The sequence below is a fragment of the Haloarcula sp. H-hyl2 genome, from assembly GCF_056934385.1.
On the sequence record NZ_JBRIIJ010000003.1, the window covers coordinates 283,274 to 339,682 of the forward strand.

At 62.8% G+C, this 56,409-nt stretch carries 51 protein-coding genes (2 of these 51 only partly in view); 22 read left to right on the forward strand and 29 right to left on the reverse strand.

What is annotated here, in order from left to right:
- Positions 1–971, reverse strand: partial view of an anion permease gene (locus Hhyl2_RS18640; protein ID WP_483552301.1) — the 5' portion only. It extends 199 nt beyond the left edge of the window; the window shows 971 of its 1,170 coding nt (coding positions 1–971); its start codon is at positions 969–971; the stop codon falls past the left edge of the window.
- A gap of 207 nt (positions 972–1,178) precedes the next feature.
- On the opposite strand from Hhyl2_RS18640, the gene Hhyl2_RS18645 reads away from it, so the two are divergent.
- Positions 1,179–1,499 (forward strand): DUF7471 family protein, encoded by a 321-nt coding sequence (locus Hhyl2_RS18645; RefSeq protein ID WP_483552302.1) that lies wholly within the window; start codon positions 1,179–1,181, stop codon positions 1,497–1,499.
- Between the two features lie 112 nt (positions 1,500–1,611).
- Entirely contained in the window at positions 1,612–2,139 is a 528-nt protein-coding gene (locus Hhyl2_RS18650) for a winged helix-turn-helix transcriptional regulator (RefSeq protein WP_483552303.1), read from the forward strand.
- 463 nt (positions 2,140–2,602) lie between these two features.
- Here Hhyl2_RS18650 and Hhyl2_RS18655 read toward each other — a convergent pair whose 3' ends face one another.
- Positions 2,603–3,364, reverse strand: coding sequence for a proteasome assembly chaperone family protein (locus Hhyl2_RS18655; RefSeq protein ID WP_483552304.1), 762 nt, complete (start codon positions 3,362–3,364; stop codon positions 2,603–2,605).
- A 578-nt stretch (positions 3,365–3,942) separates the two neighbouring features.
- Here Hhyl2_RS18655 and Hhyl2_RS18660 point away from each other — a divergent pair.
- Positions 3,943–5,157 carry a CBS domain-containing protein gene (locus Hhyl2_RS18660; RefSeq protein ID WP_483552305.1) on the forward strand — a complete coding sequence of 405 codons (1,215 nt, stop codon included), beginning with the start codon at positions 3,943–3,945 and terminating at the stop codon, positions 5,155–5,157.
- Positions 5,158–5,756: 599 nt separating this feature from the next.
- On the opposite strand, the gene Hhyl2_RS18665 is transcribed toward Hhyl2_RS18660, so the two are convergent.
- Positions 5,757–6,983, reverse strand: a complete 1,227-nt coding sequence (locus Hhyl2_RS18665) for an APC family permease (RefSeq protein WP_483552306.1) — start codon at positions 6,981–6,983, stop codon at positions 5,757–5,759.
- Positions 6,984–7,113: 130 nt separating this feature from the next.
- On the reverse strand, positions 7,114–7,596 hold the full coding sequence (locus tag Hhyl2_RS18670; RefSeq protein ID WP_483552307.1) for a DUF2267 domain-containing protein: 483 nt from the start codon (positions 7,594–7,596) through the stop codon (positions 7,114–7,116).
- A gap of 530 nt (positions 7,597–8,126) precedes the next feature.
- On the opposite strand from Hhyl2_RS18670, the gene Hhyl2_RS18675 reads away from it, so the two are divergent.
- Complete coding sequence (locus Hhyl2_RS18675; protein ID WP_483552308.1) at positions 8,127–8,582, forward strand: ferritin-like domain-containing protein; 456 nt, start codon at positions 8,127–8,129, stop codon at positions 8,580–8,582.
- Between the two features lies 1 nt (position 8,583).
- Here the strand turns inward: Hhyl2_RS18675 and Hhyl2_RS18680 are convergent, their stop codons facing one another.
- The 4 genes from Hhyl2_RS18680 to Hhyl2_RS18695 all read right to left on the reverse strand — a co-directional run bounded on the left by Hhyl2_RS18680 (position 8,584) and on the right by Hhyl2_RS18695 (position 11,620).
- Positions 8,584–9,138 (reverse strand): class I SAM-dependent methyltransferase, encoded by a 555-nt coding sequence (locus tag Hhyl2_RS18680; protein WP_483552309.1) that lies wholly within the window; start codon positions 9,136–9,138, stop codon positions 8,584–8,586.
- A 164-nt stretch (positions 9,139–9,302) separates the two neighbouring features.
- Complete coding sequence (locus Hhyl2_RS18685; protein WP_483552310.1) at positions 9,303–10,493, reverse strand: MBL fold metallo-hydrolase; 1,191 nt, start codon at positions 10,491–10,493, stop codon at positions 9,303–9,305.
- A gap of 165 nt (positions 10,494–10,658) precedes the next feature.
- Positions 10,659–11,123: a DUF6691 family protein gene (locus tag Hhyl2_RS18690; protein ID WP_483552311.1), complete on the reverse strand. Its 465-nt coding sequence runs from the start codon at positions 11,121–11,123 to the stop codon at positions 10,659–10,661.
- Positions 11,123–11,620: a YeeE/YedE family protein gene (locus Hhyl2_RS18695; RefSeq protein WP_483552429.1), complete on the reverse strand. Its 498-nt coding sequence runs from the start codon at positions 11,618–11,620 to the stop codon at positions 11,123–11,125. Before Hhyl2_RS18695 ends, Hhyl2_RS18690 begins: the two co-directional genes overlap by 1 nt.
- Positions 11,621–11,856: 236 nt before the next feature.
- Here Hhyl2_RS18695 and Hhyl2_RS18700 point away from each other — a divergent pair, with 236 nt between their 5' ends.
- From Hhyl2_RS18700 to Hhyl2_RS18715, 4 genes are all read left to right on the forward strand, one after another.
- Positions 11,857–12,114, forward strand: a complete 258-nt coding sequence (locus Hhyl2_RS18700) for a sulfurtransferase TusA family protein (protein ID WP_483552312.1) — start codon at positions 11,857–11,859, stop codon at positions 12,112–12,114.
- Positions 12,115–12,119: 5 nt separating this feature from the next.
- On the forward strand, positions 12,120–12,698 hold the full coding sequence (locus tag Hhyl2_RS18705) for a DsrE/DsrF/DrsH-like family protein (RefSeq protein WP_483552313.1): 579 nt from the start codon (positions 12,120–12,122) through the stop codon (positions 12,696–12,698).
- Between the two features lie 62 nt (positions 12,699–12,760).
- Positions 12,761–13,636, forward strand: a complete 876-nt coding sequence (locus tag Hhyl2_RS18710; protein ID WP_483552314.1) for a glycerophosphodiester phosphodiesterase — start codon at positions 12,761–12,763, stop codon at positions 13,634–13,636.
- A gap of 121 nt (positions 13,637–13,757) precedes the next feature.
- Entirely contained in the window at positions 13,758–14,198 is a 441-nt protein-coding gene (locus tag Hhyl2_RS18715; protein WP_483552315.1) for an archease, read from the forward strand.
- A gap of 722 nt (positions 14,199–14,920) precedes the next feature.
- On the opposite strand, the gene Hhyl2_RS18720 is transcribed toward Hhyl2_RS18715, so the two are convergent.
- The 3 genes from Hhyl2_RS18720 to Hhyl2_RS18730 form a co-directional block, all read right to left on the reverse strand.
- A complete protein-coding gene (locus Hhyl2_RS18720) occupies positions 14,921–15,688 on the reverse strand; it encodes an IclR family transcriptional regulator (protein WP_483552316.1) in 768 nt (255 codons plus the stop codon).
- 418 nt (positions 15,689–16,106) lie between these two features.
- Positions 16,107–16,961, reverse strand: coding sequence for a beta-keto acid cleavage family enzyme (locus Hhyl2_RS18725; protein ID WP_483552317.1), 855 nt, complete (start codon positions 16,959–16,961; stop codon positions 16,107–16,109).
- Between the two features lie 108 nt (positions 16,962–17,069).
- Positions 17,070–17,468 carry a universal stress protein gene (locus tag Hhyl2_RS18730; RefSeq protein ID WP_483552318.1) on the reverse strand — a complete coding sequence of 133 codons (399 nt, stop codon included), beginning with the start codon at positions 17,466–17,468 and terminating at the stop codon, positions 17,070–17,072.
- 119 nt (positions 17,469–17,587) lie between these two features.
- On the opposite strand from Hhyl2_RS18730, the gene Hhyl2_RS18735 reads away from it, so the two are divergent.
- The 5 genes from Hhyl2_RS18735 to Hhyl2_RS18755 all read left to right on the forward strand — a co-directional run bounded on the left by Hhyl2_RS18735 (position 17,588) and on the right by Hhyl2_RS18755 (position 25,107).
- Complete coding sequence (locus Hhyl2_RS18735) at positions 17,588–18,364, forward strand: SDR family NAD(P)-dependent oxidoreductase (protein ID WP_483552319.1); 777 nt, start codon at positions 17,588–17,590, stop codon at positions 18,362–18,364.
- Positions 18,365–18,653: 289 nt separating this feature from the next.
- On the forward strand, positions 18,654–19,991 hold the full coding sequence (locus Hhyl2_RS18740; protein WP_483552320.1) for a sugar ABC transporter substrate-binding protein: 1,338 nt from the start codon (positions 18,654–18,656) through the stop codon (positions 19,989–19,991).
- Positions 19,992–20,009: 18 nt separating this feature from the next.
- On the forward strand, positions 20,010–21,584 hold the full coding sequence (locus Hhyl2_RS18745; protein ID WP_483552321.1) for a sugar ABC transporter ATP-binding protein: 1,575 nt from the start codon (positions 20,010–20,012) through the stop codon (positions 21,582–21,584).
- Between the two features lie 92 nt (positions 21,585–21,676).
- Positions 21,677–22,579: an ABC transporter permease gene (locus tag Hhyl2_RS18750; protein WP_483552430.1), complete on the forward strand. Its 903-nt coding sequence runs from the start codon at positions 21,677–21,679 to the stop codon at positions 22,577–22,579.
- Between the two features lie 131 nt (positions 22,580–22,710).
- On the forward strand, positions 22,711–25,107 hold the full coding sequence (locus Hhyl2_RS18755) for a methyl-accepting chemotaxis protein (RefSeq protein WP_483552322.1): 2,397 nt from the start codon (positions 22,711–22,713) through the stop codon (positions 25,105–25,107).
- A 46-nt stretch (positions 25,108–25,153) separates the two neighbouring features.
- On the opposite strand, the gene Hhyl2_RS18760 is transcribed toward Hhyl2_RS18755, so the two are convergent.
- The gene (locus Hhyl2_RS18760; protein ID WP_483552323.1) at positions 25,154–25,909 is read right to left on the reverse strand and encodes an SDR family NAD(P)-dependent oxidoreductase; all 756 of its coding nucleotides are present in this window, start codon (positions 25,907–25,909) and stop codon (positions 25,154–25,156) included.
- Between the two features lie 165 nt (positions 25,910–26,074).
- Here Hhyl2_RS18760 and Hhyl2_RS18765 point away from each other — a divergent pair, with 165 nt between their 5' ends.
- The 4 genes from Hhyl2_RS18765 (at position 26,075) to Hhyl2_RS18780 (ending at position 29,667) form a co-directional block, all read left to right on the forward strand.
- Positions 26,075–27,529 carry an aldehyde dehydrogenase family protein gene (locus Hhyl2_RS18765; protein ID WP_483552324.1) on the forward strand — a complete coding sequence of 485 codons (1,455 nt, stop codon included), beginning with the start codon at positions 26,075–26,077 and terminating at the stop codon, positions 27,527–27,529.
- 160 nt (positions 27,530–27,689) lie between these two features.
- Positions 27,690–28,799 carry an amidohydrolase family protein gene (locus tag Hhyl2_RS18770; RefSeq protein ID WP_483552325.1) on the forward strand — a complete coding sequence of 370 codons (1,110 nt, stop codon included), beginning with the start codon at positions 27,690–27,692 and terminating at the stop codon, positions 28,797–28,799.
- Entirely contained in the window at positions 28,796–29,221 is a 426-nt protein-coding gene (locus Hhyl2_RS18775; protein WP_483552326.1) for a metal-sulfur cluster assembly factor, read from the forward strand. Before Hhyl2_RS18770 ends, Hhyl2_RS18775 begins: the two co-directional genes overlap by 4 nt.
- A gap of 5 nt (positions 29,222–29,226) precedes the next feature.
- Entirely contained in the window at positions 29,227–29,667 is a 441-nt protein-coding gene (locus Hhyl2_RS18780) for a universal stress protein (protein WP_483552327.1), read from the forward strand.
- Between the two features lie 61 nt (positions 29,668–29,728).
- On the opposite strand, the gene Hhyl2_RS18785 is transcribed toward Hhyl2_RS18780, so the two are convergent.
- Together Hhyl2_RS18785 and Hhyl2_RS18790 are read right to left on the reverse strand one after the other, a co-directional pair.
- Entirely contained in the window at positions 29,729–31,750 is a 2,022-nt protein-coding gene (locus Hhyl2_RS18785) for an AMP-binding protein (RefSeq protein ID WP_483552328.1), read from the reverse strand.
- Positions 31,751–31,811: 61 nt separating this feature from the next.
- Positions 31,812–32,309 carry a gamma carbonic anhydrase family protein gene (locus Hhyl2_RS18790; RefSeq protein WP_483552329.1) on the reverse strand — a complete coding sequence of 166 codons (498 nt, stop codon included), beginning with the start codon at positions 32,307–32,309 and terminating at the stop codon, positions 31,812–31,814.
- 90 nt (positions 32,310–32,399) lie between these two features.
- On the opposite strand from Hhyl2_RS18790, the gene Hhyl2_RS18795 reads away from it, so the two are divergent.
- Positions 32,400–33,563 (forward strand): NAD(P)/FAD-dependent oxidoreductase, encoded by a 1,164-nt coding sequence (locus Hhyl2_RS18795; protein WP_483552330.1) that lies wholly within the window; start codon positions 32,400–32,402, stop codon positions 33,561–33,563.
- Between the two features lie 60 nt (positions 33,564–33,623).
- Here the strand turns inward: Hhyl2_RS18795 and Hhyl2_RS18800 are convergent, their stop codons facing one another.
- The 3 genes from Hhyl2_RS18800 to Hhyl2_RS18810 are packed head-to-tail and all read right to left on the reverse strand — an operon-like array spanning position 33,624 to position 37,488.
- Positions 33,624–34,013 carry a Zn-ribbon domain-containing OB-fold protein gene (locus tag Hhyl2_RS18800; RefSeq protein ID WP_483552331.1) on the reverse strand — a complete coding sequence of 130 codons (390 nt, stop codon included), beginning with the start codon at positions 34,011–34,013 and terminating at the stop codon, positions 33,624–33,626.
- Positions 34,010–35,176, reverse strand: a complete 1,167-nt coding sequence (locus Hhyl2_RS18805; RefSeq protein ID WP_483552332.1) for a thiolase C-terminal domain-containing protein — start codon at positions 35,174–35,176, stop codon at positions 34,010–34,012. The genes Hhyl2_RS18800 and Hhyl2_RS18805 overlap by 4 nt, the downstream gene beginning before the upstream one ends.
- 53 nt (positions 35,177–35,229) lie before the next feature.
- Positions 35,230–37,488 carry an NADP-dependent malic enzyme gene (locus Hhyl2_RS18810; RefSeq protein ID WP_483552333.1) on the reverse strand — a complete coding sequence of 753 codons (2,259 nt, stop codon included), beginning with the start codon at positions 37,486–37,488 and terminating at the stop codon, positions 35,230–35,232.
- 665 nt (positions 37,489–38,153) lie between these two features.
- Between Hhyl2_RS18810 and Hhyl2_RS18815 the strand changes: the two genes are divergently transcribed.
- Complete coding sequence (locus tag Hhyl2_RS18815; RefSeq protein WP_483552334.1) at positions 38,154–39,590, forward strand: RtcB family protein; 1,437 nt, start codon at positions 38,154–38,156, stop codon at positions 39,588–39,590.
- A gap of 22 nt (positions 39,591–39,612) precedes the next feature.
- Here Hhyl2_RS18815 and Hhyl2_RS18820 read toward each other — a convergent pair whose 3' ends face one another.
- The 6 genes from Hhyl2_RS18820 to glpK all read right to left on the reverse strand — a co-directional run bounded on the left by Hhyl2_RS18820 (position 39,613) and on the right by glpK (position 45,031).
- Positions 39,613–40,032 carry an Hsp20/alpha crystallin family protein gene (locus Hhyl2_RS18820; RefSeq protein WP_483552335.1) on the reverse strand — a complete coding sequence of 140 codons (420 nt, stop codon included), beginning with the start codon at positions 40,030–40,032 and terminating at the stop codon, positions 39,613–39,615.
- A gap of 194 nt (positions 40,033–40,226) precedes the next feature.
- Positions 40,227–40,649, reverse strand: a complete 423-nt coding sequence (locus Hhyl2_RS18825; RefSeq protein ID WP_483552336.1) for a CBS domain-containing protein — start codon at positions 40,647–40,649, stop codon at positions 40,227–40,229.
- 313 nt (positions 40,650–40,962) lie between these two features.
- Positions 40,963–41,262, reverse strand: a complete 300-nt coding sequence (locus tag Hhyl2_RS18830) for a hypothetical protein (RefSeq protein WP_483552337.1) — start codon at positions 41,260–41,262, stop codon at positions 40,963–40,965.
- A 166-nt stretch (positions 41,263–41,428) separates the two neighbouring features.
- Positions 41,429–42,052 carry a plastocyanin/azurin family copper-binding protein gene (locus Hhyl2_RS18835; protein WP_483552338.1) on the reverse strand — a complete coding sequence of 208 codons (624 nt, stop codon included), beginning with the start codon at positions 42,050–42,052 and terminating at the stop codon, positions 41,429–41,431.
- A gap of 269 nt (positions 42,053–42,321) precedes the next feature.
- Complete coding sequence (locus tag Hhyl2_RS18840; protein WP_483552339.1) at positions 42,322–43,488, reverse strand: Cdc6/Cdc18 family protein; 1,167 nt, start codon at positions 43,486–43,488, stop codon at positions 42,322–42,324.
- A 4-nt stretch (positions 43,489–43,492) separates the two neighbouring features.
- Positions 43,493–45,031 carry a glycerol kinase GlpK gene (gene glpK, locus Hhyl2_RS18845; protein ID WP_483552340.1) on the reverse strand — a complete coding sequence of 513 codons (1,539 nt, stop codon included), beginning with the start codon at positions 45,029–45,031 and terminating at the stop codon, positions 43,493–43,495.
- A 444-nt stretch (positions 45,032–45,475) separates the two neighbouring features.
- Between glpK and gfo6 the strand changes: the two genes are divergently transcribed.
- Positions 45,476–46,561: a D-xylose 1-dehydrogenase Gfo6 gene (gene gfo6, locus Hhyl2_RS18850; protein WP_483552341.1), complete on the forward strand. Its 1,086-nt coding sequence runs from the start codon at positions 45,476–45,478 to the stop codon at positions 46,559–46,561.
- A gap of 30 nt (positions 46,562–46,591) precedes the next feature.
- On the opposite strand, the gene Hhyl2_RS18855 is transcribed toward gfo6, so the two are convergent.
- Positions 46,592–48,073 carry an aldehyde dehydrogenase family protein gene (locus Hhyl2_RS18855; protein WP_483552342.1) on the reverse strand — a complete coding sequence of 494 codons (1,482 nt, stop codon included), beginning with the start codon at positions 48,071–48,073 and terminating at the stop codon, positions 46,592–46,594.
- 161 nt (positions 48,074–48,234) lie between these two features.
- Here Hhyl2_RS18855 and Hhyl2_RS18860 point away from each other — a divergent pair, with 161 nt between their 5' ends.
- Positions 48,235–50,601 carry a methyl-accepting chemotaxis protein gene (locus tag Hhyl2_RS18860; RefSeq protein WP_483552343.1) on the forward strand — a complete coding sequence of 789 codons (2,367 nt, stop codon included), beginning with the start codon at positions 48,235–48,237 and terminating at the stop codon, positions 50,599–50,601.
- A 74-nt stretch (positions 50,602–50,675) separates the two neighbouring features.
- The gene (locus tag Hhyl2_RS18865) at positions 50,676–51,578 is read left to right on the forward strand and encodes a dihydrodipicolinate synthase family protein (protein WP_483552344.1); all 903 of its coding nucleotides are present in this window, start codon (positions 50,676–50,678) and stop codon (positions 51,576–51,578) included.
- A 155-nt stretch (positions 51,579–51,733) separates the two neighbouring features.
- On the opposite strand, the gene Hhyl2_RS18870 is transcribed toward Hhyl2_RS18865, so the two are convergent.
- The 5 genes from Hhyl2_RS18870 to Hhyl2_RS18890 form a co-directional block, all read right to left on the reverse strand.
- A complete protein-coding gene (locus Hhyl2_RS18870; RefSeq protein WP_483552345.1) occupies positions 51,734–53,143 on the reverse strand; it encodes an ABC transporter substrate-binding protein in 1,410 nt (469 codons plus the stop codon).
- A 76-nt stretch (positions 53,144–53,219) separates the two neighbouring features.
- Positions 53,220–54,224, reverse strand: a complete 1,005-nt coding sequence (locus Hhyl2_RS18875; protein WP_483552346.1) for an Ldh family oxidoreductase — start codon at positions 54,222–54,224, stop codon at positions 53,220–53,222.
- On the reverse strand, positions 54,224–55,390 hold the full coding sequence (locus tag Hhyl2_RS18880) for a UxaA family hydrolase (protein ID WP_483552347.1): 1,167 nt from the start codon (positions 55,388–55,390) through the stop codon (positions 54,224–54,226). The genes Hhyl2_RS18875 and Hhyl2_RS18880 overlap by 1 nt, the downstream gene beginning before the upstream one ends.
- 2 nt (positions 55,391–55,392) lie before the next feature.
- The gene (locus tag Hhyl2_RS18885; RefSeq protein WP_483552348.1) at positions 55,393–55,716 is read right to left on the reverse strand and encodes a UxaA family hydrolase; all 324 of its coding nucleotides are present in this window, start codon (positions 55,714–55,716) and stop codon (positions 55,393–55,395) included.
- Between the two features lie 73 nt (positions 55,717–55,789).
- Positions 55,790–56,409: the 3' portion of a YeiH family protein gene (locus Hhyl2_RS18890; RefSeq protein WP_483552349.1), read on the reverse strand. The gene runs 358 nt beyond the window's last position; only the last 620 of its 978 coding nucleotides appear in the window; the start codon falls outside the window, past its right edge; the stop codon is at positions 55,790–55,792.

Below are 56,409 nucleotides of genomic sequence, written 5' to 3' on the forward strand. Positions count from 1 at the left end.
AGGAAGGTCGGGAGCAGCGCGGAGATCGACCGTCGCGGTCCGAGCGAGGCGTAGTCCTGTGAGAGGGACTTGATCATCCGCGGCGCACCGGTCCAGGAGCCGATCAGGATGCCGAGGCCACCGCCGGTCAGGACGACCAGCAGCGGGACGTCGACGGTGTCCAGCAACGGGACCAGCGGGCCCACGGCGAGCCCGACCTGACTGCCCCCCGCAGAGAACGCCACCAGCGACCCGAGCGCGAGGAGGAACCGCCGTAAGCCCCGCTCCTCGTCGCGGACGAGCCAGACCCAGACGACTGCGGCTGCCAGGAGACCGCCCCCGAAGACGACGAGCCCAGCCGAGACGAGGTCCGGAAGATTGGCAGTCGCGGCGACCGCTCCCGCTATAGACTGGCTCACGCCGGCAGGCCCGAGGAACGAGAACTCGATAAGTGTGACGACGGCCCCAGTGAAGGCAGCGAGTACTGGAACCGCACGCTGCTCTGGGACGTCCGCTCTGGGGAGGAGGCTCGCCAGGCCGTACGCCAGCCCGGCGTTGACGGCCGGTGCGATGGTCCACATCGCTGCAATCTCGACGTACTTCTCCCAGGCCGGGAGACCGCCCAGCGAGAGACCGGCACCGATGATCGCCCCAGTGACGGTGAACGCCGTCGCGATCGGATACCCGGTGGCGACACCGATGGCCATCAGACCCGCAGCCGTAATCAGCGCCAGAATCACTGCCACCGGTGTCAGCGCGACGCCGGCCACCAGTTCGGAGCCGACCGCTTCGGTCACATTCCCGCCCTGGACGACCGCACCGAGGAATCCAAGGAGCCCGACGACGAACGCGGCACGGAGCGTCGAGACGGCGTTGGCACCGACGGCCGGAGCGAAGGGGGTGGCCCCACTCGAACCGGCGCCGATGACCCACGCCATGAACAGACTCGCGAGCCCTGCTGTCACGAAGACGGCGGCTGTCGCGGGGTCCACGATCAGCACCCCACTGGAGTACTGGACCCGTCCGACCACCGATGGTGGAGGATAGAGTGCGATAGTATTTTGGAACCGTGCATTTACTGTACAATACTGTTGACGACAGGGCCTACAAAACGGTTGTGGATGGCGGACACAATTCTAGTGTGATAACACACCTGTCGAAATTGATTCTACCCTGGGTGACGAAACGCCCTTCAGTCGATGTTCCAGTTTGCCGGCGAGTGGCTCGGGCAGGGTGAAGCAGCGCTATTGCTGTTCGTCATCTCGCTGGCGACGGTCGGCACGGGACTCCTCTTTGTGCTCTCCCTGACCGCGACACGACGGCGGCGGACGGTTCCGTACGGCCTGCTGACAGTCGCAATCGGACTGCTGGTCGTTCGTTCGTTGGTCGGTGTCGGGACGGTGCTCGGGCGGGTTCCGATGACCGTCCATCATCTCACCGGTCACACCGTCGACTTCCTCATCGCGGTCCTGGTACTGGGTGCGGTGTACGCTGTCGGCAATAGCTTCGGGAGCGACTGAATCCGCTTCGACGGCCGCACCAGACTGCCAATTGCCGTATTGCATAGTTCTCACGACGCGGGAATTTTCGAAACGCGAATAACCGGTCGTCCGTAGAATCCGACTACGGAGCATGGCAACTGTCAGAGAACAGGTCCGTGATCACGTCCACGCCAATCCTGGTGTCCACTTCAATCAGTTGGCGCGGGATCTGGACATCGCGACGGGGCAGGCCCAGTATCACCTGCGGAAACTGCGACGGTCCGGGGACGTGGTCGTGGAAGACGTCCGGGGTCGGTCACACTACTACGAGGATGAATTCGACCCATGGGAACGGCGAGTGCTCGCCCTGTACCGGCGCGAGACCGCCCGTGAGATGATCGTCATCCTTCTGGACGACGGACCGCTCTCTGCGGGCGCACTCACCGAGCGACTGGGTATCGCCAGGAGCACCGTCTCCTGGCAGGTTTCGTCGCTCTGTGAGGCCGGCATCGTCGAACAGCAGTACGGCGACGACGGACAGGCGATGGTCTCGCTGACACGGCCCGAGGAAACGTGCCGGGTGCTCGACGTCGTCTCGCCGTCGCTATCGGATCGGCTGGTCGATCGGTTCACGCGGCTGGTCGATGCTGGTCTCGCCGGGAGCGACGAGCAGCGGTAGGGCACTGCCGCGACAGCGGTCGAGACCGCGCCGATTCCCCACACCAGCAGACTACCGGTCGCGGAATGTCTGATATCGTCCCGATGATGGCGTTCTCACGAGACTACGCCGGTGGCCGCACAGCGATGACCGTCTACCTTTCTGAATCTCAGTGCGGAAAGCGGTCGTTTCCAGTCTGCGGTGTCCAGTCGCTCGCTCTCCGGGCCGAGTGAGATTCTGGATCCGAATACGACATTATGGCTTTGATATTGGTAGAGTGAGTATAATCTTGGCACAAAATAGAAACAAGCTGGAGATAATAGGGTCAAAAATCATTTATCACATCTTATATAGAATAGGAAGGGATTGAATTGGGTATAGATAGAGCTATCAAAACAATATATGGGGATTTCTGATAATATGGGCAGTACAGATATCACCAACGGATCTCGGCCTCCAATTCACGAAGGCAGTCGATGGACGGTCACATGTACATCCTGTCTTCGGGGTAATCGTGGCTCCGTATCCCCTCCTCCTCGTTGGCCAGGGCGGCCATCCGGTCTGCTAACTGCTGATAGTGTTGTTTGAACTGTTCACCCAGCGCTCGCAGTTCGGTCTCGTCCACGTCGAGTCCACAGATGGTCTCGATAGCGTCGAGGAGTTTGAGGCTGGCATCGATGTCGGGGCCAGGTGGGTGGGTCGGTGTGACGAAGATACCGGTCTCGGGTGCTTCGTCGTCGAGGCTCCGGGTGACGAGTTCCCCGACGACACCGTCGAGATAGCCGCCCTTGAGTGGCTGGACCGATCTATCGTCGAGATACTGGTCCCGATAGGCTGGTGTCGCCACGTAGAACACGTCGTGTTCGTCGGGGCCGTGCGGGAACGGAACGCCGTGTAAGACGATCACTTCACGTATCTCACAGTCGTCGATCCATTCGAGCACTGCGTCAGTATATTCCCGCGCAGCCACCGTCGGGATGAACAGTTCGTCGATGAGGACTGTCATCTCGAACTCGTCCAGGGTGTACAATCGACTGTGGTGACGCGGCACACCGTCCTCGAAGGGCGCAATCGCCGGGAGTTGCGCAGGCGATATATGGCCGATCTGTGTCGAATCCAGCTGCCGGACCAGATAGTCGACAGCCGTCACCCCCGCCATTCCGAGATGGGACAGACCGATGAGCATCCTGTTGCCGGTACCATTGCTGGTCGTGCTTTCGACCGTAAATCGCTCTGTTTCGACCATCGTCCGAACCATCGCCTGGCACGGGTGTAATACTTCCCCTCGGCACGGTGGGGGACACTCGCCGTCGTTGATGTGCTCTGGGGACCTTCGGTCACTGGCTGTTTGGTTCGAGAAAACATTGGATAAATGACTGATTTGTGGGTAACGTGCGTACGATTGTTATCACGGTAGTATCCGCATACCAATACGGGTGTGCGCCGGACACCGCCGCGGGCCGTTTACTCCACCGCTGGGCCTTTGGTCAGTAACGGCGGTCTAATCCGACATCGTCCTGGGTTCGACCGCCTGCTGTCCGAGAGGCAGCGCACGACGGACGTTCTTGCGGTCCTCGGAATATCGGCTTCGATATCGGTCGCCTCAAGATTTAGGACGGAGCACCCCGAAGGTCGAAGCGATGGCACATCTACACGGTCGTCTCTGGCGTGGCAACTCGTGGTCGCGTTTGTTGTACACACAAACGGTACGTTTGCGTCACCGACAGGGTCGTCTATCGATCTGAGTCGGCCCAACACGTATCGATTGTCCAACCGTAGCCGAATCAACAGCCGACCAACCGAAGCAAACTCCCAATCACAGCCATGGACATCGCCGACATCGTCTCGGAAGAGTACGTAACGTTCTCGCCGGATACCCGCGTCTCGAAGCTCGTCGGGACCTTCGACGACCCTTCTGTAAAGGGAATCGTGGTACACGGTGACGAGTTCGAAGGTATCGTCACCCGGAGACAACTCGCCACCTCGCATCACCAGCCAACCGAGAAGGTAGGATCACTCGTCTGGCACGTCCCTCGCCTCGCTCCGGACGAGGACATCCGCAAGGTCGCCCAGCTCATGATCGATAGCGACGCGCGATTGCTGCCGGTATTCGAAGGGAGCGTTCTGCAGGGTGTCGTCACCGTGGATCACGTCCTTCGGAAGGTCGAACCGTTTCTCGACGCTGCGACCGTCGCCGAAGCCTACAGCCCTGATCTGGTGGTACTGGACCCCGAATCGACGTTCGGCCAGGCACTCCATATCTTCAGGGAACACAGGATCAGCCATCTGCCAGTCGTCGAGGACGACACGGCGATCGGCATCCTGAGCCTCTACGACATCGCAGACCTGACCGTCCGGTCCCAGAGTCAGAGTCAGGGCGGAAACGCGAGCGGGACCGATTCCTTCGGTGGCGATCTCTCTGCCAGTGCCGGTCGGACACACGGAGGATTCGGCGCCCGCGAGGGGGAGCTCACCCGTATTCTGGACCTCCCCGTCCGTGATGTCATGATCTCACCAGTTCGGACCATCCATCCGGACGAGACGCTCGAAGCGGCGATCGAAGCGATGTTCGCTATCGATAGCTCGTCGCTCGTGGTTACCAGGAACGGGCAGCCGTTCGGAATCATCACGAAAACCGACGTTCTGGATTCGCTCACCTGGGAGGCAGGTGGTAACCGCTCTGTCCAGCTCTACGGTGCCGACCTGCTGGACGACCTGCAGTACGAGGATATCGTGGCGATGGTCGAGAAGTTCGAGGACAGGGACCACGGAATGTCAGTTCTGGACGCGAAAATTCACCTCCAGAAACACGACGAGAAACTCCGTGGGACGCCGCTCATCCTCGCACGGATCCGTTTGCATACGGACAAGGGGCTGTATATCGCCTCCGGAGAGGGATACGGGGCGAGTCACGCCCTGCACGAGGCACGCGACGTGCTCGAACGCCAGATCCGGGAGCAAAAGACCTACGCGAGGAGCAAGAAACCTCCGGGCGAGGAGTTCTGGGAGAAACGCTTCGGCTGGATGCTGGAGGAATAAACGGATCCCTGACGGGTCAAAAAATCGCTGGGTGAAGCGGGCCGCTCTACCGTCCGCCAGTTCGATGAGTTCCCCGGTTGGGAAATTGACTGCTGGAGTCGGCCCGCTCCGTACAGGCAGCATCTCGGAAGCCACCGGGAGGGAACAGTAGCACCGTCGGAAAGGAAGCCGGTTTTCCGTTCTTTCGACTACAGGACGTGCCCGAAGGCGTCGATGAAAGTCGGCTGACGACTCCTCAGCGACCCTCACGTATTTGTAGGCTCATGTGGAATGTTCACATGGACGACTACGACCGACAAGACGGTGATCGACATGGGATCGAACTCACAAGGCCCGGACGATTGGGAACCGTTTCAGCCGCAACACGACGAACTGTTCGTCGCGACCGTGTCAGAACGTGCCGACGAGGGGAGTATGTGCTCGATATCACCGGTCCCGTGGAGTGAACAGCTATTGGAACGTGAGTGGGTTGCGGCCACGGATGGATCCTTCGTCGCACTCGAGGAGATGCGATAACGACTGACCGGAGCGGGCGCCGCCGTCCGTACTGGTGGCGCTCGAACAGCGGCCGCCGCTCCGTGCTCTCGGGGGCGTCCAGCCTATAGGTACCCGAGGAGCCTGGCCAGGTAGAAGCCGATGAATCCCAGACTCGTCAGGCCGCCACCGAGGGCGGTCAACGAGACTCTGCCCACGTTCCCTGGTGCGCGGAAGTCCCGTTCACGGTCCGGCTCTCGATACCGTAGCGCCAACAGCGCTCCGTTGATGAGGACGAAGACGACGAGGATGAGCAGGTTCGCCAGCCCTGCCACTACGCCGACGTCGCCGAGTAGCGCGAACCCGGCCGTGATGACGCCGACGAGGAGGACAGCGTAGTGGGGGGTTCGACGGTCCGGGTGGACGCGTGAGAAGAGAGTCGGGAACGAATGGTACTCGGCCTTCGAGACTCCGTAGAGCATCCGAGAGGTAGATATCTGGAGGATGAGGACCGTGTTCGTCGTGGAAAAGAGCGCGATGGCTGCCAGGAGCGTCCCGGCTACGGCTCCCCATCCCTGCTCTGCGACGAGTGCCAGCGGCGACGCCGACGTACCGAGCACCTGCCAGTCGACCACGGCAACAGCCGACATCGCGACCGCGAGGTAGATGGCGGTGGTCACGCCGATCGAGAGGAGGATCGCTTGGGGAATGCGCGTGGTCGCCTCTCGCGTCTCTTCGGCGATATTCACGAGCGAGCCGAACCCGATGTACGCGAAGAAGACGAGAAACGCCGCCTGTACCGTTCCGACACCGCCGCTCGGTGCATCGAGCGGATCGACGGTCCCCCACAGCCGAATACCCACGACGACGATGACGAGCAGTCCGAGGATTTCGATGGCCGTGAAAACGACGTTCAGTCGTGCAGACATATCGATTCCCCAGTAGTTGACCGCCGCCATCGCGACGACGAGGCCGATGGCGACAGCTACCGGCGGCACCCCCGGCAGCAACGAGGAGAGATAGCCGGCGAACGCCAGCGCGACGGCGGCGGCGGAGACGACACCGACGGTGATCCGGAGAAGTGCCGTGAGTTCAGAAAGTCGCTTGCTGCCGAAAGCGGCTCTGACGTAGATGTAGTCTCCCTCGCCTCTGGGATACAGCGACGCTAGTTCGGCGTAGCTGAGTCCCGTCAACGCGGCGATGACCGACGCCAGCAGGAACGAGAGGACGACCGATTCCCCTGCGACCCCGGCTGCCTCCCCGAGTATCGCGTAGATGCCGGCTCCCAGGATGAGTCCGACACCGTAGACCGTCGCGCCGAACAGACCCAGCTCTTCCTCAAGCTCTGCCATTGCTGGATAGTTTCGCCCTACTCACGCATAAAGGACCGTGACCGGCTTCCGTTCACGTCTGAGCGGTGCCACCGACAGGCGAAGGCCGTGAGAGGTCGGCGGGGACGACTGCCCCGTACCAGCCTACAGATCAGGGGTTGTCGGGGTTCTCTGTGGACTGTGGGGCTTGTGGGCCGCCGCCTGTCTGTGCTTCCTGGGCGTCACCCCACCCACCCGCGTCGACCACCGCGAACAGCTTCCCCCAGTTCTCGTCGTCTTCACTCTCCGGTAGCTGATCGCGGAGCTGTTGCATGTCTGAGGGGGCGACCAGCGTACTCACGAGGTCGATGATCACCTGCGAGTGGTAGGCTGCATCCGATCGGTCCACGGTTTCGATCTCGCTGACACGGTCGACGTACTCCTGCCAGTCGAACCGCTGTCCGTGGTGCTGGACGGCACCGGTCAGATACCACTTTACCTCCAGCGGAAGCGAGGCCGCGAGGTCCTCGGCGTTCCCTGCCGGGATCCGTTCGCCCAGGGGCAGGAGCGTCGCCCGTATCGCACGTACCGCCTCGCCGGTCCCCGGTAATTCGAGTCGATGCTGGACCGTGCCCGTGAATTCGTCGAAGTTCATAGCACTCCCTTCGGAGGTACGTGACACACTACTATAACGTCTTGCCTATCGCGGGAGAGGGAAGTTCCCCTCGCCGTCCGAGGCCGGCGGTGCCACTGGTTTCATCTCCACCCTGGCAGTCGACAGTCGTGGTGGCGTTCAGAACCGATACCGACGCGCGGGCGTGTATCGCCGTTACCGAGTCAGACCACCATATCGTGACGCGCTGACTGGTCACTCAATTTCGACGGCGATACTGCGAAGCTGGATACAACCAAGTCGAATCTACTGAGATAGATGGGTGATATACAATCTTATCCTACTATATGTTTATAAGATCTTTCTACCTGGATCGATTACGTACTATCTATAACCAAAAATACGTTCGACCGCCAGATTTGGATACATAACTATCGAATTCTCCCCTCTTACGATAGCAACTGTCTCGGGATGTCAGTCGCCGACGAGTGGATCGGATATGGGGGTTCGCGGCACCGGTCTCTCTGAGTACGACCGATGATTGAAACCGATCGAGCACCAACTCTGAACGGATGAGCGACCAGCAAGTCATCGATCTGCTCCGTGAGGCGTACAACGACGAGATCGAGACGGTCATGAACTACATGACCAACGCGATCGTCCTCGATGGCGTCAGAGCCGAGGAGATCAAGGACAGTCTCCAGCAGGATATCCAGGAGGAACTGGCCCACGCACAGCAACTCGGCGAGCGGCTGAAACAACTCGACGCGCGCCCGCCAGCGTCGGCCGAGTTCCAGATGCGCCAGGAGAGCCTCCAGCCACCCGAGAAGAGCACCGACGTCCTCGCAGTTATCGAGGGGGTGCTAGACGCCGAGGAGAGCGCTGTCGAGATGTACCGCGACCTGGCCGCAGCGGCCGACGCTGCCGACGACCCGGTGACGGAGGATCTCGCAGTGACCATCCTCGCAGACGAGGAGGCTCACCGGACGGAATTCCGCGGATATCGAAAGGAGTACCGGGCGGACTGAGTTAGACTTCCGCGACGACGACGAACGTGTCCGGCCGTTCGCGACTGTGAATCACGTCGAAGTCCGCGTCGTGGAACTTCTCCGTGGCGACGGCGGCATCGAACCGTTCGTCCAGCGGCGGGCCGGGGTCCCCGGTCCCCTGTGCAGTCCAGTCGACGACCGCGACACGCCCACCCTCGGCCGTCACCCGGTGGAGTTCCCGCAGGCTCTCGGGTGAGGCGAACTCGTGGAAGGTCATCGTCGAGAAGGCACCGTCGAGTTCCCCTGTCTCGAACGGCAGCGACTCGATATCGCTCGTGATCAGGTCGACGTTCACCGGGACACCCTTCGAACGGTAGTAGTCGTGCATCTCCGACTGGACGTCGACAGCGTAGATCGACCCGACGAACGGTGCTACTTCGTCGGTGTAGAACCCTGTCCCGCTGCCGAGGTCGGCCACGACTGCTTCCCTGCCGACGGCCAGATGCGCGACCAGTTCGTCGCGCGAGCAGTACCGGAACCGAGAGACGTCTTCCAGATTGTCGGCTCGATCGGCATCGAACGTATGGAATCCCATCAGCGTACTCCCCCCAGACAGTCGACCGAGTCGTCCGGAGACTGCTCCACTGGCATCGCCACGCCTGAACGAACGGACATCGTACGGGAGGATCGGTGTCAGTCGGCAAAAAGGGGCAGGTATCGGTCACCTATTCGATCGACAGGATGTGACGACCGTGACGCTCAGTCGGTGGTCATCGATTCCTGGCTCGCGGCGCAGTTGTTCGGGCCGAGTTCCAGCGCGAACGCTTCCTCTTCGTCCGTGTCACGCTGGCCGAGGTTTGTCGCGATGATCTCTTCGTAGTTCGCCGGTCGGGGCGGCATGTCCTCGAGGACGAGTTCCACGAACTCCTCCTGATCCAGCGACAGCGCGTCCATCCGGTCCAGCAGTTCGCCGACGGGAGCAGTGAACGTTCCGTCTGGGGCCGGTTCCGCACTGTCGCTGAAGTGAGCGCCGCCGACGAGGACGTCGTCGTCGAACGTGAGCACACGGTCTTGCAGCGACTCGTAGAGCTGCCGTGCGGCCTCGGGGGCGCCGTCGTCGCCCTCCTCCAGGTCCGGTCGGGCGACGCTCTCGACGAAGAGGCCGTCGCCGGTGGTCAGCAGTCGCTCGCCGAGAAGGTACGACGTCATCCCGGAGGTGTGTCCGGGCGTCGAGACCGTCTCGATTGTCGCGTCACCGACCGTGAACGTTTCCCCATCGGTGGTCGTTTCGAGGTCGGCGGCGTAGGTGACGCCCCGGTCGGCGGCCGCGTCGGGGATGACGCCGGTCACGCCCGCTTCGTCGAGCGCGTGGACTCCGCTGACGTGGTCGGCGTGGATGTGCGTATCGAACGCGTAGGTCAGCTCGACGCCGAGTTCGGCCGTATCGTCAAGATAGCGGTCGGTGAACGCCTGGAGCGGGTCGATCACTGCTGCTTCGTCCCCGTCGACGAGCATGTACCCCAGACAGCCACTCGAGGGGCGCTGGTACTGCAGAACGGTCCCCGGGCCGTCGTACCGGTCCACTTCGACGGCCTCGTAGATGCTCGCCCAGCCGTTCATGCCGTCCTCGAGATGGGCCACGTCGCGGCCCTCCTCCTGCAGGAGCCCGGCGACGTACTCGCTGGCCCCACCTTTCGCACACAGGACGACAAGCGGGTCGCCGCGGGGAACGGCCGCGAGCAGGTCGTCGTCGACATCGTCTAGGAATTCGAAGTACGGGACGTTCGCGATCTCGACGTTGTCTCCGTCGATATGCCACTCCTCGAAGTCACCCTCCGAGCGGGCGTCGAGCACCGTGACCGACGCACCGCCCTCGATCTGGCGCTTGAGCTCCGCCGGACTCAGTTCGTCGACCGATTCCTCGGGTGCGGGAAACATGTCTGCGTCCATCTGTCGTCACTCCGGTGTACAGGGCGGTCGGGTATAAGAGCTTTGCAATAAAGACACAATATTGTAGAGATAGAGAAATATATTGTGAGGGGTAGAAGATATGTCGGTGATACTGGGCAGTTTGGAACCGGATGCCGAGAAGAGTGTTTCTATAAATGCCCAATATCAGTCGGCGGTCGCGCCGACGGTGTCGGCGGCGGCAGCGCGGCTACGCCAGTACCCCTGCGCGTAGGCGCCGATGAACATCCCGGCGATACCCCACAGGATCTGGTAGTTCCCGACACCGATGCTCGCGTAGCCAGCGCCCGGACAGATCCCGGAGATCCCCCAGCCGACACCGAAGACGAGTCCGCCCGCGACGACCTTGCGGTCCATGGACTTGATCCGTTTCGTGTAGGCCCGGCCGGTGATCGGAGCCGTCCCGAGGTATCGAGTCGCACCGAAGAACGTCACGCCGGCAACCATCGACGCACCGCCCATGACGAACAGCAGGCCGAAATCCTGCAGTTGGAGGAAGTCGAGCACGACCTCGGGGCGTGCCATCCCGCTGTAGGCCAGCCCGAACCCTTCGATGAGGCCACCGACGACGATCGCCAGCGTGAACAGTGGGCCTCGCTCGCCGTCACTCATCAGGGCGTCACCCCCAGGGCTGCGACGGCCAGCGCGGTGACGATTGCCGTCCCAAGGAACAGTGCGACGTTGACGAGGGACGTCCGTGAGACCGATCCGACACCGCAGACGCCGTGGCCAGCAGTACACCCCTTTCCGATCCGGGTCCCGATGCCGACCAGCACGCCGCCCCCGAGTAGTCGCCACCACTGGACCTCGGTCACGAATATCTGCGGGTCGAAGGCGAGTTTGTACATCGCGGCCCCGGCGATGATACTCACTGTGAATACCACGCGCCAGTCGCGCGAAGAGACGAACCTGAACTGGTTGAACTGGTCCAGCCCCGAGACGTACGAGAGCGAGGTTTCCAGGAACGTGCTGTTCCCGGCGATTATTCCCGTCGCGAGGTAGATGACCGCGATACCGAGGCCGACCAGGAACCCGCCCACGAGGAACTGTTCGATCCCGCGAGGGAACGGCACCTGGAGTAGCGTCAGTGCCCCCAGAGATTGGGACATCATCTCGGATGTACCCCGGGCTGTACAGTCGGAGTGTCCGGTGCAGTGTGCACACTATTTTTGTACGCTTGCATTATCGATGTAAGGTGGTTTTGTGGCTATCGAGAAATAAGACTTTGGAATATTTGTGCTGGGGCTGCTAAAACGGACTTAGGCAAGAATGGAATTGTTACAAATTAGAATACTATCGCAGGGTTTTTACCATACTGGGCAATACTGTATGACGACGCAACACAATGAGTACAGATATCGACGTTACCGAGACGCTCGACGTGAAAGGACAGAACTGCCCGATGCCCGTGGTCAAGACCAAACAGGCGGTCGACGGGATCGCCGTCGGAGAGACACTCGAGGTACTGGCCACGGACTCCGGGTCCATGAGCGACATCGCCGGCTGGGCCGACACGACCGACGGCGTGGACCTCGTCGATCAGGTTGTCGACGAGAGCTCACAGGAGACCGTCTACCGCCACTTCGTCGTGAAATCGGAGTGACTCCAATGAGTACAGACAACGCCAGTCCGACAGATTCCTCCCCCGACACGGTCGCCCAACTGGAGGACCGAATCGAGGAGCTGGAGTCCCAGCTGGCCGACCTTGAGGCGGAGACGGCCGACGACACACAGAAGATGGTCATCGTCTCTACTAAGGGCACGCTGGATATGGCCTATCCGCCGCTCATCCTCGCCAGCACGGCAGCAGCGTTCGGCTACGACGTGACCGTGTTCCACACGTTCTGGGGGCTGGAGATACTCCACGAGGATCACTCGAAGAACCTCCAGTTGAGTTCTGTCGGTAACCCCAACATGCCGATGCCCAACGCCATCGCGGCGCTTCCGGGGATGGACGCGATGACGACGCGGATGATGGAGAAACGCATCGCGGACAACGACGTCGCTACGATCGAGGAACTGATCGAGACTTCGCTCGACGCGGGTGTCGACCTCCAAGCCTGTCAGATGACAATCGACCTGCTGGACTACGACGAAGACGCGTTCTACGACGGTGTCACCACCGGTGTTGGGGCCGCCACGGCCTTCCAGGAGATGGTCGAAGCGGACATCCAGCTCCTCGTCTGATCGCGTTCGGGCCAGCGATACTGATTCGTACCCGTGGCGCGATGTCCGGATAGCGACAGATGATGGACAGACCGTCCTCCGATTCGGCCCGAGACCACGCACAGGACAGTCGCCCCCGAGCGTTCGCCCACCGTGGCTTCGCAGGCGTCTATCCCGAGAATACGGTCCCGGCAGCCCGGAAGGCAGGCCGTTACGAGTCGACGTCCATGATCGAGGTGGACGTCGTCCCCACGGCAGACGGGACAGTCGTCTGTTTCCACGACGATCATCTCCACGAGACTGCCGACAGTCGTGGAATCACCGATGCGGCTGGACGGATCTGGGAAACGTCTACACGGACGGTGCTCGACGCCACAGTTCTGGAAAGCGGAGCGACCGTTCCCCGGTTCGAGACGCTCCTCGATGCGATTCCGGTGGGCGTCGGTGTCAACGTCGAACTGAAGAACCCAGGGTGTGAGCTCGGGCCGCCTGGTGCACACGAGGCCGAGCCGTCGACCGTCTCCCACACCGAGCGGTGGCGACCGTTCGTGGAGTCGGTCGTCGACTGTTTGGCTTCCTTCGATAACGAGATACTGGTTTCGTCGTTCTACGAAGGCGCGCTCGCGGCGACACACGATGTCGACCCGACGCTCCCACTTGGGGTCCTGGTCAACGAGTCGCCGTCCGCCGGACTCGAAACGGCTCGCCGATACGACGCAGCGGCGATCCATCCGCCGATGGACCGGATCACAGGGACGCCATTCACCGGTGACGCGGATCTCGGTTCGTCTGCCGACCCAGCGGTCGACCTCGTCTCGGCCGCACACGAGGAAGGGATCGAGGTCAACGTCTGGACGCTCGACAGCTGGTACCAGGCCGACCGCCTGGCGCGAGCCGGTGTCGACGGGCTCATCGTCGACTACCCCGGTGTCACCGACTGGCTATACCGGGACGAGTAGCGGTCTGTCGAGGCCAGGTGCTGGCTCGACCGACCGAATCGGCTCTGATGCGATGTATCGGCTCGGTTCCGTTCGTGGGATGTTCCGCCCCCCGCACTGATATGTAGCTGGAGCGTACAGTATGATGGACGCCGTGTCGTACGAACTACTCTCTCACCCGTCCGACGTCGGGTTCCGTGCCACAGGAGCCACGCTCGAAGCTGCCTTCACCGAGGCCGTGGGCGCCGTCGAGGACATCGTCACCGAGTCGTCCGACTACCACTCCGATGTGGCCCCGAAACGCTGGGAACTCGACGTCCAGGCGCGCACACTCGAAGCACTCCTGTTCGACTATCTGGACCAACTCGTTCGGTTCCAGGATATCGAGGATGTCGTCGTCCAGTCCGTCCCAGACCTCACGATCGAGGAGACAGCGACCGGGTACGAGCTCCACGGCTCCTTCTCGGGCGCACCGATCGATCCATCCCAACCCATGCTCGACGTCAAAGCGCCCACCTACGACACGCTCTCCGTCTCGCCGGGACCCGATGGGTGGACCGTCACTGCGATCCTCGACGTCTGAGTCGGGTGGACACCGCGATCCGTGTGCTGTCGTGCTGAGACTCGGAAACTGACTGCTTCGAGGTGAGATGCTGTCAGTTACTCTGGTAGCCCCATTCCTGTCCACGACCACGTCCACCGGGACTATCCGATCGGCAGACTCAGGACGGGACGTTCGGACGCTCGTGCTGCGACATGACTTGTCTACGCGAAGCGGAACCAGGGTCCGATTCACGATCGACGAGTCACCCGAGAACTCGCCTCTGGAGACCGCGAAGATATCCGAACGGTCGATACACATGGTATGAACCCATGACTGAATACGACCAATCTAGAACTATATTCTCGAATATTCGGAGATATTGTCCAGGGCGTAGGTCAAAGGGGGATAACTTGCGAAATCCTCTAAGATGTGGGGTATAGATATATTTTAGTAGTTGTAAAAAGCTTTTTACGAATCATAGTGCGAAGTAGCGGGTGCAGTATCTGTATATTTGGGTTTACTTTCATTGGAATCAAGTGAACTCTGGCAAACAATCGGTAGATTCGGATTCGATATCTATAGTTCCATCCCCGATATTACTGAAAGGCCCAAGGCGTCGCTACATCGCCCTGACGATGTTGAGTGACATATCGAGTGGACCGCTACGGTCGTCTTCGAACCGGCGGTGATAACGATCGTACTACTGTTATTCTGAACCGTCACACGGGAGTTGCAGGCCGTGTGGCACTCTCTAGGTTCGGTCACGGCATCGAGATCTCGAGTTCGAACTCGTTGGCAATTCCCAGCAACTGGTTCGGTAGCTCGTTCTCGAACCACTCCTCGTCCATCCGTTTTGCTGGACTCGCTGTACTGAAGGACCCGATAACACGGTCGTCGGGGCCGGTTACCGGAACGCCGACCGCCTTGATCCCGTCGAGTTGTTCCTGGTGGTTGAACGCGAACCCGCGCTCGCGGATCGCTTCGAGTTCCTCGAGGAGTGTCGCGCGGTCTGTTATCGTCTGCTCGGTCCGCTGTTCGAGACCGTGCTGGTCGATGATCTCTTCGGCTCTCGATCGAGGCAACGCCGAGAGGATGGACTTCCCACTGGCAGAGACGTGTAACGGCGCCTGTTTCCCGACGGTCGAATAGTTCCAGACAGCGTGTTTGCCGGAGTGTGTGTAGAGATAGACGCCACGTCCGTGCTCCTCGACGACGAAGACGGCCCGGCACCCCGTCTCCTCGGCGAGTTGTTCGGTGTACGCCTCCGCGATCTGGTACTCCTCACGGAGGTTCCGAACGTGTGTCCCCAGACGCAGGAACTCGAAGCTCAGTCGGTAGAAATCCCCGTCCTTTGCGACGAACTCCTCGGCCGCCAACGTCGCGAGGTGGCTGTGGACCGTACTCGACGCCATTCCGAGCGCGTCTGCGAGTTCGGTTACCCGTGCTGGCCCGTGGTTTTCGAGGGCTCGGATGATCTCGAGCGTCGTCTTCGTCGTCTGCAGTGTCCGAGATTGCGTATCGTTTGTCATAGCTACTCTGTGGCATGCAGGTATATAAGATTCACGTAGCGTGGATGATGCGTGGTTGTCGTTCTGTATCACACTGTCGATCTCGTACGTGGCTGGAATTGGCGCGATGTGAGATGATAGAGCTGCCGCAAGCAGGCCGGAGAAGCGAGGTCTCGGACACTATATATAAAATCCTGTACTGCAGGATCGGATAGTCAAAGTCCCGGTCTATCGCAGAATCTTGCCGTATGTTGGTCTATTGAACTGCTTTCGAATTTATTTCTCGATATTCTAATCAACATAATGCCTTCCTTCACACCGTTTGCCCCCTCGATTCGCGAGAGGGGGACACATGCACTAACGATCGTGATAGACTGGGCTCGCCGTCTGTTTGTCCCACCGACAGCAACCTGTGACAGAAAATGGTAGCGCGCAGCGTTCAGAGACCGAGCAGTTCGCGCGTTTCGTCGGTATCCGCGATCGGCCGCCCGAGTTCGTCTGCGATACGGGCCGTCCGTTCGACGAACTGTGCGTTACTTTCGGCCAGTTCGCCTTTCCGGTAGTAGATGTTGTCCTCCATTCCGACACGGACGTGACCGCCCATCGTGATCGCCATCGTCGTCAACGGAAGTTGGTGGCGCCCGACAGCGAGTGCCTGCCATTCGGCGGGGTCCGGAAGATTGTCGACGAGGTTCAGCAGGTTCCGTGGGTGGGGAGGCGTCCCGGTCTGCATCCCGAGAATGAGCGTACACCAGAAGGGCGTCTCGAGGAGTCCCTCGTCGATGAGATGTTCCATCTCCGGGTAGTGACCTGGGTTGAATACTTCGAGTTCCGGTTTCACACCGGCACTACGCATCCGTTCGGCATACTCCTCGTTCTGCTCTCGCGTGTTGATGGCCGTCCTGGTCTGGCCGAAGTTCATCGGGCCGAGGTCCATCGTCGCCATCTCGGGCCGTGGATCGGTTTCCAGGACCGGCGCGATACGCTCTTCCCTGGAAAAGATCCCGCCACCACCGGTCGTGAAGTTGACGATCATGTCGTCGGTGTACTCGTCGATCGTGTCCAGCAACTCCTGATATCGTTCGACGGACTTCGTCTTCTCGCCGTCTTCGTCTCTGGCGTGCAGATGGACGATGGAGGCCCCGGCCGCTTCGCAGGCTGCCAGATCCTGTGCGACCTCGACGGGCTGTTCCGGCAGGTTCGGATTCGCTTCCTTGCCGTGGTGGCCGCCTGTCGTGGCCACACTGATGATCAATTTCTTCTCGAAGTAGTCGTCGTATCCACTGTACGGCATCGTTCAGTATCTGGTCCGTTATGCTATTTAAGTGTTCGGACGAATACTCACACGCCTCTCCACGCAGGTCGCCCGGTTACTACGTGTCCATCCGCGAAACACGATCACTCACTGCTTGGCTGGAACCACAGCAACAGGGATCGTTGTGTCTGCAATCACCGACTCGGGAACTGTGCTGAACAGTTTGCTACTGATATTCGAGGAGGTCGGAGCACCCAGGACGATGAGGTCGACGTCCCTGTCGTCAGCTTCGTCGAGGATTCCTTTTGCGACTGGTTCGAACAGCGGAGTCCGACTATAGGAGAGACCGACAGAGTCGAGGAACGTACAGGCCGTCGACACTGCGTCGTTCTCGTCGGGTGGGAGCTCGCTCCCCCCCGTGTCGGAGTAGGCGTGTCCAACTGTCACCTCCAGGTCGAACCACGCGTTCGGGAGCTGTGCAACGAATTCGGCCTGACGTTTCGCCGTTTCCGGACTGTCGCCAACGGGTATCAATACGTGATTCATGCACCGGTCGGTTTCTCCCCCTGCTATTTATTCTCTAGCCCTGACTTCCGGTCCGAAAGGGCTGCCACTATCAGCTGATCTAAGTTAGTTTTAAATAGGTGTTCATGGTCATGTTACCCATGCATCCTGAGAGTACCGCTATCGTAACCGGTGGCGCCAGCGGTATCGGCCAGGCAATCTGTGTCGAACTCGCCGAACGAGGCGCTGATGTCGTCGTTGCCGATCTGGACAGCGACGAGATGGCAGAGACCACAGAGCTGGTGGCCGATACCGGACAACGTGGCGTCGGAATCGAGACCGACGTTGCCTCGCCCGAAAGTGTCGCCCAGACAGTCGACCAGGTAGACGACGAGTTTGGATCGATCGAGGTTCTGGTCAACAACGCTGGCATCGCCGGACCGACTGCACCTTGCGAGGAGGTCTCACCGAAAGAATGGGAACAGACGCTCGCGGTGAACCTCCAGGGCCCCTTCCACATGTGCCGGGCAGTCCTCCCGCACATGAAACGCGAATCCTTCGGTCGGATCGTCAACATCGCATCGGTGACAGGGAAGCGCCCCCTGCCGAACCGGACACCGTACGCTTCCAGCAAACTCGGTGTCATCGGGTTGACCCGCACGCTGGCCGCCGAAGTCGGGAGCGACGACATCAACGTCAATGCGGTCTGTCCGGGCTCTGTGCGGGGGCCGCGGATCAGAGCGGTGTTCGAGCGGCAAGCCGAACAGACCGGTCAGACCTACGAAGAAGTACGTGGCGCTGTCGAACGGGAGGCGGCGCGCAACGAACTGGTCGACCGCGATGACGTCGCCGAACTGGTCGCGTACCTCTGTTCCGAACAGTCGGAGCGGATCACCGGCCAGGACATCAACGTCTCGGCGGGCAAGGTCATGTACTGATGCTATAGTAACAATTGAAACGATTTTAACACCGATCGCACTGCCGTCGTGCGATCGGGTGTGCAGTGACTTTCAATGGCTACTATAGTGATCGAAGCCACACAGCCGTCATAGCGGTTCCACGGTTCCGGGTGGACGGACGAATTCCCTCTTCTGTGGTCAGTAGCAGTGCCAATCTAGGCGTCTGGGATCCTTCAGGAACAATCGTAAACATAAGCTATATATATGTGGTATTTGCATAGGTGTGTGTATGCCTCGCAAAAGGCCTGCAGGTACCAGACGTGCATTTATGAATCGACTCGCCGGTGCAACTGGCGTCGGCCTCATGGCCGGTCTCGCCGGTTGTGGTGGCAGCTCCGACGGCGGCTCCGGCGGATCGGGTGGCTCGGGTGGCTCGGGAAGTTCGGACGGATCGAGTGGTTCCGACGGATCGGATAGCTCGGACGGATCGAGCGGTGGTGGTGGCTCGCTGACGTCGATGGCGTCTATCGCCAACCGAAACAACTCCTACTGGCTGAGCTGGGAGAAGGGATACTTAGAGGCCTGTGAGGCGTTCGGGTACGACACGAACGTCCAGACGAACAACGGTGAGGTCCAGACACAGCAACAGCAGTTCGACACCGCGGTGTCGAACAACTCCGACTTCATCGTCGGGCAGACGTACACTAACGCCGCCGCGATCACGCTCGCGGAGACGCTGGCCAGCAGCGGTACGCCGGGTGTGCTCGCTGTCACCATCGCCGACTGGTTCGTCCCCCAGGACGCCGGCGACGAGTACGTGACGTTCTTCACGCCCCACTTCGTCAACCACGCCTACAGCGCCGCGAAGATGCTGTTCGAGGCGATGGGTGGCAGCGGGAAGTTCGTCCACATCGAGGGCAACCGCGGCACGGCCCCGAACATCGGTCGGAACAAGGGTGTCGACCTGGCGATGCAGGAGTACCCCGACATCGAGATGGCGGGGCAACGCCAGCCGGGCAACTGGATCCGCTCGGACGCTCGCAGCGTCATGAACGACAAGGTCTCACAGTTCGGTGACGATATCGAGGGCTACTTCGGCCAGAACGATGCCGTCGCCCTCGGTGGGCTCACCATCCTCGAAGAGAACGATATCGACGTGCCGGTCGTCGGCATCGACGCCAGCGAGCCCGGCCTCGCGGCCATCGCCGAGGACCGGATGACCGGCACCGTCTCGGGCATGGGCCCGTGGCAGGCCGGGTGGTCTGTCGCGAAGTGCCACGACTACATCAACGGGCACACGCTCACCCCTGCCGAGAAGATGATGTCGTTCAACGCCCCGGTCTGTGTCAAGAACCCCGGCGAGTGGACCGACGTCATCGACCGGCTCCCGGTCGTCGACGCCGCCGACTACAACGAGGCCATCTTCTCGGGCGAGACACCGTACGACTGGACGAAGATGTCCGTCGTCGAGGCCGGCGAGGACGCCTGGGACCCACAGATCGACCTGTCTCCGATGAACCTCGACGACATGAAGGAGGTCCTCGACTGGAAGGAAGGCGACAAACCAAGCGGGTACAACCTTCCGGACGTCTACACCAACGACTCCAGACAGCAGGAAGTGACCCAGACGTACGAGGACCGCTTCCAGACGAACCCCCTCAAGTAACTCACACGAGATACCCCCATGGCATCAGAAACACACGCGAACGCGGCGGACGCGGACCAGACCACCCCGAACGGCGAGGGTTCCCACAGCTTCCGCGTCGAGGGCATCTCGAAGTCGTTCCGCCACGTACAGGCCCTCAAAGACGTGTCGCTGGCCGTCGACCACGGCGAAGTCATCGGGCTGGTCGGGGAGAACGGCGCGGGCAAGAGTACCCTGCTGAACATCCTGACTGGCGTGCTGGAGGCCGACGAGGGTCAGCTGTACGTCGACGGGGAGTCGGTCACGTTCACGAACCCACGGGAGGCAGCGAACTACGGCGTCTCGCTGGTCCACCAGGAACAGGACGTGATCACGACTATGCGGGGGTACGAGAACCTCTATCTCGGGCGGGAGATGGAACGGTTCGGGGTCCTGGAGAAAGAACAGATGCGCGAGGAGGCCCAGGCCTTCGTCGACGACCTGGGTATCAACATCGACGTGGACGACCGGGTGCGAAACTACACGTTCAACGAGCGCCAGATGCTCGAGATCGCGAAGGCGTTCCACGTCTCCCAGAAGTCGGAGAACCCGGTCATCCTGCTGGACGAACCGACTGCGGGGCTCGAGGAGAGCGGCCGTGAGATCCTCTTCGACCTCGTGAACGATCTGCGGGACCGGGCGACGTTCGTCTTCGTCTCGCACGAACTCGACGAGGTACTGGAGATATCCGACCGGATCTACATCCTGAAAGACGGAGAGCGGGTCGGTGCCACTACGGCGGCCGAGGCCACGACGGACTCGCTACAGCAGGCGATGGTCGGTCGGGAGACCGCCGACGAGTACTACCGTGTCCCCGACCAGCGGCGTGAGGCCGACCTCGGTGAGACGGCGATGACCGTCGACGCGGTCGCCCACGAGGACAAAGTCGGGCCTGTCTCCTTCTCCATCCGTGAGGGGGAGATATTCGGTATCGTCGGCGTCGAGGGGTCGGGCAAGCAGCGGTTCGGTCGCCTGCTCGCCGGCGACCTCGACATGACCCAGGGCTCGGTTTCCGTAGGAGAGACCAGCCTGCAGGACCCGACGGTCTCGGACATGGTCGACGCCGGGGTCGGCTACATCCCGAAAGACCGGAAATCCGAGGGTTTGCTGCTCTATCAGTCGGTCCTCGTCAACACCTCCCTGGCGATGGTCCGGGACATGAACGGCAACATGCCACTTCTGGACCTCGGTGCCGAGGAGCAGGCGACACTCGACGCCATCGAGGAACTGTCGATCAAGACGCCAGGCCCGAAGGCGCTGGTGCACGGCCTGAGCGGCGGGAACCAGCAGAAGGTCGTCATCGCCCGCTGGCTGGCACAGGAGACCCCGGTGCTCGTGATGGACAACGTCACCCGCGGGATCGACGTCGGCGCGAAGGAGGAAGTGTACCGTCTCTGCCGTGAGTTGACCGAGCAGGGCGTCTCGATCGTCTTCATCGGCGACGAGTTGCCCGAGGTCATCGGCATGTCGAATCGCATCGCAGTGATGGCCAAAGGCGAGTTTGTCGGCGAACCCTTCGACGCCTCGCCGGGCAACAAACCGACCGAAGAGGACCTGATACAGGAGATGATCTGATAATGAGTACGAGTAGCGTCACCGAGTGGATCACAGACCAACGAGAGCAACGCACCCTTCACGACTGGATACAGGATCTCGGTCCGTTCGTCATGTTGTTCGGACTGATTCTTATCTTTACGTTCACGACGGAGCGGTTCTTTACCGAGGGGAATCTGCTGGACAACGTCGCGAAAAACGCCGTCACGCTCCTGCTCGTTGCACTGGCGGGAACCTTCCCGATCCTCCAGCAGAGCATCGACCTCTCGGTCGAGTCGGTCGTGCTGCTGACCGGTGTCGTGACCGTCGTCCTGATCTCACAGTTCGGACTGGGGCTGCTCGCGATTCCGCTCGCCATCGGCGTCGGCATGCTCGCGGGCCTGTTCAACGGCATCATCTTCACGAAACTCAAGGTGCCCTCGTTCCTGGTCACCCTCGGGACGCTCTCGGTGATGGCCGGGGTCGGGAAGATAATCACCGGTGGGTCGACGATCACCTTCCGGAACCCCGCCATCCGTACCATCTCGACCGGTGACGTGCTCGGCATCCCCAACCTCGTGCTCTGGGGACTGCTCATCTACGTGGGGACGATCGTCCTCGCGTTCCGGACGAAGTTCGGGCGGTACTGCTTCGCGCTCGGAGAGAACGAGCGCGTCGTGGAACTGGCCGGCGCGAAGGTCGACCGGTACAAGATCTACCCGTTCGTCCTCTCGGGGCTGCTCTGTGGGATCGCCGGCGTGTTGCTCACGCTGCGGATCTCCTCGGCCTCTCCCAACATCGGGAGCGGGCTGTTGCTGCCCAGCATCGCCGCCATCGTCATGGGCGGGACCGCGCTGACCGGCGGCGTGGGCGGTCCACACCGGACCATCCTCGGTGTGCTCGTCATCGCCGTGCTGAACAACGGCATGAACCTGCTGGGGATCGACTCGTTCGTTCAGGAGATCATCCTCGGTCTCGTGGTGGTCGCGGCGGTGGCGCTGTCCATCGACCGCGACAAGATCGACGTCGTGAAGTAACCCGGATTCGCCTCGCCCGTATTTCGGGGTTTTGGCCGCCGTTCGGCGTTCAGTTGCAGGTATATCACTGTTATTTCAAACCACGATAATTAATAGTTGAGTTTTAAGTGTATGCGTAATGAGACTCTACCATGGCCGGCGATAATCACGTATCCAGAGCAAACAGTCCGACCGGCGCACCCAGTGAAGAGCGTGCTTCTATCCCTGTCGAAGCACTCGACGAACTCAGAGACGTGATGGAAGCCTGTGCGAACGGTGATCTCACGAGGCGATTCGAGGTCGAGAGCGACGACGAGCGTATCCGAGCTATCGCAGCGTCGTTCAACGACATGATGGACGAGGTCGAGCAGCAGGCGGGGCACGTGGACGGCCTGGCTGCCGTCCTCACGGAGGCAACTGCGGAGGTCGCTGCCGGCGCGAGGGAAGTCCGCGATGCGAGTGACACTGCGAGCAGGCGGACAGAGGACATCGCGGTAAACACCGCCGAACAGAAACAGCGCCTCGAGACGGTCGCCGTCGAGATGGAATCGCTGTCGGCCAGCATCCAGGAGGTCTCGGCCTCCTCGGCCGCTGTGGCCGACACAGCGGCAACGACGCTTCGCCGTGGCGAGGAGGGCGAAGCTGCAGCGAAAGACGCACTCGAGGAGGTCGATCAGATCCTCGAGACCACAGACGCGACCGCCGAGAAGATGTCCGAACTCGAACAGAAGGTCATGGAGATCGGAGAGATCGTCGACCTGATCTCGGAGATCGCCGATCAGACGAACATGCTCGCCCTGAACGCGAAGATCGAGGCAGCACGAGCGGGTGACGCGGGGTCGGGGTTCGCCGTCGTCGCCAACAACGTCCAGGAACTCTCGAACGAGACGATCTCCGCAGCAGACCAGATAAGCGCGGTCGTCGACGAGATACAGGCCCACACCGACGAGACAATGGGCGACATGACACAGATGCAGACGCACATCGCTAGTGGTGTCGAGACGATCGAGACGGCACTCAATGCGCTCACCGACATCACCGCCCACATCGAGGACACCAATCACGGTATTCAGGAGATCAACGACGCCGCAGAGCAGCAAGCGGATGCCGCCCAGCGAATCTTCTCGAGCGTCGACGAGGTCGCAGACCTGAGCAAAGCGGTCAACGAACAGGGTGAGGAGATGGCCGACTCCGTCAGGAACCAGGCCGACGCTGCAGCGGAGATCACCGATAGTTCCCTTCGACTGACCCACTACGTCGAGATGCTCGACTCAGTCATGGAGGGTCGCGAAATGGATGCTTCCATCTCGGACCGGGCGATGGAGCGTGCGATAGCTGACGCCCAGAAGCGACGGACCGACTCCTCGGGCAGTGATACCGTCCGCACGGACGCTACCTCGATGGCGACGGTCGCCGACCTCGACAACTCCTACTGGCTCTCGTGGGCGAAGGGGTACCGAAACGCGGCTGACGCGCTCGGGTACAGGACCAACATCGCTGCCAACGACGGGGACGTAGACAAACAACGCCAGCAGTTCGAAGAGGCTATCGAGACCGACGTCGACGCCATCGTCGGGCAGACGTACACGAACGAGTCGTCGGTCGAGTTCACCGAGCGGTGTGTCGAGGCGGGTATCCCGACGGTACTCGGGGTCACCATCGCCGACTGGTACACGCCGCTCGACGCCGGTGACGAGTACGTCCAGTATATCGCCCCGCACTTCGTGAACCACGCCTATACCGCCGCAACGGTCCTGTTCGAAGCGATGGGGGGCGACGGCCGGTTCGTCCACATCGAAGGGAACCCAGGGACGGCGGTCAACACCGGCCGGAACCGGGGCGTGGAACTCGCTCTCCGAGAGTACCCCGGCATCGAACTGGTCGGCCGACGAGAACCGGGGAACTTCGTCGAACACGCCGCTACCGAGGTGATGGAGGACGTCGTCCGCCGACACGGCGGTCAGATCGACGGCTTCTTCGCACAGAACCTGTCGATGGCCGAGGGTGGACTCTCGGTGCTGAAAGACAACGGTATCGACGTGCCGATAGCCACCATCGACGCGAGCGAACAGGGGCTGGCGAGAGTGCTCACCGACGAGCTCACGGCCACGGTCTCGGGGATGGCACCGTGGCAGGCAGCGTGGTCGCTGGCGAAGGTCCACGATTACCGCAACGGACACACGCTCGACCCCGCAGAACGGATGATGACGTTCAACGCCCCGCTGTGCGTCAAAGACCCCGCCAGATGGCGTACTGTCGTCGACCGGATTCCGGTCGTCGATGCAGCGGTGTACAAACAGGAGATATTCGATACGACGATGCCGTTCGACTGGCGGAAGATGTCGGTCGCCGAGGCCGGCGACGACTGGGACCCACAGATACGGATGCAACCGATCCGACAGTCCGACCTGACCGACCTGCTCGGGTGGGCTCGCTCGGAGAAACCGTCGGACTACGCACTACCGGACGTGTTCCGTGACGACCAGGCGCTCGACGCAGTCGAAGAGACGTACGCGAGGCAGTTCCAGCACGATCCGCTCGACTTCTGATCGAAACCGGTGTCGCGACGAAAAACGGTGTCGACGACAGCGCCACTCAGACGGTGAACCCGCCGTCCATCACCAGATTGTGACCGGTGACGAACGAGGCGTCTTCACTCGCGAGGAACAGGACCCCGTCGGCGACTTCCTCGGGTTGTCCAGCCCGGCCCAGGGGCGTCTCCTCGAGCAGGCCATCGATCGTGTCGCCGTCCTCCAGCGTCATCGCCGTCTCGATGACGCCCGGATTGATCGCGTTGACACGGATGTTGTTCTCGCCGTGTTCGAGTGCGAGTTGTCTCGTGAGGTTCGTGACACCGCCTTTCGAGGTACAGTAGAGCGAGGAGTTGTCGACCGCGCCGATGCCAGCGATCGAGGACATATTGACGATGGCGCCGCCGTCCGGTTGCTCCGCCATGACCTCGATGGCGGCCTGGCAACCGAAGTAGACTCCACGGAGGTTGATATCCATCAGCAGGTCGTAGTCCTCCGGGCCGGCCTCGAGAATCGGCATCTGTCGATCGATGCCGGCGTTGTTCACCATCACGTCCAGCGAACCGAACGCGTCGACGTGTGCGGCGACCGCGTCGTGGAGGTCATCTGGCTCGCTGACGTCACACTCGACGAACTGGACGCCCTGGCCCATCTCCTCGATCAGGTGGTGGGTCGGCTTGCCACCCATCCTGGGTTCCTCCTGGATGTCGCTGACTGTGACGTCGGCACCTTCCCCGGCGAACTGCAGTGCGATGGCACGCCCGTTCCCCGAGGCGGCACCGGTGACGAGTACTGACTGTCCTGCGAATCGCTCTGACATAACAGCCAATGGTTCCACTCTGGATCGAATAAGTGTTTATGATTAATGCTGACATATGACGGCAGTGCCGGGACTGACCAGCCCGGAGCGACCAGTCAGCAGAGACTCTCCTCGAAGGAGCGAGTGACAGCAACTATTATGCGACTCCGCGTCTGCTAGTCGTGTATGCAGACCGACCAGCCATCTATCCCTGACGAGTACGGGGTACTGATCGACGGGACCGAGCGGAACGGGTCGTCCGGCGAGACCATCGACGTCTACGACCCCGCGACGGGGGAGCGGTTGACGTCTGTCGCTGCCGGCACAGCAGCCGACATCGACGAGGCCGTCGAGGTAGCACGAGAGGGTTTCGAGACGTGGCGCAGTTACACCCCCGCAAAGCGGTGTGAGATTCTGAACGACGTCGCCCGAGCGATCCGGGACGACAAAGACCGGTTCGCTCGTATCGAGACCCTCGAAAACGGCAAGCCCCTCTCGGAGGCTGTGGGACAGGTCGAGCGGTGTGCCCGCCACTTCGAGTACTACGGCGGCCTCGCCGACAAGGTAGAGGGCAAGAGCATCCCCCTCGACGACGACCACGTCGATTACACCGTCCGCGAACCCCTGGGTGTGACCGGCCACATCGTTCCGTGGAACGTTCCCATCTATCTGTTCGCACGCAGCGTGGCGCCGGCCCTGGCCGCCGGCAACGCAGCGGTGATCAAACCCGCAGAGGAGACACCGATCGGCGCGCTCGAACTCGCACAGCTCCTCCACGACAACGGTGTCCCCGAGGCGGCGGTCAACGTCGTCCCCGGGGAAGGAGTCTCCGCCGGTGCTGCCCTCTCGGGCCACCCAGACATCGGCAGCATCACCTTCACCGGATCGAGTGTAACGGGTCGGGAGGTCGGCAAAGCCGCCATCGCGAATCTCACCGAACCGCATCTGGAACTGGGCGGCAAGAGCCCGCTCGTCGTCTACGACGACGCTGATCTCGACGTCGCAGTCGCCGAGACGATCAAGGGCATCTTCGCGACCAACACGGGTCAGGTCTGCTCGGCGTCGTCCCGGGTCATCGTCCAGGAAGGAGTTCGCGACAGCTACGTCGACAAACTCGTCGACGCCGTCGAGGACCTCTCTATCGGGCCCGGGATCGACGACCACGACGTCGGCCCGCTGGTCTCGTCCTCGCACCTTTCGAAGGTCGCCGATTACTTCGACGTCGGCCGTGAGGAGGTCGGCGAGCCGCTGGTCGGTGGGCGCGTCCTCGACCGCGACGGCTACTTCGTCGAGCCGACCGTCTTCGCCGACGTGCCACAGGACGCGCGTATCCTGCAGGAGGAGGTCTTCGGCCCCGTCCTGACCGTCAGCACCTTCGCCGACGAGGCCGAGGCGATCCAGCGGTCGAACGACGTCGAGTACGGCCTGGTCGCGGGCGTGATCACGACGGACATGGCGCGAGCCCATCGCTACGCTCGCGACGTCGACGCCGGCCAGATCTACGTCAACGAGTGGTTCGCCGGCGGCAACGAGACGCCCTTCGGTGGCTACAAGGAGAGCGGTGTCGGGCGGGAGAACGGCACGCAGGCCATCGAGAACTACACACAGGTCAAGAACGTCTGTCTGAACATCTCCGAGTGAGTGCGGAGAGGGTTTCACTCCGTTTCTGCCCCCCTGGGAGAAGCTGCGTCACCCGTCGTGCGGGAGAGGGTGAAGAGAGTCATCCGAGCCACTGACTGTGTGACACTGTGACGGGGGATTCCGAACGTTTAATAGCGATAAGTCAGAACCACCATACTGTATGTTAGAAGATGATAGTTTAGTGGTCGATGCAGTGTCACACTGCTTCAACCACGCAGAGGACAACCACCTCCACCCTCACTCCCAGCGGTGGGACGACGAGACATACGAACTGGGCGCCCAACTGATGCCCGAGGAGTACGTGTTTCCGGAGGAGATCTTCTATCGGAACCACCAGCCGGAGGAACTGGAACGGCTCCTGTTCCTGGAGAGCCAGATCGACTACACGGTGTATCACTCCCTGCCGCTGGACGACTACTTCAAGGACGGCTACGTCTCCCGCGAGAAGGGGTTCGAACTCCGTGAGCGGAACCCGAACCGCGTCGGGATGATCGTCGACATCAACCCGCTGGAAGACGACGCCGTCGAGCAGGTGGAGTACTACGCCAAGGAGAAGGATGTCGACGGGATCAAACTCTACCCGGCCCGGTATCAGAACGGGCGGGACCTCTCGCTACGTCTGAACGAGGACACCGTCCGGCCGGTCCTGGAGAAAGCCGCTGACCTCGACGTGGGGACCGTGGGTATCCACAAGTTCATTCCGTTCGCGACGGCGCCGGTCAAGTACTTCCGGATGCACGACGTCGAGGAGGCGGCGATGGCCTTCCCGGAACTCGACTTCGAGGTCATCCACGCCGGCTTCTCGTTCCTCGAGGAGACAGTGTTCGCGATGGCCAGCCACGACAACGTCTACGCGAACATCGAGAACACGGCCCACATGGCCTGCAGTCGACCGAAGAAGTTCGCACGGAGCCTGGGCGAGATGCTGTACTGGGCCGGACCCGACCGGATCGTCTTCTCCAGTGGCGCGACTGCGCTCCACCCCCAGCCGCCCATCGACGCGATCTGGGACTTCGAGATGCCCGAGGACCTCCGTGCCGGTGAGGACTACCCAGAAGTCACCACCGAAGACAAACGGAAGATCCTCGGGGAGAACAAGCTCCGCCTGATGGGCAAAGATCCCGACCAGGTCAGGAAAGACATCGAGGGCGACAAGTGGGACCAGAAGATCCAGGAACTGAAGGAGAACGGCGAGTATCCCGCGCCGCCGTGGTCGACCTACGAGGAGGCTGCCGACGTCGAATCCAAGGAGCGTGTCAAGTTCGTATGAGCGCCGACCACGCCGACCACGTGACGCCCGCCACCGAGTTCGACAGCTCGCTCACGGCCGCGGTGAAAGCCGAACTGGAGAAGGTGCTCGATCCCTGTAGCTGTATGAGCGAGCATCCAGTCAACATCGTCGACCTGGGGCTGGTCGAAGCCATCGACGTCGACGACAGCTCGGGCGAGGTCACGATCCGCCTCCTGTTGACCTCACAGCGGTGTACGTACTTCCTCGACATCGACGACGAGATCTGCGAACGCGTGGGGTCCCTGGAGTCGGTCACCGACGTCGCAGTCCACCAGGAGACGAGCGGGAAGATCTGGACGGCCGAACGGATGTCTCAGGAGGAACGACAGTCGCGCCGTGAGCGCTTCGAACAGCGCGTCGAGGAGGCCGGCATCGTCCCCTACGCCGAACGGAGCCAGTAGCGCAGATGTCCCAGACACTCCTGGTGGCGGTCGCGAACGAAGAGCAGACCGAGGCCGTCGCCGATTACGTCGCGTCGGCCTACGATGGAGTCGACGTCAGACTCCTCCACGTCGTCCAGTACACCGAGCGTCGTACCAGTCCCTCCCGGGGCGGTCGTGACCGGCCGGATGGGTGGTACGCGAAGGCCGTGGACAACGCAGAGTCCCTGTTCGACCTGGCCACGGAGCGACTGGAACCGACCGCCGAGACCATAACCACCGCAGTCGAGTCGGGGGACGCCTCGACGGAGATTCTCGACCACGCAGACGAGTTCGACGTCGACGGCATCGTCCTGGGGTTCCGAAAGCGGACACCGACCGGGAAGCTCGTCTTCGGCTCGACCGCCCAGGACGTACTGTTGTCGGCCTCCTGTCCCGTCGTCGCGGTCCCGCTGGCCAAGTCCTGAGACCGTCATAGTCGGCTCCCGTTTCGGTTCGTTCCTGAGGGCCGACTGGTCGGCGACGTGGTCAGCGAGCGTCCGCCAGTTCCGCCAGTGCCTCGGGGTTCTCGATGCTGCTCATGTCTCCGAGGTCCTCGCCCGTGTAGGTGGCCTGTACCGCTCGTCGGATGACCTTCCCCGACTGGGTCTTCGGGAACTCGTCGACGAACAGCACCTCTCGCGGCCGGAACGGCTTGCCCTGTTCCTCGCCGATCAGTTCGCGAATCTCCGTTCGCAGCCCGTCTGACTCTTCATAGCCGGGTTCGAGAACGACGTAGGTGACGACTGCCGTCCCCGTCGTGTCGTCCGGCACGCCCACGGCGGCGACCTGGTTCACTGCCTCGTGGTCCATGGCTGCTCCCTCGACCTCCGCCGGCCCGACCTTCCGGCCGGCGATGTTCAGTGCGTCGTCGGCACGACCGTGGAGGAACCAGAAGCCGTCGGCGTCCTTCTGCGCCCAGTCGCCGTGGTCCCAGACGTCGTCCCAGGTCGACCAGTACTCCTCGACGTACCGCTCGTCGCCGCTCCAGAGCGAGCGAGTCATCGAGGGACAGGAGTCGCGCGCGACCAGATACCCCCGCTCGTTCGTGTCGGCGATCGACTCGCCGTCACCGTCCACGATGTCGATATCCATGCCCAGCCCTGGGCCACCGAGCGAGCAGGGTTTCAGCGGCTGGGTCGGCATCGGCATCAGGAAACAGCCACAGATCTCCGTGCCGCCGGAGATGTTGATGATTGGTGTCTCGCCACCACCGACCTGTTCGTAGAACCACTGCCAGCTCTCGGGATCCCAGGGCTCACCAGTCGATCCCAGCATCCGTAGTGAGGAGAGGTCGTGGTCCTCGACCCAGTGGTCGCCCTGCTTGCGCAGCGCCCGGATGGCCGTCGGCGAGATCCCGAACTGGGTGAGGCCGTGGCGGTCGATCATCTCCCAGAACCGGTCGGGGTCGGGGTAGTCAGGGGCCCCCTCGTACATGAAGACGGTGCCGCCGAAGGTCTGGGTCCCGATGAGCGTCCAGGGCCCCATCATCCAGCCGATGTCGCTGACCCAGAAGAACCGATCGCCCGGCTTGAGATCGAACCCGAAGTGCAGTTCCTTCGCACACTGCAGCTGGACCCCGGCGTGGGTGTGGACGATCCCCTTCGGCTTGCCGGTAGTGCCCGACGAGTACAGCAGCATGGACGGGTCACTGGAGTCCAGCCGTGCCGTCTCGAACTCAGCAGAGTGGGTCGAGACCGCATCGTCCCACGTCTCGTCGCGCCCGTCGCTCCACGGTATCTCCGAGCCGGTGCGCTCGTAGACGACGACCGAGGTCACCTCGGTCTCGACGTCCTCGACAGCCTCGTCGAGCGTGTCCTTGAGGGTGATCTCGCTGCCGCGCCGGTAGAAACCGTCGGCCGTGAAGACGACGCTGCTTCCGGAGTCCTCGATGCGGGTCGCCGTCGCGTCGACGCCGAACCCGGAGAAGATCGGCACGGCGATGGCACCGATCTTGAAACAGCCATAGAGGATCGAGATGACCTCCGGAACCATCGGCATGTAGAGCCCGACCGTGTCGCCCTGTTCGATGCCTCGCTCGTCGAGTGCGTTGGCGACCTGATTGGCCTGCCGATGGAGGTCGTGGTAGGTGACGTTACGCGTCGAACCATCTTCTCCTTCCCAGAGGCAGGCGACCGTGTTGCGCTGCTCGCTCTCGACGGCGTGTCTGTCGAGGACGTTGTGCGCGACGTTGATGCTCCCGTCGACGTACCAGTCGGTGAACTGCGGGCCGTCGTAGGTCGTTCCCCCGACCTCGCGGGACTGTCGCTCCCGGACGGCGTCGTACTCGTCGTAGAACTCGATGTCGAGGTAGTCGACGAGTTCGTCCCAGAACCACTCGACGCCGGAGTCGGGAACCCCGTCGATCTCGGTGGTCGTCCGTTCGATGAGTTCGTCGTAGTCGTCGATGTCGTACTGTTGCATGAACGCCCAGACGTTGGTCGCCTCGACGTCCGCCTGTGTCGGTTCGTGGACGATCTGGTCGATGTCTGCGAGTGTCTCACTAGCCATGGCCTACAGACTGCGTATCGACGGAGAGACGCTTAATTCTTCTCCTCTCGCCCGTCGCCGGCTAGTCGAGTCCGGCCTCCCTGTAGGTGGCCGCGTGCTCGACGTAGAGTTCGTGGACCCGTTCGATCTCGGCCTGCTGTGACTCGTCGATGGGCGTCGTCGACGCCGGGACGCCGTAGGCGACGTGGCCCGCTGGAATGGTCTGGTCTTCCGTCACGACACACCCTGGGGCGACGATGCTGCCGGACTCGACCAGAGCACCCTGCTGGAGCGTACTCGACATCCCGATCAGTGCTGCATCCTCGACCGTTGCGTAGTCGATGACGACGTTGTGCCCGACGGTGACGCCGTCGCCGATGGTCGCGCCGTGGAGCATCGAGAACTCCTGGACGTTCGTCTCTGCGCCCACCTCGACTGCCTCCCGGTCGCCCCGGAGACAGACGAACGGCCAGAGGCTGGCCCGCTCGCCCACCTGGACGTCACCGACGAGGTAGGCCATCTCCGAGACGAACGCCGAACCCGCAACCGTTGGACTCGTATCGAACACTTCGCGTTGCATACACTCGATGGAGAATGCGGACCCACAAGAGTGTATCCACGACGCCCGGTCTTCGATAGTTTCTATATTACCCACCGAATCTGTGTCGCTATGGGTCCGCAAGTGGTAACTATCGGCTCTGGCTACGCCGGGGCCGGCGCCATCCGGAAACTGGAGACCGAACTCGACGCGGAGACGACGCTCACGTGGATCTCCGAGCACCCGTACCACCTGGTACTGCACGAGGTCCACCGCTGTATCCGTGATCCGAGCGTCCGCGAGCGCATCACTATCCCGGTCGAGGAGATCGCATCGTCCGACACCCGCTTCCGAGAGGGACGCGTCGTCGACGTCGACACCGACGCACGGGCGGTCGAACTCGCCGACGGCGACCGGGTTGAGTACGACTACCTGCTGGTCGCGCTCGGTTCGCAGACGGCCTTCTTCGGCATCGATGGGCTGGCCGAACACGCCCATACGCTGAACTCCGTCGCCGACGCCGTGGGCATTCACGAGGCGCTCGAAGCGGCCGCTAGCGAGGCAACGGCCACAGAGCCAGCCAGAGTCGTCGTCGGTGGTGCCGGCCTCTCGGGTGTCCAGGCGGCGGGTGAAATCGCTGGCTTCCGTGACGAACGGGACGCGCCGCTCGACGTCCACCTCGTCGAAGGGCTCGACTCGGTTCTCCCGAACAGCGACCCGGAGCTCCAGGGTGCGCTACGGAAGCGACTCGAAGCCGCCGACGTGACTACCACTACCGGCGAGTTCATCGGCGAGGTCGGCGAATCCACGGTCACGCTCGGAGAAGACCAGACAGTTCCGTACGACGTGCTCGTCTGGACTGGCGGGATCACGGGACCGGACGCTGTGGGATCGGTCGACGTCGAGACGGACGACCGCAACGACCGCCTCGCGACGGAACGGACCTTCCAGACGACCGACGACAGGGTGTTCGCGCTCGGGGACTGCGCGCTCGTCGACCAACCGGGCGACCAGCCCGCGCCACCGACCGCACAGGCAGCCTGGCAGGCCGCCGCCGTCGCCGGTGAGAACGTCGCACGGGCCAGCCGCGGGCAACCGCTCCGTGAGTGGACGCACGAGGACCTCGGGACCGTGGTCTCCATCGGCGAGCGTGCGGTGGCCACGAACGTCCAGCACGTCCCGGTCTCGACGTTCGGTGGCCGCCCGGCGGAATTACTGAAGAAGGCCATCGCAGCGCGCTGGATCACCAAAGTGAGCGGGCCACGGCGTGCCATCGCCGCATGGCCACAGCTCTAGGGAACTGATAGCGGTCCGCTGGCTGTAGCGGAGTCTCTCGGCCCCGGCGAATGCCGGTGCCTACACTGGCTCGAAGACGAGCGTCGTCCCCTGCTCTTCGTCCGAGTCTTCGCCAGTTACCGTTACCTCCATCCCGTGTTCGACATCGTCTGGGTCCGCGTCTGCGATCAGGCCTGTGAGAGTGACCGGTCCGAAGTCGGCGATGGCAGTGACGTATGGCGTCCGGTCGACGAACGCTGGTGGCGCGACGTGAACGACGGTGTGGGCCTGGATACGACCGACATCCGGTAACGGTTCCTCGGAGAGCGACTGGGCGCCACAGTCGGGACAGACCCGTCGCGGCGGCACCGAACCGTGGCCCGCTGGACAGACGAGGTAGAACGGCTCACCGGAGTCGATGGCCGCACAGAACGCTTCGTACCCCCCGTCTTCCTCGATACCACGACTCATCGGACCGCCTCCAGGACGTGGACAGTCGTGCTCGCCACTGTCCCACCGGCGCTGTGTGCAACACCGGTCGACGCGTCGTCGACATAGTCGCTGTTGGGATGGTCACCACGGAGCAGGCGGGTCAACTCGACGATCTGACTGGCACCCGTCGCACCGACCGGGTGGCCCTTGGCTTTGAGGCCGCCCGAGCAGTTCACGGGGAGCGCGCCGTCGCGCCAGGTCACGCCCTCATGGGCGGCCGTGATGGCCTCGCCGGGGTCGAACAGCCCCAGCCCCTCCAGTGCGAACACTTCGGCACAGGTGAAACAGTCGTGGACCTCGACCAGATCCACGGCATCGACACCGATGCCAGCCATCTCGTAGGCCTCGGCCGCTGCCCGTTCCGTCGCTGGCGTCCGGCACAGCGTCTCGCGGTCCTGCAGGGCCGCACGGTCGGTCCCCTGCCCGGTGCCGGTCACTGCGACCGGCGCGTCGACCGTGTGCTCGTCGGCGTACTGTTCGCTGACCAGGACGAGTGCGCTGGCTCCGTCGGTTACCGGGCAGGCGTCGAGGAGACCCAGCGGCGAGGCCACCGTCGGTGCTTCGAGTACCTCGTCGACGGTCACCCGGGACTGGAACTGTGCGTATTCGTTCTCCAATGCGTGTGCGTGGTTCTTGACTGCGACGTGGGCGAGGTCGCGCCGGGAGCCACCGTGTCGCTGGAAGTACGCGTCGGCCATGATGGCGTACGCCCCCGGGAACGTCATTCCAGCGTTGCTCTCGTGGAGTGCGTCCGCTGCCGTCGCCAACATCGCTGTTGCATCGGCGGTCCCGACGTGTGTCATCCGCTCTGCGCCACCGACGATCACGACGTCCGCTCGTCCACTGTCGATCGCTCGCACCGCGTGGCGAACGGCAACACCACTCGAAGCGCAGGCGCTCTCGAAGCGCGTCGCGGGGGCCTGAATACCCAGGCTCTCGGCCACAATCGGGCCCTGGTGGCCCTGGTCCTCGGCGATCTCTCCGACGAAGTTCCCGAAGTAGACCGCGTCGACGTCCCCCGGCGGGACGTCGGCGTCTGTCGTCGCCGATACGCCTGCTTCGGCGAATAGATCACGGGTCGTTCGGTCGGGATATGCGCCGAACGGCGTGAGTCCTACGCCTGCGACTCGTACTGTCGACATCTACGGCGTACGTTACCGAACCACCCGTATATAGCTTACTCAATCACACCCCGTCATCGTTCGTGGTGCTGTGCGTCGACGACAGCAACACCAGCGAGATTGACGATGTCCGTCACCGCGTCACCTTGCTGGATGACGTGGACGGGTCGGTCCATGCCGACGAGCATCGGCCCGATGGCCTCGGCGCCGCCCAGTCTGCTGAGCAGTTTGTAGCAGATGTTCCCCGCCTCCAGGTTCGGGAAGATCAGGACGTTCGCGGGTTCGTCGAGGGTGCTGAACCCGTAGGTACCGGTCAACAGGTCCTCGACGACGGCGGTGTCGGCCTGCATCTCGCCGTCGACCGGGAAATCGACTCGTTCGTCGGCCCGGAGCATCGTTGCCGCTTCACGGGGCTTTCGCGTCCCGCTGTTATCGACGCTCCCGAAGTCCGAGTACGAGAGTACGGCCGCCCGCGGGTCGACGTTGAACCGACGCGCTAGCGCAGCGGTGTGGCGGGTCACCTCCCCGAGGACCTCCGCGTCCGGGTCCTGGTTTACCGTCGTGTCCGCACAGAAGAGCACGCGGTTCTCGAACGTCAACATGTAGACACCGGCGGCGTAGTCGGTGTCCGGCGCGGTCCCGATGACCTGCAGGGGCGGCCGAAGTGCCGTCGGATAATCGTGGGTGACGCCTGTCAGCATCGCGTCGGCGTCGCCCTGTTCGACCATCACGCTCGCCAGGTAGTTCCCGTCGTGGACGCGGTCCTGGGCTTCCCGGCGTGTCATCCCCTTGCGCTGGCGCAGACTGTAGAGGCGCTCCGCGTAGGCCTCCACGTCGGTCGCTCCGGGATCGACGACCTGGGGATCGAACGCGAAATCCAGCGAGTCGAGCCGCTCGTCGATCGTCGTCCTGGAGCCCACGAGTATCGGCTCGGCGATGCCCTGTTCGGAGAGCTGATGGGCCGCTCGGATCAGTTTCGGGTCTTCTCCTTCGGCGAGCACGAGCCGTCTGGGATCGGTCCGCGCTTTACTGAAGACGGTCTGCATCATCTCGCGGTGCTTCCCCAGACGTGCTTCGAGTTCGGCCCCGTACGACGAGACGTCGATCGTAGTTCGTGCCGCGCCGCTTCGGATGGCTGCTTCGGCGACGGCGGGGGTAACCTCGAAGAGAACGCGGGTGTCCAGCGGCTTCGGGATGATGTAGTCGGGCCCGAACGAGAGTGGCTGATCGCCGTAGGCCCTCCGAACCTCGTCGGGGACGTCCTTGCGGGCCAGTTCGGCCAGCGCCCGTGCGGCGGCGACCTTCATCGCCTCGTTGATCTCGGTCGCACGAACGTCCAGCGCGCCGCGAAAGAGATACGGAAAGCCCAGCACGTTGTTGACCTGATTGGGGTAGTCCGAGCGGCCGGTCGCCATGATGACAGTGTCGTCACGTGCCTGTTTCGCCGTCTCGTAGTCGATCTCGGGGTCCGGGTTGGCCATCGCGAAGACGATGGGGTCGTCCGCCATCGACCGGACCATCTCCGCGTCGACGATCCCACCGACCGACAGGCCGACGAACATATCGGCGCCGTCCATCGCCGTCGCGAGGTCCCCCTCCGGAACGTCCCGAGCAAAGCTAGCCTTGTATTGATTCACGTCACCGTTCTCGACGCGTGCCTGGGTGACGATCCCGTCCGAATCGCACATGGTGATGTTCCCGGGATCGACGCCCAGCGAGGTGTAGAAGTGCGCGCTCGCGATGGCACTGGCTCCGCCACCGGTGAACACGACACGCAGGTCTTCGAGTCGTTTCTCGGCCAGCTCGGCGGCGTTGAGCAGTGCTGCGCCGGAGATGATGGCGGTGCCGTGTTGATCGTCGTGAAAGACCGGGATATCCATGGCGTCCCCGAGGCGGCGTTCGATCTCGAAACAGGCCGGTGACGCGATGTCTTCCAGGTTGATCCCGCCGAAGGTCGGTTCGAGCGCTCGAATCGTCTCTACCATGGCGTCGGCGGAGTCCACGTCGAGTTCCACGTCGAAGACGTCGATATCCGCGAACCGCTTGAACAGGACGCCTTTCCCCTCCATCACCGGCTTGGAGGCTGTGGGTCCGATGTCACCGAGCCCGAGTGTGGCACTGCCGTCCGAGACGACGGCGACCAGATTCCCCTTCGCGGTGTACTCGTACGCGTCGACCGGGTTCTCGGCGATGGCTTCGCAGGGACTTGCGACACCCGGGGAGTACGCGAGCGAGAGGTCCCGCTGTGTGTTGGTCGGTTTCGTCGTGGCGATCTCGATCTTCCCGGCTGGGGGACGGCGATGATACTCTAACGACTCTTCGTCGAGGCTCATTCACTTCCTGCTGGGACGGCTGGCAAGATAAATTTTTGTCCGCTGTGAAAAATCGGCCGCGCGTTTTCATCTGGATAGCATCCGGCCCACGCATTCACAGCATGGGAATTTTATATACTAACTCCCGATTTTGTCGCCAGGCCGCGTCTTACACGTTCAGAACCCGGAACCACGATGCGTTTAGGAGTCAAACGGCAGACAGACTAACGGTAGTACATGTGTTACTCTCGGCGATCCACCGGATTCACCTCACCGGGATAATATATACCACCTGTCGATCCGCTCACGCACCTCTCAGAATCCAGTACTAGATTAGCTAAATGGGTGTGTAATAAGGCCCACTAATTACGAATTCGGCACCATATACCTGTCTTCTAAGGTATAAAGTCATATCTGAACTTACTTGTGGAAATTTCGATTTCAAATAATTAGACTATGGACCCATATGGGCCCATATATTACTTATAATTGGTGTGTAGAGATGTATTCGGGGTTTTGGATAGAGATCACTCTGGGATACGAGCCGTGGCCCACTCCCGGACGGCATAATTATAGGTACTCCCGTGACCAATCGTCGAAACGAGGTCACCACTGGTCGCCCCGTGTCCCGTCGCCTGTCGGTCGATATCGTCGTCTGGCGGCCAGCTACGCACCTCGGGAGAACGATGACCGACACCACGCCTCTCACCGAGATCGACGAGTTCGTCTACGAATTCCCCCAGACCGGATCGATGCGCGTCCCCGCCAGAGTGTACGGTTCGCCCGCTCTCATCGAAGAGATGCAGTCCCCGGACGACAGGACGCTCGAACAGTTGCGGAACATGGCGACGATACCGGGAATCCAGCGCTTCGCGGTCGTCCTCCCCGACGGGCATCAGGGGTATGGCTTTCCCATCGGCGGTGTCGCCGCCGTCGACGCCGAGGACGGGGTCATCAGCCCCGGTGGCATCGGGTTCGACATCAACTGTGGCGTCCGTGTTCTGCGGACCGATCTCTCCGCAGCGACGGTGACTGCCGTCGCTGACGACATCGCCGACAGGCTCTACGACCTCGTTCCAGCGGGCCTGGGGAAGGGTGGGTACGTTTCCACCGACCGGGGCGACATCCGCGAGATCCTCGAAATGGGGATGGACTGGATGGTCGAACAGGGCTACGCTACCGACGCTGACCGGACCCACTGCGAGGAGATGGGACGGTTGCCTGGCAATCCAGCTGCCGTCCCCGACGCCGCGATCGCCCGCGGTGAGGACCAGGTCGGCTCGCTCGGGTCGGGAAACCACTTCCTCGAAGTCCAGCGCGTCGTGGACATCTACGACGAGCAGACCGCGACGGCGTTCGGGCTGGAACTGGACCAGGTGCTCGTGATGATCCACTCCGGGTCGCGGGGACTGGGGCATCAGGTTTGTACCGAGTACGTCCGCCGGTTCGAACGTGCGTATCCCGCCGTCGCGGATTCGTTGCCTGACCGACAACTCATGTACGCCCCCCTCGGAGACGATCTGGCCGAAAAGTACCGGGGCGCGATGAACGCGGCTGCGAACTTCGCCTGGGCGAACCGCCAGGCGATGACCGACGCCGTCCGCACCGTCTTCCGTGAGGAGTTCGGGACCGCGTCGGTCGACCTGCTCTACGACGTCTGTCACAACATCGCGAAGACGGAGCCCCACGAAGTGGACGGGGCCGAACGTGACCTGCTCGTCCACCGGAAAGGTGCGACCAGATCCTTCCCGGCGGGTCGCCCAGAGGTACCGGCGGCCTATCGCGACGTGGGGCAGCCGGTGCTCCTTCCGGGAAGTATGGGGTCATACTCGTACGTTCTCGCCGGTGGCGACCGCTCGTTGGACCTGACTTTCGGCTCGACAGCACACGGTGCTGGCCGTCGCATGTCCAGAAAGCAAGCCAAAGGGACGTTCAGAGCTGACTCGCTCAGACACGGGCTCAGAGACGAAGGGATCTACGTTCGTGCGCGCTCAGGTGGTACCATCGCGGAGGAAGCCCCTGGTGCGTACAAGGACATCGACGAGGTCGTCCGTGTGAGCGATACGCTCGGCATCGGGGAGAAAGTGGCACGGATGCGCCCGATCGCCACGATAAAAGGGTGAGCGGAGATCGGCGGAACCGGCGTTACGAGATCTCGATGGTCCGTGCCGACTCGATCTCGGCTTTCGGCAGTGTGACCGTCAGGACGCCGTTCTCCATGACCGCCTGGACGTTTTCGGTATCGACTTCGTCGGGGAGCCTGATCGACCGCCCCATCGATCGGTGGCGTCGTTCCTGTCGGATGATGCGTCCCTCCTCCACCTCGTCTGTCGTCTCCTCGTGTTCAGCCTCGATACGGAGTTCGTGGTCGGTCACCTCGACATCGATATCCGCCTTGGTAAAGCCCGGCAGATCGACTGTTGCGACGAAAGTCTCGTCCCGTTCGACCAGGTCGACCGCCATCTCGCCGCTAGACGGTACCCAGTTCCCCAGGGACTCGCCGCCGTCCCAGCGCCGTGCAGCCTCGTCGAACTGCCGGCCCATTCGTTCGAATAATCGTTCCATCTCTTCGAAGGGATTCCTCGATGCACTCATGGCAGGCAGGCAGATAGTATGTTGCCATAGAATAAATAACAGTAGGTTTGGAAGAACAACCAACAAATCAGTGGTAAGTATAGTAGCCATTGAAAGTCACTGCACACCCGATCGCACGACGACAGTGCGATCGGTATGTACATGGTTTCACTTGGTACTATAACTCAGTACGGCGGTGATTCCGCTTCGATGACGCCTGCGAGGTTCTCTAGCTCGTCTGCGAGCAACCGGACGACGTCGTCGAGCGTGAGGATCCCAGCGACGAGGCCGCTGTCGTCGACGACCGGAAGCCGCCGGACCGAATGCTCTCGCATTATTGCAGTCGCCTCGAAGAGACCAGTATCCGCTTCGACTGTGGCCAGGGTCTCTGTCATGATGTCGGCGGCGGTCATCTCCCGAGATTCTCGCCGCGGTTCGAGCACGTGGACCACGAGATCCCTGTCGGTCACGATCCCGATCGGTCTATCGTCCTCTTCGACGATGACGCTGCCGACGTTCTCCTCTGCCATCACTGTCGCGATGTTCCCGGCTGTCTGGTCGCCATCAACTGTCATCACGTCCGTTCGCGCGAGGTCTGAGACTGGCATACTACCACAACTTCTGTACTCTGACTGACGGTATAACAGTACAGGAACGTATATCCAGTACCGAGAACTCGTCGGTGAATCGCTCGATATCGAACGGATCAGGCCCAGTATGTGGGTTCTATGGCATCGTTACCAGTATCGGTAGTACTGCTGTTACGTTCGGTAATCAGTCTGTACTCTGCCGGAGAGCGGATATCGCAGTCGTTCGAGCGTCCGAGAGGCAACGACGGTTCGAACGAATGATATCCAAAGAGGTCACAGGAGACAGAGATCGGACGGACGCCAGCGCCACGAACTATCGAGTAGACGGCCGTCAGTCGGGGTTACCGCCCGGGTCGGGTTCTGCCAGGGTGTCGGAGAGGCCGTCTTTTTGAGCCATGTCCGTGACGTACTCCGAGAGTGTCCCCGACGTGCTCTGTTCCGCCACACACCGGGACGACAGTGATTCGTCTTGCTTCTCTACGATAGTGTCGGTGCCGGTGACGTCGAGAAACAGCCCCCGGAGGTGCTTATAACTCGACGACTCCTCGGTCTCCCGCTCGGGCTTGGCGACAGTGTCTGGCTCGACAGGTGCGGGCCCAGACGTGTTCGGTGACCGTTCCTCGCTACTCATCGACCGACACCACCCACAGGGAGCAGTAGCCCCCTACTGTGACCCAGTGATGACCGACCCAGAGTATTGGTACGTTGTTGCATCACACAGTTGTGTGGTTTTGAATCACTATTTAGTATGCACCCGATACGAGCATAAGCCGACACTATCGCTGTGTGTCCGACCCCTATCCTTGCTCCGTATCGTCCACACCGGCATAGTCACCGCCGTACTTTAGGAACACGTAGGCCAATCCCAGGACACTTAGCAACGTCACGGTGACCATGACCGCCAGTGCTCTGGCGGCGTCGGGAACTGGGGGAATCGCGAAGCCACCCCCTCCCCCATCGGCTCCGCCACCCTGATCCGTCTCGCCGACCTGGATCGTGCCGAGCATCCCAGCACCCTCGTGCGGGATACAGAAGTACTCGTACGTCCCTTCAACCTCGAACGTGTGCTGGTACGTTGCGCCGTCGACGATATCGCCGCTCTCCGCGTCCCCCACGCTGTAGTTGTTCCGTGCGGCCGTCTCGGAATCGAAGCCCCCGCTGGCGAAGTATGTTGCATCCGCGGGGATGTCGTCCTCGTAGGCCGTTACGGAGTGACCGATACTCCCGACGTTCTCCCAGATCACGGTGTCTCCCGGTGCGATAGTCAGTTCGTCCGGATCGAAGACCAGTTGATCGGTCATCTCGACGGTGTGGGTCGTCGCTTCCTGACCGGTGGCGAGGCCGGTACTCGCAGCCACCATCGCGCCGGTGCCACCGGCCCGGACGAACTCCCGTCGTGAGATCGTCGGTGGATCCGTCATCTCTCTGTCCCGCCTCGTGCAGTAGCCGCTGGCGTATCACAGTCGCTGTCGTACCGTCGGTATGCTGGTCCGACCATGGCGGGTGTGGGATCAGTTTCTCCTTAGTTACGAACCAGCGAACGAGTGTAACCCGTTCTTATCGAGGTACTAGTGTGGACAGTGAGAACTCGAAACACCCCCGCAAATCACGATTCGATACGACTCCGACTGTATCGACCGGCTGCTCCCCTCCGAATCGTTTATACACAGCTGTGGGGCTATTCAGAAACTCACTCGCGCCGGTCGTAGAGTTTCCGGAATGCCGTGGGGGGGAACCGGTACTCGACGCGGCTCGGTTTCCGTCCCTGAGACGGGTTCTCCATCGCCTCAACGCGATTGAGCACGTCCGCTTCGGCCAACTCGTAAATGAATCGTTTGATCGTCCCGGCCGAAAGCGAGAGCGACTCATCGATCGCCTCCGTCGCCGCCGTGACCGAACTTCGCTCCGTCGGCGGCACGTCGACGAGTTCTCGGAGTACTGCCTGCCGGTTTCCCGGGAGCGACAGCACTCGGCTGAGCGAAACGCCTGAGCCAGGAATATCCTCGAACGCGGTACAGATATCGTCCTGCGTGATCCGGCTCCTGTCTTGCGCTACCGCACGACTCGTTGCGAGGTACAGCGCCGTCAGCGCGTCGTGGGCGTTCCCGTCGGACTGGACCGCAATCTCTCTGGCCTGGTCGTGGTCCAGAACGTTCTCCGTGAGTCCCATGGATGCTCTGGCCATCAACATATCGATGAGCACCTGTTGCTGGTAGGGTTCGAACTCGATCGTGGCGGCTGTCCAGTCTGCCACGGTCGAGGCCGACGGGTCGGTTCGACCCACCGCGATCCAGCAGAGGTTGTCCGGGAGCGTATCCAGGCGGTGGATGAACTCGTCGACCTCGAATTCGGGCTCGTCGTAGTGATCGATCGCCACGACGAACTGTGTATTTCGACCATCGAGGACCTCTCTGAGCCGTGTCTCCAGGCGATCGGTCCCGACACCGCGTTCGGGGACCGCGTCGGCGACCAGTTCGTCCAGCAGCGAGTGGTACCAGTCGAACTCGCTGGTGATCTCTCTGGCGTCCAGATAGACGACGACGGGCGAGGACTCCTCCTCGACGCGTGTCGAGGTGTAGATGACCGGTCGAGTCGTGATCGGGAACCGGTCCAGTTGTCTGAACAGCGCCGTGACGACCGCCGATTTACCCGTCCCGGACGGCCCGTGGACGTAGAGGTTCGGCGGTGTCTGCCCGACGAATATCGGATCGAAGTGGTCCAGGACCTGTTCGATGATCATCGCCCGGTTCGTCGGCTCCTCGACGTGAGCGACGGGTGAGAGTGGCTCCCACTCCCGGACCAGCGTGGTCCCGTCGTCGGCCCGTTGTCGCCGCCTGATGCGTTCTTCCAGATTCATACCGTTAGGACGTCTCCTCGCGTGCCCAGTTCAGCGACCGGTCGACGGCGTCGTCCCAGCGGTCGTACATCGCGTCCACGTCCGCCGAGTCCTTCTCGGGCGTGAACTCGCGGTCGATCTGCCAGTTGTCACGCAGTTCGTCGACGGTGTCCCAGTAGCCCACTGCGAGACCGGCCGCGTAGGCGCTTCCGAGCGCGGTCGTCTCGTCGACTTCGGGCCGTGCGATCGCGTTCTGGATGATGTCGGCCTGCAACTGACAGAGGAAGTTGTTCTTGACCGCACCGCCGTCGACACGGAGACGGCCCATCTCGATCCCTGAATCGGCCTCCATCGCTTCTGCGACGTCACGGGTCTGGTAGGCGATCGATTCGAGCGTGGCCCGCACGATGTGTTCCTTGCGGGTGCCACGGGTCATCCCGACGATGGTCCCGCGGGCGCGCCCGTCCCAGTGTGGCGCACCGAGGCCCGTGAACGCCGGGACCATGTAGACACCATCGGTGGAATCGACCGAGCGGGCCAGTTCTGCCGTCTGGGCGGCGTTCTGGATGAGGTCGACGTCTTCCAGCCACTCGATGGCTGCCCCCGTGATGAAGATCGACCCCTCCAGCGCGTACTGAACGGGTTCACCCGAGCGCTGGAAGCCGATCGTCGTGAGTAGGCCGTGGTCCGACTCGACTGCCTCGTTCCCCGTATTCATCAGGAAGAACGATCCCGTCCCGTAGGTGTTCTTGGCGTCGCCCTGGTCGAAACAGGTCTGACCGAACAGGGCTGCCTGCTGGTCTCCGAGGGCACCGGCGACAGGCACCTCCGCCCCCAGGAAGCCGTCGGCGTCGGTTTGGCCGTAGAGTGCCTCGTCGGAGGACGGCCGCACCTCCGGGACCATCGCTCTCGGAACGCCGAACTCTTCGAGGAGTTCGTCGTCCCAGTCGAGATCCCGAATGTTGTACAGCATGGTCCGGGAGGCGTTCGAGACGTCGGTGATGTGGTTGCCGGTGAGGTTGTAGATGATCCAGCTATCGATGGTCCCCATCAGCAGTTCGCCGTCGGCAGCGCGTGCCCGGAGATCGGCGCCGCGCGAGGACTGCATCTTGAGCGGTTCGGCGTTGTCGAGGATCCACTCGGTCTTGGTCGCGGAGAAGTACGCGTCAGCCTCCAGACCGGTCTTCTCGCGGATCCACTCGACCTTGTCTTCGTCCTGCAGTTCCTCGACGCGATCGGTGGTCCGGCGGTCCTGCCAGACCAGGGCGTTGTGGACAGGCTTGCCGGTCTCGCTGTCCCAGACGATGGTGGTCTCGCGCTGGTTCGTGATACCCAGCGCTTCGAGCTGGTCGGGTTCGATGCCGGCGTCGTCGAGGCCGTCGACGACGACCTGTTTGGTGTTCTCCCAGATCTCCAGTGGATCGTGTTCGACCCAGCCCGGCTGTGGGTAGATCTGCTCGTGTTTCGTGTACGCGTTCGCGACGACGTGGCCACTGTGATCGAAGACCATGAACCGCGTTCCGGTGGTCCCCTGGTCGATCGAGCCGACGTATGTGTCTGTCATTGTGGTCTTGCTCCCCGAAACAGCGGCCTTCGACCGCCGTTCCGTCGTTGGGCTATTTGTTTACGGGTAGTTCCCATAAAGATTGCCGTCGGTGTACAGAACCAGAGCCTGATCGGTCGAGCGCTCGGAAAATGTTGGTTTTATTTTTTATCGAAACGTTTCGGTGAGCGTGGTCGACAGCAAGCGTCACCCATCGGTGATGATCACCGTCTCGATGACGTCCCCGCAGTTAGGGCACCTGGGCTCGGGGTCGTCGCTCGTCCCGCCAGGGATCACTCCGGGGATATCTGCCCGACATGCCGGACAGCGGACGGTGTCGTGTCCTGGGTACGGACAAATCGCTGGCTCGTCGGAAGGCACACGTGATCTGTTCCGTCTCTCCGACATAACCGTTTCGTTACCCGGATGAGGTCCATTTATGCCGGACGGGACTGTGGTGCCTGTATGGACCTGAGTGCTATCCTCGAGGACAGCTGTGCACGCACCTGGGAGACCGTCGAACCCGACGCCGTCGAGCCCGTCCGGTTCGCAGTTATCGGCCTTGGCTGGTTCACCAAGGGGCGCGCACTGCCGGCGCTGGAGCAGAGCGAGCGGTGTGACCCGAGTGTGCTGGTCAGCAGTTCGACCGAGAAGGCCGAACGGATCGCCGCCGAGACCGACGGCGCCGAACACGGCATCACCTACGACGAGTTCCACGACGGCGTCGCCCGCGGCGCCTACGACGCGGTCTACATCGTCACGCCCAACGCGTTGCACCTGGAGTACGTCGAGACGGCAGCGGAATTCGATAAAGCCGTCCTCTGTGAGAAGCCGATGGAGCGCGATAGCGACCGGGCAAAGCAACTCCGGGACGTCGCGGCCGAGGCCGGTATCGATCTCATGATCGCCTACCGGATGCACACCGAACCGGCGGTCCAGCGGGCGCGCGAACTCGTCCAGGCCGGCTACGTCGGCGAACCGATGTCGGTGACCGGCGACATGTCCCAGCGGTTGTTGGACCGCATCGACCCCAACCCCGACCAGTGGCGCCTCGACGAGGGGCTAGCTGGCGGCGGCGCGCTGTTCGACATCGGCATCTACCCGCTCAACACGGCCCGGTTCCTGTTGGATGCGGATCCAGTCGCCGTCACCGGAAACACCTCCAGCACGCACGACGCGTTCGACGAGGTCGACGAGACGGTCGCGTTCTCCGTCGAGTTCCCGGACGAGGTCTACGGGCAGTGTTACGCGAGCCACAACGCACGGCAGTCCTCCGCCATCACGGTCACGGGCACTGAGGGGCAGGTCCGCGTCGAACCCGCCTTCTTCCAGGACCAGAGCCGACAGTTGCACGTCTCCCGGGGCGACGGCCGAGCGTCGATCACTATCGAGAAAGTCGACCAGATGCTAGAGGAGTTCGACTACTTCGCGGACAGAGTCCGCAGCGACGCGGCCATCCATCCCGACGGCGACCACGGCCTGCTCGATATGCGAGCGATGGAGGCCATCTACGAGGCCGCAGAGACGGACCGCTGGGTCAGCGTGGAGTAGGCCGCAAGAAAACAATCTACAGCGTCCCAGTTACGCGTTGAACCCCTGGTGGAAGCCGACGAGTTTCTCCCGCGAGAAGTGCTCGACGGCGTACTTGATGCCCTCCTTGCCGACACCGGAGTCCTTGAACCCGCCGTAGGGCATGTGGTCGGCACGGAAGCCACTGACCGTGTTGATGTTGACACCGCCGGCGTCGATCTCGTCCGCCGCGCGCTTCGCGCGATCGATGTCCTGGGTGAACAGGCCGGCTTCGAGGCCGTAGTTGGTGTTGTTGGCTTCTTCGAGCGCGTCGTCGAAGTCCTCGACGGTGATGACCGGAACCAGCGGGCCGAAGGTCTCCTCCTTGGCCGCGGGCATGTCCGGGGTCACGCCCGACAGGACGGTCGGCTCGAACGTCCGTGGTCCGAGGTCGCCGCCGTAGTTACCGCCACACTCGACGGTCGCACCTGCCTCGACGGTCGCCTCGAACAGTTCGACGACGTCCTCGAACTGACTGTCGTCGACCATCGCGGAGACGTTGGTCTCCTCGTCGAACGGATCCCCGACGGTGAGGTTCTGGCAGGCGTCGACCAGGGCGTCGACGAACTCCTCCTCGATATGTTCGGGGACGAGCACGCGCTCGACGCTGTTACAGACCTGCCCGGCGTTCGAACAGGCGCCACCGATGACCTGGACCGCTGCCTCTTCGAGGTCAGTGTCGTCCCAGACGATGGTCGGGTCGTTCCCGCCCAGTTCGAGCGTGATCTCCTTCATGCCGCTGTTGTTCGCGAGGTACTTCCCGACGGGGGTCGATCCCGTGAACGAGATGGCCTCGACGGCCTCGTGTTCGAGGATAGCGTCGCCGGCCGTCGACCCGGAACCGGTGACGATGTTGACCAGGCCGTCGGGGACGTCGAACTCGACGCGGTCGGCAGCGTCGTCCAGGCACTCGAACAGCGCGATGGAGGTCAGCGGCGTGTTCGAGGCCGGCTTGCCGACGACGGCGTTTCCAGCCGCGAGCGCGGGCCCGACCTTGTGGACCATCAGGTTCAGCGGGAAGTTGAAGGGGGTGATCGCCGCCACGACGCCGAGCGGTTCGCGCTGGGTGAAACAGTGGTCGCGGGCGAAGCCCTTCTGGGCGTCCATCGGGACGTACTCGCCGAACATCCGCTTTGCCTGCTCGCTCGAGAGATCGAGCGTCTGGACCGCGCGGTCGACCTCACCTTTGGCCTCCGAGAGCGGCTTCCCCTGTTCGCTCGTGAGGATGTTCGCGATCTCGTCTGCACGGTCCTCTACCAGTCGAGCGGTCTCGTGGAGGTACTCGTAGCGCTGATACGCCGAGAGCTCCGAGGCCTCGAACGCTGCTTCCGCGGCGTCGATGGCCTCGACGATCTGTTCCTCGCTGGCGAGCGGGATCGACCCGACGAGATCGCCGTCGTACGGATGGATGACGTCTGTCCGTTCGTCGGCGTCGACCCACTCGCCGCCGATGAGCATCTGCTTGTCGAGACGTGACGCTGCTTGCTGGCTCATATTCGTCTGGTCGGTCATCAGAATCTTAAGTGTTACGCAGAGCCCCCTGAAGTCGGGGAGAGCGGACTGTTTCGTGAGTGGTGGTAGCACGCCAAGGCACCAGCTTCGATTGTGATAGCCGGGTCCAAATTATTATATACGGATATATTGAGCCTCCAACCATGACAGCGTCAACGGATCCCGACGGGGGACACCGCCTCGGGCGTGGTGTCGGCACGCTCGTCGACACCGTCGGGACACTCGCTCGCCGGTTCACCCCCGAGTTCGTTCGCCAGCGGTACGCCGCGAAGTTCGCACTCTCGATGGTAGTCGTACTGGTGGTCATCGCCGCCATCGGCGGCGCCAGCTACGTTCAGATTCAGTCGGAACTGCACGACGATACCCAGCAGCAACTACAGTCCCGGGCGTCGATGCAGGCGACTGCGGTCGGGAGCTGGGTCGAGGAGATGAAGGTCCAGACCCGGTTCATCTCGTCGGCAGAACCGATGCAGTCCGATCAGCAGACGACCGTCGACAGCTATCTCACGGAGGCCCAGAACCTCGGAACACTCGATATCGTCGCCCTACACGTGGTCGACACCGAGACAGCCAGCGTCACCAGCAGTACCGCCTTCGATCTGCAGGGGCAGTCGATCGCGGAGGTCGACCAGCCATGGACGCGGCAACTCGAAGCAGTCCAGCAGTACTCCAGCGTCTCGTCGGTCGTCGCCAACAGCGACAGGGCCTACACCCGTGCGAACGAGACCGTCCTCGCGTTCGCGAGCCCCGTGCCGGACAGTGATCGGGTCGTCGTGGTCGTCGGCTCTATCGACGCCCAACTCGACGGAGTGGCCGGCGGCGTGACCGAATCCACCACCACGATCGTCGATTCCGAGGGATCGGTCGTCCTCGCACCCGACGGAACGACTACCACGGACTCGATGACGAACAGTTCGGCGTTCACACGGGCCGCTCAGAACGGGACGGTCCAGTCCGTCGAGGCGTCCTCTGAGGTCCGGGCGTTCGCGCCGGTCGCCCAGACCGATTGGGTCGTCGCCGTCTCGCTCCCGACCAGTGAGGCCTACGCGATCGGTCGCTCCGTCGGTCGGAACGTCCTCGGTATCGTCCTCGGGAGCATCCTCGTGCTCGGCGTCGTCGCGACCGCCCTGGGGCGTCAGACAGTCGTGCCGCTCGTCCGCCTCCGCAAGCGTGCCGAACAGATGCAAGAGGGCGATCTCGACGTCGAACTGTCCACGGAGCGTGACGACGAGATCGGCCGTCTCTTCGAGAGCTTCGACGGGATGCGGACCTCGCTCAAAGAGCAGTTCGCCGAAACCGAGTCGGCCCTCGAAGAAGCACGCACAGCACGCCAGGACGCGGAAGCTGCACAAGCTGACGCGGAAGCGGCCGAAGAACAGGCCCGAGCCCTCTCGAACCGTCTGGAGGAGCGGGCCACCCAGTTCGGCGAGACGATGCGAGCCTGTGCCGACGGTGAACTGCACCACCGACTCGACGAGGACGTCGACAGCGACGCGATGGCCGAGATCGCCGACGCGTTCAACGAGATGATGGACGATCTCGAAGCGACCGTCGCCGATGTCCGCCGGTTCGCCGACGACGTCGCGGGCGCGAGCGTCGACGTGGTCGACCAGGCAGTGGAGGTCGAAGAGCAAAGCGACGCGGTCAGTTCCCGTGTACGTGAGATCTCCGAGAGCGCCCGGGACCAGAGTGACAGACTTGAGGGTACCGCCGACGAGACCGCGAGCCTCTCGGCGAACGTCGAGGAGGTCGCCGCGAGTGCCAGCGAGGTCGCAGAGTCCGCACAGACGTCCGTCGAACGCGGGAGCGAAGGCCGTGAGGCTGCCGTCGAGGCACTCGAAGAGATGGACGCACTGGAGGAGCAGGCCCACGAGACGGTCGACCAGATGGACGACCTCGACGAGCAGGTCCGCGCGATCGGCGACGTGGCGGAGCTCATCGCCGACATCGCCGAGCAGACGAACATGCTCGCGTTGAACGCCAACATCGAGGCCGCCACCGCGGGCGCCGACGGCGCCGGATTCGCAGTCGTGGCCGACGAGGTCAAACAGCTGGCCGAGGAGACCCGCGAGGCCACCGACGATATCGCCGACAGGATCGAGGCAGTCCAGTCCCAGACCGACCAGACGGTCGACGCGATGGACGAGATGCGCGGTGCCGTCACCGACGCCTCCGAGACCGTCGACGAGGTGTTACACGCCATCGAGGACATCGTCGAGCGGGTCGAGGAGACCGACCAGAACGCACGTGAGATCGACCGTGCCACCGGAGAGCAGGCACGGACCACCCAGGAGGTCGCGGGCGACATCGACGACGTGGCCGAAATCAGCCAGCGCGTCACCGACCGCGCGGAGACCGTCGCCGACGCCGCGGCCGATCAGAGTCGCACCATCTCGTCGGTAACCGACGAAGCCGAGGAGTTGCGTGACAGAGCGACAGCCCTCTCGGACCGTCTCTCGACGTTCGACGTCCAGGAGACGGGCGATCGACCTGCACGAACACAGGACTGACAGGGACCGGTGACAGTTCCGGCAGGTGTGGTCGCATCCCAAATTATAACTAAGTGGTCCTCCATGCGATAGGCATGAATCTCTCGGGAACAGTCGTTCCCATGGCGACGCCTACCCATGGGTCACGGCGGTCGGTCGACGACGAAGCTCTCGCGCAGTTCACACGACGACTGGTCGATGCCGGCGTCCACGGTCTCTTTCCGGGGAGCTCCATCGGGGAGTTCCCCAGCCTGACTACTGCACAGAACCGACAGGTCGTCGAGACGGTCGTTGACGCGGCAGACGGCGACACGGACGTCATGGCCGGCTGCTGTGACACGAGTGTCGACGACGTCCTGGACAACGTCCAGGCCGCGGACGCCGCCGGTGCCGACGCCGCGGTCGTGGTCTCGCCGTACTATCTGGGGACGACCCAGCCCGGCCTCGAACGGTTCTTCACGGCCATCGCCGACGAGTCGCCGCTGCCACTGTTGCTCTACAACATCCCGCCGTTGACGGGCAACGAGATCAGTGTCGACCTCGTCCGGACTCTGGCAGAGCACGACACCATCGCCGGCGTGAAGGATACGTCGGGCGACCTGACCTACCACCATCGGCTCGTGAGCGAGACGCCCGAGGACTTTCTCGTGTTCCAGGGCGCGACACAGCTGGCGACCGCCTCGCTGGAAGTGGGTGCCGACGGCCTGATCGCCGGCCCCGCGAACGTCTTCCCGGGGGTGATGGCGGACCTCTACGAGGCGTACAGCACCGGTGACCTGAGTGAGGCCCGTCGGCTGATGCAGACGGTCGTGACGCCGTTCGTCAGCGCGACGAGCGACGTGCCGACTGCGGCAGCGATCAAACATCTGGTGGACCGCCACGGTCAGGACATCGGCGACCCGCTCCCGCCGCTCCCGCAGTTGACCGACGACGAACGGGCTGCCCTGGCGGAGACGTACGACCAGATCACCGAGCGGTTCGGCGAGCAGACTGTCTGAAGCGCGGTTTCTGCCACTTGTACCGGGGACAACCGCTTCACTGGACGAGGAGCGCCGCTGCTGTCGGTCGGATCGACGACCTGCGGAACAGCGTCAGGAAAACGAAAGTGGTGCAGACTGCGGTGTCGGACTGAAGACAGGGGACGGCTGGGTCGCTACGCGTTGTTTACCTCGCTGTCGATCTCGCTCTGGGCGTCGTTGAGGGCCTGCTCGGGGTCCTTGTTCTGGACCAGTGCCGCGTTGCAGTTGGTGTAGACGATCTCCGAGAACGTCGAGTACTTCGGCGTCGCCGGCCGTGCACTCGTCTGGTCGACGATCTGTGCGAACGTCTCCAGGTGCGGCGCCTGCTCGTAGTACTCGTCGGCGTACAGCTCCGAGCGGACAGGGAGACGGCTGTGTTCGAGCGCCATGGTCTCCTGAGCTTCCTGCGATGCCATGAAGCTCGCGAACTGCTGGGCGGCCTCCTTGTTCTCGGAGTTGGCGTTGATGAACAGGTTCCACCCGCCGAGACAGGAGTTCTTCGCGTCGGGGTTGCCCTCCGCTTTCGGCATCGGGGCGACGTCGAACTTGTCCTTGACGGCGGAGCCGTCCTCGTTCATGAGCGCGACGGCGTAGGGCCAGTTGCGCATGAAGATGGTGTTGCCCTGCTGGAACGTCTGGCGGTTCTGGTCCGTCGAGGACGCCGGGATAGACTCGGGCGTGACCTCGTACTCGTGGATGAGGTCGACGGCGTGCTGGAGTGCGTCGATCCCCTCCTGCGTGTTGACCACGAGGTTGCCGTTCCCGTCACGGACGCTGCCACCCATACCCCAGAGCCAGTTGAGCCACATGATGGTCAGCCCCTCGTTGGAGCCACCCTGCCAGATGTAACCGTTGAGGTCCTGGTCGGACTGCTCTTTGATGTCCTGAGCCATGTTGACCAGTTCCATGTAGGTCTCGGGCGGGCTGTCGTAGCCGGCGTCCTCCAGGAGGTCGGTCCGGTAGTACAGTGCGTTGGCGTCCGTGTGGATCGGCATCCCGTACATCGTTCCGTCGATGGTGACGGAGTCGATGGGGGTCTGGAGCATGTTGTCCGTGTGGCCCTCCGGATCGCTTACCTCGGCCGCCCAGCCGTTCTGGGCGAACTCGGCGGGCCAGATGACGTCCATGTTCCCGACGTCGAACGACGACGACCCGGAGACGAACTGGTTGACGTAATACTCCCGTGTCGAGGACGCGTCCGAGGGGGTCTGCTGGGACTCCAGAGAGATGCTGCTGTTTGCGTCCTCGAACATCGGAACCAGGCTCTGTGCGTCGTTGCTGAAGTAGCCCGGATAGACGTAGGTCAGCTCCTGGGTTCCGCCGTCACCGGAGCCACCGTCGCCCGAGCCACCGTCACCGGAGCCGCCGTCGCCCGAGCCACCGTCGCCACCCGAACCGCCATCGCCGCCGGAACCGCCGTCGCCCGAGCCACCGTCGCCACCCGAACCGCCATCGCCGCCACACCCGGCCAGCAACGCGACGCTGCCGCCGGCCATAGTCTTGATAAGCTTCCGCCTGCGCTTGTCTGAAATCTCGTCTGACATACACACCCACGTTCAAACCACCTCCTATTAATTGTTATTGTTGTCTACTGTACAGGTAAAGGGAAAGAAAAGGGACTCAGGCCGATTCGGCGATTTCCTGTACCTCAGCCCACAGGTCGTCCTCGATCTCGACACTCGTCGCGGCACGGTCGCGCTCGATCGAGCGCTGTCCCGGCAGCCGGATCTCGTCGACGTGTGCAGCCTGCTCGCTCGTGGTCAGGTCGGTGAGGAACGCGCTGGCCCGGTCGCCGAACTCCGGGACGCCGAGTGCCTCGGGGTCGATTGCGAGGAACAGGTCGCCCTTGGTGCAGGGGTCCTCGGTGTGGTACGTCCCGGTGACGTCGGTTCCCATGGCAGCACCGACGAGCCCGCCCGCGAGGACCTCGACGGCGATAGCGAGCCCGGATCCTTTCGTCCCACCGAAGGGGAGGATGGTCCCCTCCAGGGCCGCCGCGGGGTCTGTCGTCGGCTGGCCGTCGGCGTCCAGCGCGACACCCTCGGGGAGTTCCTGCCCGGTCTCCTTGTAGTGCAGGACGGTCCCGCGTGCGATAGCCGACGTGGACATGTCGAGGTTGAACGCCGGGTCGGTCGGGAGCCCGATCGCGATGGGGTTCGTTCCGAGGATCGGTTCGGCGCCGCCGTAGGGTGGCATCGCCGGTTCCGTGTTCGTGATGCCGAGGCCGACGTAGCCCTCCTGGAGCATCTGGTCGGTGTAGTACCCCAGCATCCCGAGGTGGTTCGAGTCGTGGACGCCGACCGCGCCGACGCCGAACTCGTCGGCCCGGTCCATCGCTTCGGCGGCAGCGGCGCTGGCCACGACCGGGCCGAGCCGGGACCCGCCGCTGATCGTGGCTGCGCCACCGCGGTCGGAGACGACCTCGATGGTCCCCTCGGGGTCGACATTGCCGTGCTCGATACCACGGACGAACCGCGGCAAGCGCAGCAATCCGTGTGAGTGTTTCCCTCGAGCGTCGGCGCTTACGAGGACTTCAGCGGTCTGCTCTGCATCGGCGTCCGAGATACCGTGCGCGCGGAAGGCGTCGGCGGCGACCGCGACCGCGCGCTGCCGGTCGACCTCCATTATGTCGAGGGGCCGATGCGGTGGATGGCGAACTGGCTCTCGCCCATCGCCTCGCTGAGGGTCACTTTTCCGTTGACGATGTCCATGATCTCGTCCCACAGCTGGTCGGTCGCCCAGTCGATGGTCTCGTCACCGACCAGTGCCTCGCTGACGTCGACGTCGGTCTGTTCGGGGACTCGTTCTGCGCTGTGTGGGTTGCCCGTGATCTTGATCGTCGGCATCACGGCGTTCGAGAGGGTGTGACCCTGCCCGGTCGAGATGACCATGAAGTGCGCACCGCCGGCGCCGATGCCGGTGACCGACTCCGCCCCGTGGCCGGGCGTGTCCATGATGTACATCCCGGAGCTGTCGGGGATCTTCGCGCCGTAGTCGATGATATCCTGGATGGGGCCGTCGCCGGACTTGACGAGCGCGCCCAGGGACTTCTCCTCGATGGTGGTCAGGCCGCCGTCCATGTTGTCGGGGGTCGGCTGGGCGCCACGGACGTCGTAACCGGTCGCCTGCAGGCGCTTGTCCCAGTGTTCGACCCGATCGAGGATCTCCTGGCGGACCTCGTCGTTGACGGCACGCTCGGAGAGTTCCTCCTCGCCGCCGAAGAACTCGGGTGTCTCCGCGAAGCAGCCACGGCCGCCGTGGTCGTCGATGAGGCGCCAGACGGCGCCCGCGGTGGCCTTGTGCTGGCACAGGCCCGAGGTGGTGTCGGAGGTCGCGCAGTTGATCCCGAAGGTGAGTTTGGACATGTCCGCAGGGACGCGACGCTGGGCGCTGGCGTCCTGGACCATCTCCTGTGCGGCGTCGACGGTCGCGTCCAGTGCGTTCATGACGCCTTTCTCCTCGTGGATGTTGATCGAGGCGCTCGGACGGCCCGTCTCTGCGACGTCCTGTGCGAGTTCGTCACCGTCGACGATCTCGCCCGCGTGGGCGACGACGACCGCACCGTAGGTGTTCGGATGGGTCGCGTAGCCCAGCAGCGTCCGGTAGGTCTGGAAGACGTCGGGCTTGGTCTGGCAGCGACCGAGCGGGTGCGTGATCGGAATCGCGTCCTCGACGATGTCGGCGGCGCGCTTGACCGTGTCGTTGGCGTAGGGTGCCGTCGACACGATGACTGTGTGGTTCCGGATACCGATACTCCCGTCGTCCCGTTCGTAGCCTAGAAATTCGGACATGGTTACTCGCTGATCGCCTCTACTTCCTCGTCGCCGGCCAGGTCGCCGCGGCCGTAGTTCGACTCGACGTTGTGCACGTGGACGAACGTCCCTGCCGGGATGTCCTCCGTCGCGTTGCCGATGCTCTTGCCGTACTTCGTGATCGTCTCGCCGTCCGCGATGTCCTCGATGGCGAGTTTGTGCCCGAAGTCGACGTCGTCGATCATCTCGATCGTCCGTTCCTCGTCACCGACGGCGACCGTGACGGTCTCGCCGGCCTCGACGTCGCGCAGCGCTGTGGCGACGTTGTCCTCTGGTTCGACTACCTCTAGATATCTGTCGGCCATACAGGTCGGATGACGTGCGCCCCACGTAATAACGTTTACTCCTGGGGCGGAGACACCCGGTTCTCGACAGCGTTCACAGGAGCAGCGTCACGGCACCGAGTGCGAGCAGACTGACGGTGAGGAACTGGGCCAGGACGACGAGGATCGGCCTGACACCGGTCGACCGGAGCCGACGCGGGTTCAACTCGAACCCCAGGCCGACGAACGCCAGCGCGAAGAGCCAGTCGCCGACCCGGCCGATGGCCGCCTGGGTGCTGGCGTCGACGAACCCGAGGTTGACGACGAGCGCGACGAGCAGAAATCCGACGAGGAACTTCGGGAATCGGTACCAGATCTCGGTCGCGTCGGTACTATCGTCACCCGTGGTGTAGTAGATGGCGTACCCGACCGCGAGGACGCCGATGAAGGTATTCCGGACCAGTTTCGTGATCGTCGCCCACTGTCCGGCCGTCTCCGAGACGGCGAACCCGACGGCCGCGGTCGGGCCCGTCGAGAACAGGCTCAGTCCCGCCCAGATACCGAAGGTCCGGTCGGGGAGTCCCAGCGCGGTTCCGACGGCCGGGAAGACGACGAGCGTGATGGCGTCGAACAGCAGGACCGTCCCGGCAGCGTAACTGATGTCGGCCTCGTCACCGTCGATACTGCCCGCGACAGCCAGCACCGCCGAGACGCCACAGACGCTCGCACCGGCAG

Coding starts and splice junctions, on each gene's coding strand:
- Hhyl2_RS18700 (WP_483552312.1), top strand. CDS start 11,857: ATGAGTACAGATATCGACGTTACCGAGACGCTCGACGTGAAAGGACAG.
- Hhyl2_RS18820 (WP_483552335.1), bottom strand. CDS start 40,032: ATGGAACGATTATTCGAACGAATGGGCCGGCAGTTCGACGAGGCTGCA.
- Hhyl2_RS18730 (WP_483552318.1), bottom strand. CDS start 17,468: ATGAATCACGTATTGATACCCGTTGGCGACAGTCCGGAAACGGCGAAA.
- Hhyl2_RS18745 (WP_483552321.1), top strand. CDS start 20,010: ATGGCATCAGAAACACACGCGAACGCGGCGGACGCGGACCAGACCACC.
- Hhyl2_RS18885 (WP_483552348.1), bottom strand. CDS start 55,716: ATGGCCGACAGATATCTAGAGGTAGTCGAACCAGAGGACAACGTCGCC.
- Hhyl2_RS18675 (WP_483552308.1), top strand. CDS start 8,127: ATGAGCGACCAGCAAGTCATCGATCTGCTCCGTGAGGCGTACAACGAC.
- Hhyl2_RS18680 (WP_483552309.1), bottom strand. CDS start 9,138: ATGGGATTCCATACGTTCGATGCCGATCGAGCCGACAATCTGGAAGAC.
- Hhyl2_RS18880 (WP_483552347.1), bottom strand. CDS start 55,390: ATGTCCGAATTTCTAGGCTACGAACGGGACGACGGGAGTATCGGTATC.
- Hhyl2_RS18860 (WP_483552343.1), top strand. CDS start 48,235: ATGACAGCGTCAACGGATCCCGACGGGGGACACCGCCTCGGGCGTGGT.
- Hhyl2_RS18690 (WP_483552311.1), bottom strand. CDS start 11,123: ATGAGTGACGGCGAGCGAGGCCCACTGTTCACGCTGGCGATCGTCGTC.
- Hhyl2_RS18775 (WP_483552326.1), top strand. CDS start 28,796: ATGAGCGCCGACCACGCCGACCACGTGACGCCCGCCACCGAGTTCGAC.
- Hhyl2_RS18705 (WP_483552313.1), top strand. CDS start 12,120: ATGAGTACAGACAACGCCAGTCCGACAGATTCCTCCCCCGACACGGTC.
- Hhyl2_RS18875 (WP_483552346.1), bottom strand. CDS start 54,224: ATGGAGGTCGACCGGCAGCGCGCGGTCGCGGTCGCCGCCGACGCCTTC.
- Hhyl2_RS18780 (WP_483552327.1), top strand. CDS start 29,227: ATGTCCCAGACACTCCTGGTGGCGGTCGCGAACGAAGAGCAGACCGAG.
- gfo6 (WP_483552341.1), top strand. CDS start 45,476: ATGGACCTGAGTGCTATCCTCGAGGACAGCTGTGCACGCACCTGGGAG.
- Hhyl2_RS18800 (WP_483552331.1), bottom strand. CDS start 34,013: ATGAGTCGTGGTATCGAGGAAGACGGGGGGTACGAAGCGTTCTGTGCG.
- Hhyl2_RS18710 (WP_483552314.1), top strand. CDS start 12,761: ATGGACAGACCGTCCTCCGATTCGGCCCGAGACCACGCACAGGACAGT.
- Hhyl2_RS18685 (WP_483552310.1), bottom strand. CDS start 10,493: ATGGACGCAGACATGTTTCCCGCACCCGAGGAATCGGTCGACGAACTG.
- Hhyl2_RS18645 (WP_483552302.1), top strand. CDS start 1,179: ATGTTCCAGTTTGCCGGCGAGTGGCTCGGGCAGGGTGAAGCAGCGCTA.
- Hhyl2_RS18770 (WP_483552325.1), top strand. CDS start 27,690: ATGTTAGAAGATGATAGTTTAGTGGTCGATGCAGTGTCACACTGCTTC.
- Hhyl2_RS18835 (WP_483552338.1), bottom strand. CDS start 42,052: ATGACGGATCCACCGACGATCTCACGACGGGAGTTCGTCCGGGCCGGT.
- Hhyl2_RS18810 (WP_483552333.1), bottom strand. CDS start 37,488: ATGAGCCTCGACGAAGAGTCGTTAGAGTATCATCGCCGTCCCCCAGCC.
- Hhyl2_RS18660 (WP_483552305.1), top strand. CDS start 3,943: ATGGACATCGCCGACATCGTCTCGGAAGAGTACGTAACGTTCTCGCCG.
- Hhyl2_RS18840 (WP_483552339.1), bottom strand. CDS start 43,488: ATGAATCTGGAAGAACGCATCAGGCGGCGACAACGGGCCGACGACGGG.
- Hhyl2_RS18735 (WP_483552319.1), top strand. CDS start 17,588: ATGCATCCTGAGAGTACCGCTATCGTAACCGGTGGCGCCAGCGGTATC.
- Hhyl2_RS18750 (WP_483552430.1), top strand. CDS start 21,677: ATGTTGTTCGGACTGATTCTTATCTTTACGTTCACGACGGAGCGGTTC.
- Hhyl2_RS18720 (WP_483552316.1), bottom strand. CDS start 15,688: ATGACAAACGATACGCAATCTCGGACACTGCAGACGACGAAGACGACG.
- glpK (WP_483552340.1), bottom strand. CDS start 45,031: ATGACAGACACATACGTCGGCTCGATCGACCAGGGGACCACCGGAACG.
- Hhyl2_RS18815 (WP_483552334.1), top strand. CDS start 38,154: ATGACCGACACCACGCCTCTCACCGAGATCGACGAGTTCGTCTACGAA.
- Hhyl2_RS18755 (WP_483552322.1), top strand. CDS start 22,711: ATGGCCGGCGATAATCACGTATCCAGAGCAAACAGTCCGACCGGCGCA.
- Hhyl2_RS18695 (WP_483552429.1), bottom strand. CDS start 11,620: ATGTCCCAATCTCTGGGGGCACTGACGCTACTCCAGGTGCCGTTCCCT.
- Hhyl2_RS18725 (WP_483552317.1), bottom strand. CDS start 16,961: ATGCCGTACAGTGGATACGACGACTACTTCGAGAAGAAATTGATCATC.
- Hhyl2_RS18670 (WP_483552307.1), bottom strand. CDS start 7,596: ATGAACTTCGACGAATTCACGGGCACGGTCCAGCATCGACTCGAATTA.
- Hhyl2_RS18795 (WP_483552330.1), top strand. CDS start 32,400: ATGGGTCCGCAAGTGGTAACTATCGGCTCTGGCTACGCCGGGGCCGGC.
- Hhyl2_RS18790 (WP_483552329.1), bottom strand. CDS start 32,309: ATGCAACGCGAAGTGTTCGATACGAGTCCAACGGTTGCGGGTTCGGCG.
- Hhyl2_RS18855 (WP_483552342.1), bottom strand. CDS start 48,073: ATGAGCCAGCAAGCAGCGTCACGTCTCGACAAGCAGATGCTCATCGGC.
- Hhyl2_RS18760 (WP_483552323.1), bottom strand. CDS start 25,909: ATGTCAGAGCGATTCGCAGGACAGTCAGTACTCGTCACCGGTGCCGCC.
- Hhyl2_RS18650 (WP_483552303.1), top strand. CDS start 1,612: ATGGCAACTGTCAGAGAACAGGTCCGTGATCACGTCCACGCCAATCCT.
- Hhyl2_RS18825 (WP_483552336.1), bottom strand. CDS start 40,649: ATGCCAGTCTCAGACCTCGCGCGAACGGACGTGATGACAGTTGATGGC.
- Hhyl2_RS18870 (WP_483552345.1), bottom strand. CDS start 53,143: ATGTCAGACGAGATTTCAGACAAGCGCAGGCGGAAGCTTATCAAGACT.
- Hhyl2_RS18740 (WP_483552320.1), top strand. CDS start 18,654: ATGAATCGACTCGCCGGTGCAACTGGCGTCGGCCTCATGGCCGGTCTC.
- Hhyl2_RS18665 (WP_483552306.1), bottom strand. CDS start 6,983: ATGGCAGAGCTTGAGGAAGAGCTGGGTCTGTTCGGCGCGACGGTCTAC.
- Hhyl2_RS18865 (WP_483552344.1), top strand. CDS start 50,676: ATGAATCTCTCGGGAACAGTCGTTCCCATGGCGACGCCTACCCATGGG.
- Hhyl2_RS18805 (WP_483552332.1), bottom strand. CDS start 35,176: ATGTCGACAGTACGAGTCGCAGGCGTAGGACTCACGCCGTTCGGCGCA.
- Hhyl2_RS18715 (WP_483552315.1), top strand. CDS start 13,758: ATGATGGACGCCGTGTCGTACGAACTACTCTCTCACCCGTCCGACGTC.
- Hhyl2_RS18830 (WP_483552337.1), bottom strand. CDS start 41,262: ATGAGTAGCGAGGAACGGTCACCGAACACGTCTGGGCCCGCACCTGTC.
- Hhyl2_RS18655 (WP_483552304.1), bottom strand. CDS start 3,364: ATGGTCGAAACAGAGCGATTTACGGTCGAAAGCACGACCAGCAATGGT.
- Hhyl2_RS18765 (WP_483552324.1), top strand. CDS start 26,075: ATGCAGACCGACCAGCCATCTATCCCTGACGAGTACGGGGTACTGATC.
- Hhyl2_RS18785 (WP_483552328.1), bottom strand. CDS start 31,750: ATGGCTAGTGAGACACTCGCAGACATCGACCAGATCGTCCACGAACCG.